The 53398-nt window shown below is 68.8% G+C and carries 63 protein-coding genes and 1 riboswitch (2 of these 64 cut by a window edge); of the genes, 29 read left to right on the plus strand and 34 right to left on the minus strand.

Going from position 1 to position 53398, the window contains the following annotated elements:
• From pepN to ACFFU4_RS05650, 3 genes are all read left to right on the plus strand, one after another.
• Nucleotides 1-301 carry the 3' portion of an aminopeptidase N gene (gene pepN, locus ACFFU4_RS05640; RefSeq protein ID WP_377067937.1) on the plus strand. The gene continues 2252 nt to the left of window position 1, outside the view, so the window shows 301 of its 2553 coding nt (coding positions 2253-2553); its start codon lies beyond the left edge, outside the window; its stop codon occupies nt 299-301.
• Between the two features lie 106 nt (nt 302-407).
• Complete coding sequence (locus ACFFU4_RS05645; RefSeq protein ID WP_377067939.1) at nt 408-1697, plus strand: hypothetical protein; 1290 nt, start codon at nt 408-410, stop codon at nt 1695-1697.
• A gap of 176 nt (nt 1698-1873) precedes the next feature.
• On the plus strand, nt 1874-2296 hold the full coding sequence (locus tag ACFFU4_RS05650; RefSeq protein WP_377067941.1) for a c-type cytochrome: 423 nt from the start codon (nt 1874-1876) through the stop codon (nt 2294-2296).
• Here ACFFU4_RS05650 and ACFFU4_RS05655 read toward each other — a convergent pair.
• Together ACFFU4_RS05655 and ACFFU4_RS05660 are read right to left on the minus strand one after the other, a co-directional pair.
• A complete protein-coding gene (locus tag ACFFU4_RS05655) occupies nt 2269-3474 on the minus strand; it encodes a diguanylate cyclase domain-containing protein (protein WP_377067943.1) in 1206 nt (401 codons plus the stop codon). The genes ACFFU4_RS05650 and ACFFU4_RS05655 overlap by 28 nt on opposite strands.
• Nucleotides 3471-4073 carry a heme NO-binding domain-containing protein gene (locus tag ACFFU4_RS05660; protein ID WP_377067945.1) on the minus strand — a complete coding sequence of 201 codons (603 nt, stop codon included), beginning with the start codon at nt 4071-4073 and terminating at the stop codon, nt 3471-3473. The genes ACFFU4_RS05655 and ACFFU4_RS05660 overlap by 4 nt, the downstream gene beginning before the upstream one ends.
• Nucleotides 4074-4171: 98 nt before the next feature.
• Nucleotides 4172-4271: riboswitch (TPP riboswitch) on the plus strand.
• Between the two features lie 38 nt (nt 4272-4309).
• Between ACFFU4_RS05660 and ACFFU4_RS05665 the strand changes: the two genes are divergently transcribed.
• From ACFFU4_RS05665 to ACFFU4_RS05675, 3 genes are all read left to right on the plus strand, one after another.
• Nucleotides 4310-5050: an ABC transporter ATP-binding protein gene (locus ACFFU4_RS05665; protein WP_377067947.1), complete on the plus strand. Its 741-nt coding sequence runs from the start codon at nt 4310-4312 to the stop codon at nt 5048-5050.
• The gene (locus ACFFU4_RS05670) at nt 5047-5790 is read left to right on the plus strand and encodes an ABC transporter permease (RefSeq protein ID WP_377067949.1); all 744 of its coding nucleotides are present in this window, start codon (nt 5047-5049) and stop codon (nt 5788-5790) included. The genes ACFFU4_RS05665 and ACFFU4_RS05670 overlap by 4 nt, the downstream gene beginning before the upstream one ends.
• Nucleotides 5791-5960: 170 nt before the next feature.
• Entirely contained in the window at nt 5961-7106 is a 1146-nt protein-coding gene (locus ACFFU4_RS05675; protein WP_377067951.1) for a Shedu immune nuclease family protein, read from the plus strand.
• Nucleotides 7107-7367: 261 nt separating this feature from the next.
• On the opposite strand, the gene ACFFU4_RS05680 is transcribed toward ACFFU4_RS05675, so the two are convergent.
• The 4 genes from ACFFU4_RS05680 to ACFFU4_RS05695 all read right to left on the minus strand — a co-directional run bounded on the left by ACFFU4_RS05680 (nt 7368) and on the right by ACFFU4_RS05695 (nt 10877).
• On the minus strand, nt 7368-8930 hold the full coding sequence (locus tag ACFFU4_RS05680) for a trimethylamine methyltransferase family protein (RefSeq protein WP_377067953.1): 1563 nt from the start codon (nt 8928-8930) through the stop codon (nt 7368-7370).
• A 95-nt stretch (nt 8931-9025) separates the two neighbouring features.
• A complete protein-coding gene (locus tag ACFFU4_RS05685; RefSeq protein ID WP_377067955.1) occupies nt 9026-9907 on the minus strand; it encodes a DMT family transporter in 882 nt (293 codons plus the stop codon).
• The gene (locus tag ACFFU4_RS05690) at nt 9904-10596 is read right to left on the minus strand and encodes an HAD family hydrolase (RefSeq protein WP_377067957.1); all 693 of its coding nucleotides are present in this window, start codon (nt 10594-10596) and stop codon (nt 9904-9906) included. Before ACFFU4_RS05690 ends, ACFFU4_RS05685 begins: the two co-directional genes overlap by 4 nt.
• Nucleotides 10593-10877, minus strand: a complete 285-nt coding sequence (locus ACFFU4_RS05695; protein WP_377067959.1) for a DUF3572 domain-containing protein — start codon at nt 10875-10877, stop codon at nt 10593-10595. The genes ACFFU4_RS05690 and ACFFU4_RS05695 overlap by 4 nt, the downstream gene beginning before the upstream one ends.
• 86 nt (nt 10878-10963) lie before the next feature.
• Here ACFFU4_RS05695 and ACFFU4_RS05700 point away from each other — a divergent pair, with 86 nt between their 5' ends.
• The gene (locus ACFFU4_RS05700; RefSeq protein WP_377067961.1) at nt 10964-12337 is read left to right on the plus strand and encodes a diguanylate cyclase; all 1374 of its coding nucleotides are present in this window, start codon (nt 10964-10966) and stop codon (nt 12335-12337) included.
• Here the strand turns inward: ACFFU4_RS05700 and ACFFU4_RS05705 are convergent.
• Nucleotides 12304-13242: an AraC family transcriptional regulator gene (locus ACFFU4_RS05705; protein WP_377067963.1), complete on the minus strand. Its 939-nt coding sequence runs from the start codon at nt 13240-13242 to the stop codon at nt 12304-12306. The genes ACFFU4_RS05700 and ACFFU4_RS05705 overlap by 34 nt on opposite strands.
• Nucleotides 13243-13366: 124 nt before the next feature.
• Between ACFFU4_RS05705 and ACFFU4_RS05710 the strand changes: the two genes are divergently transcribed.
• The 4 genes from ACFFU4_RS05710 to ACFFU4_RS05725 all read left to right on the plus strand — a co-directional run bounded on the left by ACFFU4_RS05710 (nt 13367) and on the right by ACFFU4_RS05725 (nt 16248).
• Nucleotides 13367-14182: a cysteine hydrolase family protein gene (locus ACFFU4_RS05710; RefSeq protein ID WP_377067965.1), complete on the plus strand. Its 816-nt coding sequence runs from the start codon at nt 13367-13369 to the stop codon at nt 14180-14182.
• A gap of 134 nt (nt 14183-14316) precedes the next feature.
• Nucleotides 14317-15192 (plus strand): S-methyl-5'-thioadenosine phosphorylase, encoded by an 876-nt coding sequence (locus tag ACFFU4_RS05715; protein WP_377067967.1) that lies wholly within the window; start codon nt 14317-14319, stop codon nt 15190-15192.
• A gap of 77 nt (nt 15193-15269) precedes the next feature.
• Complete coding sequence (locus tag ACFFU4_RS05720) at nt 15270-15650, plus strand: hypothetical protein (protein WP_377067969.1); 381 nt, start codon at nt 15270-15272, stop codon at nt 15648-15650.
• A gap of 58 nt (nt 15651-15708) precedes the next feature.
• Entirely contained in the window at nt 15709-16248 is a 540-nt protein-coding gene (locus tag ACFFU4_RS05725; RefSeq protein WP_377067971.1) for an adenine phosphoribosyltransferase, read from the plus strand.
• Here the strand turns inward: ACFFU4_RS05725 and ACFFU4_RS05730 are convergent.
• From ACFFU4_RS05730 to ruvC, 5 genes are all read right to left on the minus strand, one after another.
• Nucleotides 16233-16871, minus strand: a complete 639-nt coding sequence (locus ACFFU4_RS05730; protein WP_377067973.1) for a hypothetical protein — start codon at nt 16869-16871, stop codon at nt 16233-16235. The genes ACFFU4_RS05725 and ACFFU4_RS05730 overlap by 16 nt on opposite strands.
• Before the next feature lie 118 nt (nt 16872-16989).
• Nucleotides 16990-18912 carry a hypothetical protein gene (locus ACFFU4_RS05735; protein ID WP_377067975.1) on the minus strand — a complete coding sequence of 641 codons (1923 nt, stop codon included), beginning with the start codon at nt 18910-18912 and terminating at the stop codon, nt 16990-16992.
• On the minus strand, nt 18909-19943 hold the full coding sequence (gene ruvB, locus ACFFU4_RS05740) for a Holliday junction branch migration DNA helicase RuvB (protein WP_377067977.1): 1035 nt from the start codon (nt 19941-19943) through the stop codon (nt 18909-18911). The genes ACFFU4_RS05735 and ruvB overlap by 4 nt, the downstream gene beginning before the upstream one ends.
• 3 nt (nt 19944-19946) lie before the next feature.
• Nucleotides 19947-20612: a Holliday junction branch migration protein RuvA gene (gene ruvA, locus ACFFU4_RS05745; RefSeq protein ID WP_377067979.1), complete on the minus strand. Its 666-nt coding sequence runs from the start codon at nt 20610-20612 to the stop codon at nt 19947-19949.
• Complete coding sequence (gene ruvC, locus ACFFU4_RS05750) at nt 20609-21094, minus strand: crossover junction endodeoxyribonuclease RuvC (protein WP_377067981.1); 486 nt, start codon at nt 21092-21094, stop codon at nt 20609-20611. Before ruvC ends, ruvA begins: the two co-directional genes overlap by 4 nt.
• 207 nt (nt 21095-21301) lie before the next feature.
• Here ruvC and ACFFU4_RS05755 point away from each other — a divergent pair, with 207 nt between their 5' ends.
• Nucleotides 21302-21499 carry a DUF1127 domain-containing protein gene (locus ACFFU4_RS05755; protein ID WP_377067983.1) on the plus strand — a complete coding sequence of 66 codons (198 nt, stop codon included), beginning with the start codon at nt 21302-21304 and terminating at the stop codon, nt 21497-21499.
• Nucleotides 21500-21579: 80 nt separating this feature from the next.
• On the opposite strand, the gene ACFFU4_RS05760 is transcribed toward ACFFU4_RS05755, so the two are convergent.
• Together ACFFU4_RS05760 and ACFFU4_RS05765 are read right to left on the minus strand one after the other, a co-directional pair.
• Complete coding sequence (locus ACFFU4_RS05760; RefSeq protein WP_377067985.1) at nt 21580-22452, minus strand: 50S ribosomal protein L11 methyltransferase; 873 nt, start codon at nt 22450-22452, stop codon at nt 21580-21582.
• Nucleotides 22453-22466: 14 nt separating this feature from the next.
• Nucleotides 22467-23699 carry an MFS transporter gene (locus tag ACFFU4_RS05765; RefSeq protein ID WP_377067987.1) on the minus strand — a complete coding sequence of 411 codons (1233 nt, stop codon included), beginning with the start codon at nt 23697-23699 and terminating at the stop codon, nt 22467-22469.
• A 201-nt stretch (nt 23700-23900) separates the two neighbouring features.
• Here ACFFU4_RS05765 and ACFFU4_RS05770 point away from each other — a divergent pair, with 201 nt between their 5' ends.
• Nucleotides 23901-24497, plus strand: coding sequence for a plasmid pRiA4b ORF-3 family protein (locus ACFFU4_RS05770; protein ID WP_377067989.1), 597 nt, complete (start codon nt 23901-23903; stop codon nt 24495-24497).
• Nucleotides 24498-24614: 117 nt separating this feature from the next.
• Here the strand turns inward: ACFFU4_RS05770 and ACFFU4_RS05775 are convergent, their stop codons facing one another.
• Together ACFFU4_RS05775 and ACFFU4_RS05780 are read right to left on the minus strand one after the other, a co-directional pair.
• Nucleotides 24615-25109, minus strand: coding sequence for a bacterioferritin (locus ACFFU4_RS05775; protein WP_377067991.1), 495 nt, complete (start codon nt 25107-25109; stop codon nt 24615-24617).
• A gap of 125 nt (nt 25110-25234) precedes the next feature.
• A complete protein-coding gene (locus ACFFU4_RS05780) occupies nt 25235-27430 on the minus strand; it encodes a primosomal protein N' (RefSeq protein WP_377067993.1) in 2196 nt (731 codons plus the stop codon).
• A gap of 103 nt (nt 27431-27533) precedes the next feature.
• Between ACFFU4_RS05780 and fsa the strand changes: the two genes are divergently transcribed.
• The 5 genes from fsa (at nt 27534) to ACFFU4_RS05805 (ending at nt 31469) form a co-directional block, all read left to right on the plus strand.
• A complete protein-coding gene (gene fsa, locus ACFFU4_RS05785; protein WP_377067995.1) occupies nt 27534-28187 on the plus strand; it encodes a fructose-6-phosphate aldolase in 654 nt (217 codons plus the stop codon).
• A 170-nt stretch (nt 28188-28357) separates the two neighbouring features.
• A complete protein-coding gene (locus ACFFU4_RS05790; RefSeq protein ID WP_377067997.1) occupies nt 28358-29065 on the plus strand; it encodes a DUF484 family protein in 708 nt (235 codons plus the stop codon).
• The gene (locus tag ACFFU4_RS05795; RefSeq protein WP_377067999.1) at nt 29062-29982 is read left to right on the plus strand and encodes a tyrosine recombinase XerC; all 921 of its coding nucleotides are present in this window, start codon (nt 29062-29064) and stop codon (nt 29980-29982) included. Before ACFFU4_RS05790 ends, ACFFU4_RS05795 begins: the two co-directional genes overlap by 4 nt.
• Nucleotides 29983-30085: 103 nt before the next feature.
• Nucleotides 30086-30679: a cytochrome P460 family protein gene (locus ACFFU4_RS05800; protein ID WP_377068001.1), complete on the plus strand. Its 594-nt coding sequence runs from the start codon at nt 30086-30088 to the stop codon at nt 30677-30679.
• Between the two features lie 91 nt (nt 30680-30770).
• Entirely contained in the window at nt 30771-31469 is a 699-nt protein-coding gene (locus tag ACFFU4_RS05805) for a CDP-alcohol phosphatidyltransferase family protein (protein WP_377068003.1), read from the plus strand.
• A 312-nt stretch (nt 31470-31781) separates the two neighbouring features.
• Here the strand turns inward: ACFFU4_RS05805 and ACFFU4_RS05810 are convergent, their stop codons facing one another.
• Together ACFFU4_RS05810 and ACFFU4_RS05815 are read right to left on the minus strand one after the other, a co-directional pair.
• Entirely contained in the window at nt 31782-32687 is a 906-nt protein-coding gene (locus ACFFU4_RS05810) for a fatty acid desaturase (protein WP_377068005.1), read from the minus strand.
• Complete coding sequence (locus ACFFU4_RS05815; RefSeq protein ID WP_377068007.1) at nt 32680-32886, minus strand: DUF2061 domain-containing protein; 207 nt, start codon at nt 32884-32886, stop codon at nt 32680-32682. The genes ACFFU4_RS05810 and ACFFU4_RS05815 overlap by 8 nt, the downstream gene beginning before the upstream one ends.
• A gap of 107 nt (nt 32887-32993) precedes the next feature.
• Between ACFFU4_RS05815 and ACFFU4_RS05820 the strand changes: the two genes are divergently transcribed.
• Nucleotides 32994-33854, plus strand: a complete 861-nt coding sequence (locus ACFFU4_RS05820) for a helix-turn-helix domain-containing protein (protein WP_377068009.1) — start codon at nt 32994-32996, stop codon at nt 33852-33854.
• Nucleotides 33855-33870: 16 nt separating this feature from the next.
• Here ACFFU4_RS05820 and ACFFU4_RS05825 read toward each other — a convergent pair whose 3' ends face one another.
• The 4 genes from ACFFU4_RS05825 to ACFFU4_RS05840 are packed head-to-tail and all read right to left on the minus strand — an operon-like array spanning nt 33871 to nt 36815.
• A complete protein-coding gene (locus ACFFU4_RS05825) occupies nt 33871-34797 on the minus strand; it encodes an OmpA family protein (RefSeq protein WP_377068011.1) in 927 nt (308 codons plus the stop codon).
• A gap of 1 nt (nt 34798) precedes the next feature.
• Nucleotides 34799-35374, minus strand: a complete 576-nt coding sequence (locus tag ACFFU4_RS05830) for a peroxidase-related enzyme (protein ID WP_377068013.1) — start codon at nt 35372-35374, stop codon at nt 34799-34801.
• Nucleotides 35371-36096 carry a GNAT family N-acetyltransferase gene (locus ACFFU4_RS05835; protein ID WP_377068015.1) on the minus strand — a complete coding sequence of 242 codons (726 nt, stop codon included), beginning with the start codon at nt 36094-36096 and terminating at the stop codon, nt 35371-35373. The genes ACFFU4_RS05830 and ACFFU4_RS05835 overlap by 4 nt, the downstream gene beginning before the upstream one ends.
• Entirely contained in the window at nt 36093-36815 is a 723-nt protein-coding gene (locus tag ACFFU4_RS05840) for a competence/damage-inducible protein A (RefSeq protein ID WP_377068017.1), read from the minus strand. Before ACFFU4_RS05840 ends, ACFFU4_RS05835 begins: the two co-directional genes overlap by 4 nt.
• Nucleotides 36816-36860: 45 nt before the next feature.
• Between ACFFU4_RS05840 and sfsA the strand changes: the two genes are divergently transcribed.
• The 5 genes from sfsA (at nt 36861) to ACFFU4_RS05865 (ending at nt 40969) form a co-directional block, all read left to right on the plus strand.
• Nucleotides 36861-37562, plus strand: a complete 702-nt coding sequence (gene sfsA, locus ACFFU4_RS05845; protein WP_377068019.1) for a DNA/RNA nuclease SfsA — start codon at nt 36861-36863, stop codon at nt 37560-37562.
• Nucleotides 37563-37634: 72 nt separating this feature from the next.
• The gene (gene map / locus ACFFU4_RS05850; protein ID WP_377068021.1) at nt 37635-38504 is read left to right on the plus strand and encodes a type I methionyl aminopeptidase; all 870 of its coding nucleotides are present in this window, start codon (nt 37635-37637) and stop codon (nt 38502-38504) included.
• A gap of 178 nt (nt 38505-38682) precedes the next feature.
• Nucleotides 38683-39705, plus strand: coding sequence for a DMT family transporter (locus tag ACFFU4_RS05855; protein WP_377068023.1), 1023 nt, complete (start codon nt 38683-38685; stop codon nt 39703-39705).
• The gene (locus ACFFU4_RS05860; RefSeq protein WP_377068025.1) at nt 39702-40604 is read left to right on the plus strand and encodes a DMT family transporter; all 903 of its coding nucleotides are present in this window, start codon (nt 39702-39704) and stop codon (nt 40602-40604) included. The genes ACFFU4_RS05855 and ACFFU4_RS05860 overlap by 4 nt, the downstream gene beginning before the upstream one ends.
• Nucleotides 40605-40702: 98 nt before the next feature.
• Complete coding sequence (locus ACFFU4_RS05865; RefSeq protein WP_377068027.1) at nt 40703-40969, plus strand: glucose-6-phosphate isomerase; 267 nt, start codon at nt 40703-40705, stop codon at nt 40967-40969.
• 91 nt (nt 40970-41060) lie between these two features.
• Here the strand turns inward: ACFFU4_RS05865 and queF are convergent, their stop codons facing one another.
• The 5 genes from queF to ACFFU4_RS05890 all read right to left on the minus strand — a co-directional run bounded on the left by queF (nt 41061) and on the right by ACFFU4_RS05890 (nt 44355).
• Complete coding sequence (gene queF / locus ACFFU4_RS05870; protein WP_377068030.1) at nt 41061-41528, minus strand: preQ(1) synthase; 468 nt, start codon at nt 41526-41528, stop codon at nt 41061-41063.
• A 12-nt stretch (nt 41529-41540) separates the two neighbouring features.
• The gene (gene queE, locus ACFFU4_RS05875) at nt 41541-42263 is read right to left on the minus strand and encodes a 7-carboxy-7-deazaguanine synthase QueE (RefSeq protein WP_377068032.1); all 723 of its coding nucleotides are present in this window, start codon (nt 42261-42263) and stop codon (nt 41541-41543) included.
• Nucleotides 42260-42616, minus strand: a complete 357-nt coding sequence (queD, locus tag ACFFU4_RS05880) for a 6-carboxytetrahydropterin synthase QueD (RefSeq protein WP_377068034.1) — start codon at nt 42614-42616, stop codon at nt 42260-42262. The genes queE and queD overlap by 4 nt, the downstream gene beginning before the upstream one ends.
• The gene (queC, locus tag ACFFU4_RS05885) at nt 42616-43308 is read right to left on the minus strand and encodes a 7-cyano-7-deazaguanine synthase QueC (protein ID WP_377068036.1); all 693 of its coding nucleotides are present in this window, start codon (nt 43306-43308) and stop codon (nt 42616-42618) included. The genes queD and queC overlap by 1 nt, the downstream gene beginning before the upstream one ends.
• Nucleotides 43309-43392: 84 nt before the next feature.
• Nucleotides 43393-44355, minus strand: a complete 963-nt coding sequence (locus ACFFU4_RS05890) for a peptidoglycan DD-metalloendopeptidase family protein (protein WP_377068038.1) — start codon at nt 44353-44355, stop codon at nt 43393-43395.
• 133 nt (nt 44356-44488) lie between these two features.
• Between ACFFU4_RS05890 and ACFFU4_RS05895 the strand changes: the two genes are divergently transcribed.
• The 4 genes from ACFFU4_RS05895 (at nt 44489) to aat (ending at nt 47655) form a co-directional block, all read left to right on the plus strand.
• Nucleotides 44489-45031, plus strand: a complete 543-nt coding sequence (locus tag ACFFU4_RS05895; RefSeq protein WP_377068040.1) for a LuxR C-terminal-related transcriptional regulator — start codon at nt 44489-44491, stop codon at nt 45029-45031.
• Between the two features lie 131 nt (nt 45032-45162).
• Nucleotides 45163-45657, plus strand: a complete 495-nt coding sequence (accB, locus tag ACFFU4_RS05900) for an acetyl-CoA carboxylase biotin carboxyl carrier protein (RefSeq protein WP_377068042.1) — start codon at nt 45163-45165, stop codon at nt 45655-45657.
• Between the two features lie 7 nt (nt 45658-45664).
• Nucleotides 45665-47014, plus strand: coding sequence for an acetyl-CoA carboxylase biotin carboxylase subunit (gene accC, locus ACFFU4_RS05905; protein WP_377068044.1), 1350 nt, complete (start codon nt 45665-45667; stop codon nt 47012-47014).
• A complete protein-coding gene (aat, locus tag ACFFU4_RS05910) occupies nt 47014-47655 on the plus strand; it encodes a leucyl/phenylalanyl-tRNA--protein transferase (protein ID WP_377068046.1) in 642 nt (213 codons plus the stop codon). The genes accC and aat overlap by 1 nt, the downstream gene beginning before the upstream one ends.
• Here the strand turns inward: aat and ACFFU4_RS05915 are convergent.
• The 5 genes from ACFFU4_RS05915 to ACFFU4_RS05935 form a co-directional block, all read right to left on the minus strand.
• Nucleotides 47622-47981 (minus strand): DUF2155 domain-containing protein, encoded by a 360-nt coding sequence (locus ACFFU4_RS05915; protein WP_377068048.1) that lies wholly within the window; start codon nt 47979-47981, stop codon nt 47622-47624. The two genes, aat and ACFFU4_RS05915, sit on opposite strands and share 34 nt — an antisense overlap.
• Nucleotides 47978-48436 carry an outer membrane lipid asymmetry maintenance protein MlaD gene (mlaD, locus tag ACFFU4_RS05920; protein WP_377068051.1) on the minus strand — a complete coding sequence of 153 codons (459 nt, stop codon included), beginning with the start codon at nt 48434-48436 and terminating at the stop codon, nt 47978-47980. The genes ACFFU4_RS05915 and mlaD overlap by 4 nt, the downstream gene beginning before the upstream one ends.
• 12 nt (nt 48437-48448) lie before the next feature.
• Entirely contained in the window at nt 48449-48832 is a 384-nt protein-coding gene (locus ACFFU4_RS05925; RefSeq protein ID WP_377068053.1) for an NADH:ubiquinone oxidoreductase subunit NDUFA12, read from the minus strand.
• A 220-nt stretch (nt 48833-49052) separates the two neighbouring features.
• On the minus strand, nt 49053-50321 hold the full coding sequence (gene clpX / locus ACFFU4_RS05930; protein WP_377068055.1) for an ATP-dependent Clp protease ATP-binding subunit ClpX: 1269 nt from the start codon (nt 50319-50321) through the stop codon (nt 49053-49055).
• Between the two features lie 143 nt (nt 50322-50464).
• A complete protein-coding gene (locus tag ACFFU4_RS05935) occupies nt 50465-51103 on the minus strand; it encodes an ATP-dependent Clp protease proteolytic subunit (RefSeq protein WP_377068057.1) in 639 nt (212 codons plus the stop codon).
• 247 nt (nt 51104-51350) lie between these two features.
• Here ACFFU4_RS05935 and ACFFU4_RS05940 point away from each other — a divergent pair, with 247 nt between their 5' ends.
• Complete coding sequence (locus ACFFU4_RS05940; RefSeq protein ID WP_377068059.1) at nt 51351-51692, plus strand: ArsR/SmtB family transcription factor; 342 nt, start codon at nt 51351-51353, stop codon at nt 51690-51692.
• A gap of 110 nt (nt 51693-51802) precedes the next feature.
• On the opposite strand, the gene ACFFU4_RS05945 is transcribed toward ACFFU4_RS05940, so the two are convergent.
• Entirely contained in the window at nt 51803-52387 is a 585-nt protein-coding gene (locus ACFFU4_RS05945; RefSeq protein WP_377068061.1) for a carboxymuconolactone decarboxylase family protein, read from the minus strand.
• Nucleotides 52388-52604: 217 nt separating this feature from the next.
• Nucleotides 52605-53398, minus strand: the 3' portion of a protein-coding gene (locus ACFFU4_RS05950) for an acyl-CoA dehydrogenase family protein (RefSeq protein ID WP_377068063.1). The gene runs 433 nt beyond the window's last position; the window shows 794 of its 1227 coding nt (coding positions 434-1227); its start codon lies beyond the right edge, outside the window; it ends in the stop codon at nt 52605-52607.

The following is a 53398-nucleotide window of genomic DNA, read 5'->3' on the forward strand; positions in this document are numbered from 1 at the left end:
CCCCGATTTCACCCTCCGCAACCCCAACCGCTTTCGCGCGGTCCTCGGCGCGCTCGCGGCGGTCCCCGCCGGGTTCCACCACGCCTCGGGGCGCGGCTACCGGCTGATGGCGGACATGCTCATCGCGCTCGACCCGCTCAACCCGCAGACCGCGGCGCGCATGTGCGCGGCGTTCGAGACGTGGCGGCGCTACGACCCCGCGCGGCAGGAGATGATCCGCACACAGATCGACCGCATTCTCGCCGCGCCGGGTGCCAGCCGCGACACCATCGAGATGCTGGGCCGCATCCGCGACGGCTGACGCGCGGGCCGCCGCATCGGCAATTTCACGCCGTCACCCGGGGCGTGCCCAGATTTGGCCGAAATGGCGCGGCAGGCTGTCAGCGAGCCAGCCTGCCGGAGACGCCATGACATTCGACCCGATCGCCCCGTCCGAGACACCCCGACAGGCCGCCCCGACGCGCGCGCCCGCGCTGGTGCGGCTGCTTCGGCGGCTCGGGGTGGCCCGGTCGCGCACCGATCCCGACAGCCTCGCACGGCGCATCCTGCTGCCCTCGCTGCCGATCAGCGACGAGGAACACGCCCGCACGCGGCTCCACGACGCGGGCCAGCGCCTCGCCCGGCAGGAGGACTGGCCGCGGCTGGCCGCGCGAATCGCACAGGCGGATGCGGCGCGCCGCCACACGCCGGGCGGCGCGCCAGCCGCCGACCTGCTCGCCGAGGGCGCGCGCGCCGACGCGGTGGCCGCCGCCACCGACGCGGTCGCGGACGGGCGCGCACCCGATCCCGCCGGGCTCGACGCGCTCGAGCGGGTCCGCGCAGAGCACGCGGACAGCTATGCCATCGCGCTCGTGGTCGCGCACACGCACATGGATATCGGTCGAGCGTGGCGGACGGGCGGCGCGACGGGCGGCGCGACGGGCACCGTGACGGGCACCGCCGCGCACGACCGCGAGGCGCGGTTCCTCGACCATTTCCGCCGCGCCGGGGATCTGCTCGCCCCGTTCGATCCCGGCACGCGGGACGCCCCCTCGCTGGCCGCCGCGCACTGCGCGCTGCTCGCCGCGCGGCCCGCGCCGCGGCGGCGCGTGGCCGATGACTACGCCCGGCTCATCGCGCTCGATCCGGGCTGTGCGCAGCACCTGCGCGCGCTCGGCGCGGCGCTGCTGCCCGCGCGGTTCGGCAGCCACGAGGAGATCGGCCTCGCGGCCCGGCGGATGGCCGCGCAGCACGGCACCGCGGCCTATGCCTGGGTCTGGTTCGACGCGCTCGCACTCGATCCTGCCGGGCTCGGCACCGTCGATCCGGGTGCCTTCACCGACGGGCTGCGCGCCATCGCCGCGCAGCGCCCCGACCAGCACGTCATCAACGAGATCGCCGCCTTCTGCGGCCTCACCATGGCCCCGCGCTGCGGGCCGGCGCGCCTACCCGCCGCGCCGGAGCGGGCGCGCGCCGCGATCCATGCCTGCCTCGACTGGCTGGTGGCGCGGCACCTGCACGAACTGCACCCGCTGATCTGGGCGCAGGCGACGACCGGGCCCGGCCCCGCACCGGCCCTGCCGCCGCGCCGCACGCTGATCGCGCGGGGGCGGCAGGCGGCGCTGCGGGTGATCGCCGCGCGGTTTTCCGACACGCTGGCCGATGGCGGCGCGCTGGGGTTCTCCAGCGCCGGGATGTACCGGCTTCCCGGGCTCTGACCGGCCGGATCACACGCTTTGGTTGATCGCTGCCGCCCCGGGGCCGCGCGGGCACGCACATCTCGATGACGCATGGTGACAACCGCGTGAGGCGCGGGCGTCATGCATTGTATGCTGTGTTCGTTGTGCCACCTTGGGATGGCAAAGCGATCGTACCCGAGTGGAGACATCGAACCATGCACAACCTGAGAGAGATCATCCTGATTGCCGCCCTCGGCCTGGCGCTGCCCGCCCACGCCGGTGATCCCGATCGCGGCAAGCGGCTGTTCCGCGATTGCATGGCCTGCCACTCGGTGGTGGACGAGACCGGCGCGGCGATCGTGCGAGGCGGGCGCACCGGCCCCAATCTCTACGGCGTGATCGGGCGTCACGCGGGCAGCGTGCCGGGCTTTCACTACTCGCCCTCGATGTCCGAGGCCGGGCAGCGGGGCCTGCGCTGGAACGAGGCGGATTTCGTGGTCTATGTGCGCGGCGCCACCGCCTTCCTGCGCAATTATCTCGACGACCCGGAGGCCCGTGGCAAGATGGCCTACAAGCTGCGCGACGCCGACAAGGCACGCGATGTCTGGACCTATCTCGAGCGCATCGCCACGCCCTGAACGCCCGCGGCCTGCCGCGCGCTGCCCGCGTCCGGCGGGTCGCGCACCTCCGCGCCCGCCATTGCCGCGCCGCCCCCGTCCCTCGCCGTCTCGGGGTCGCGCACCGCCGGGCCCGCCGTTGCCGTGCCGCCCCCGTCCGCACCGGTCCCGGCCGGCATGGCCGGGTCCGCCTCCTGCGCCCCGTGGCGCCTGTGACAGCCGCGCCCGGCGGCCTTGGCGGCGTAAAGCGCCCGGTCGGCGGCGTCCATGACCTCGTCGGCCGTGCGCCCCGGGTGGTCGCGGCTGAGCGTCGCGCCGACGCTGGCCGAAATCCGAAAGCTCTGCGCGCCGCCGCTCACCGGCTGTTCCAGCGCCGCGACCAGCCGCCCGGCGACGGTATCGACCGCGCCGGTGCTGTCCACCCCGGGCAGCAGGACCGCGAACTCGTCGCCGCCGACCCGCGCGACCACGTCATGGCCGCGCACCACCGACAGCATCCGCCGCGCCGCCACGCGCAGCACCAGATCGCCCGCCGCATGGCCGTGGGCGTCGTTGACCTGCTTGAAGAAATCGAGGTCGAGATGCAGTAGCGCAAAGGCCCCGCGCTCCTCTACCGCGCGCGCCAGCAACGCGTCGAAGGCGCGCCGGTTGCGCAGCCCGGTGAGCGTGTCGGTCAGCGCCTGTTCCTGCGCCGCCCGCCGCGCGTCCTCCAGCCGCCGGGTGAGCCTGCGCGATTCTTCCATCGCCATGGTCTTGGCCTCGAGCAGGTAGAGCATTTCGGTGGCGAGATCCGTCACCGCGAAATCCGCGCCGCTGAGGCCGAATTCGCGCACCGCGTCGACCACCGGGATACCGAAGGCGAGGTTGACCACCATCGTGCCCGCGCCATCGCCGCCGTCCCCGGGCGGCAGCACGCAGATCTGCCCCTTGAGCGCATAGCGCGGGTGCGCGCGCAGCCGCAGCCGCAGCCGCGCCCCGTCGAGCGCGCGCAGCGCCGCCGCGTCCTGCACCGCCCGCGGCCGGGTCAGCTCGAACAGGTCGAGAAACCGCGCGCCGATCATCGCCCCGGGCGCCACGATCCTTGCCAGCGTCGGCCCACCGCCGGTGACACGCCCGGTCGGGCCGATCACCACATGCATCGGACAGAACCGGTCGAGCATCGCCGCCTGCGCGCGCATCATCGCGTCCGCCCCGCTCATGGCGCGGTCCGCCCGCGCGCGAGGTCGAACTCCCGCCCGTCGGCAAAGGCCGGGTCGAGCAGGTGCACCTCGATGATCTCGCGCGTGGCATCGCCGTCGCGGTAATAGAGCAGCACCAGCGCGCCGTAATCGTCGGCCATCGCGCGCAGCATGCCCAGCAGCACCGGCCCGAATCGCAGCCCCGCGCCGTCCACGCGCGCCACCTCCACGCGAAAGACCCCCGCACCCTGCATGTGCAGGCTGATGGCGGGCAGGTCGAGATCCGACATGGCGAGCCGCGCCCGGTCGGGCAGATCCTCGAGCGATTCGAGGAACTCGGCGAAGTCGACCCCGCCGAAGCGCAACAGCCGCCGGACCGCCTCGGACCGGGGCTGCGCCACGAGATAGGTGCCCAGATCCTCCAGCAAGTCCGCCGGGGCCCGCGACAGCCGCGCCGCCAGCGCCGCGATCAGCCGCGCCGTCACCTCCGGCGCGCAGGGCATCAACGGCTCGAAGGCGGCCTCGCCGATGTCGAGGCCGGCCATCACCTCCTGCCACAGGGGCTCGCCGTAGCTGTCCCTGACGAAGCACGCGATCGCGCGGTTGATCAGCCCGTTCATGGCCCTCTCCTTGCCGGTGCGCGCAGTCTGGCAACCAGAGCTTAACATTCCCTGAACGCGCGCCGCTTGTCAGCGCACCGGCGGCCTGCTACCACCGCCGCCATCCGTTGGGGTGCCCTGAACGGGGCTGAGAGGCCGCGCCAACCCATCGAACCTGACCCGGCTCGCACCGGCGGAGGGAACGGAGACGCGCGCAAGCGGCCTGCCCTGTCCCCCGCCCAACCAAAGGACCGGCCATGCAAGCCGCCACGCCGCCCGCGCTCCTCATCGACGGCACCGCCACGATCGGCGGCGCGCCGCTCTTCGGGCCGCTGCGGCTCGCGGCGGCGGCGGGGCGGATCACCTGCCTTCTGGGGCCCTCGGGCGTGGGCAAGACCACGCTCCTGCGCCTTGTGGCGGGCACCGACGAGGTGACCCGCTTCGACGGCAGCATCAAAGCCTCCGACGACATGCCGGTGCCCGGGCGCGTGGCGCTCATGGCGCAGGGGGCCGACCTGCTGCCGTGGCTCGACGTCACCGCCAACGTCACCCTCGGCGCGCGGTTGCGCGGCACCCGGCCCGATGCCGCCCGCGCCAGCGACATCCTCGCGCGCACCGGCCTCACGGCGCACGCGCACAAACGGCCCCACGCCCTTTCCGGCGGCCAGCGGCAGCGCGTCGCACTCGCCCGCACCCTGATGGAGGACCGCCCCATCGTGCTGCTCGACGAGCCGTTCTCGGCGCTCGACGCGGGCACCCGCGCACAGATGCAGGAGCTGGGCGCACGGCATCTTTCGGGGCGCACGGTGCTCTTGGTCACCCACGATCCGGGCGAGGCCGCCCGCCTCGGCCATGCCATCCACATCCTCGGGGCGGACGGGATCGAGACCGTCGCGCCCCCCGCCGCCGCCGTGCCCCGGCCCGTGGACGATGCCGGGACGCTCGAAGTCCAGGGTCGCCTGCTCGCCCGCCTGCGCGAGCAGGGCGCGGCGGCATGAGCCGGCTCGCCGCCATCACCGCCTCCGCAGTGCTGGCGCTCGCGCTCTGGCAGGCGCTTGTCACGCTGGCCGCGCTGCCGCCCTTCATCCTGCCGGGGCCGGGCCGCGTGGCCGAGGCGCTGTGGTTGAACCGCGCGCTGATCGCCGGGCACGCGGGCGTCACCGTGGCCGAGGTGCTGATCGGGCTGGGCCTCGGCGCGCTGCTCGGCGGGCTCTCGGCCATCGGCCTCGCCGCCTCGCCGCTGGCGCGCGGGCTGATCCGCCCGATGATGGTGTTCTCCCAGGCGATCCCGGTCTTTGCCCTCGCGCCGATCCTGACGCTCTGGCTGGGCTACGGGCTCTGGTCCAAGATCGCCATGGCGCTGCTGATCATCTATTTCCCGGTCACCTCGTCGTTTTTCGACGCGCTGATGCGCACGCCGCAACACTGGCTCGATCTGGGTCGGATCATGGGCGCCAACGGCCCGCGCCTGATGTGGCATATCCGCGTCCCCGCCGCCCTGCCCGGCTTTGCCTCGGGCCTGCGGCTCGCCGCCGTCTACGCCCCCATCGGCGCAATCATCGGCGAATGGGTGGGGGCCTCCAAGGGGCTGGGCTACCTGATGCTGCTCGCCAACGGCCGCGCCAAGATCGACCTCATGTTCGCCGCCCTCATCGTGCTGGCGGTGTTCACGCTTCTGCTGCACATGGGCGTGGACCGGGCGTGTCGGCGGTGGCTGGATGGGTCGGCGACGGGGTGAACGCGAGACTCCGCGGGGGGGTGGGGCGGCGTAAGGTTGGGGGCGGCTTGGGGCCCTTAGCCTGCAATCGCCCAAGGCGCAGGTAGATGGATTGCTCTGCACATGCAACTTGACGTCGTCGCCATCTTGGCTGCTTGCGTCGATTTGAGATTTGCATAAGCTACTGCACTATGGATGATGAGCGTTTTTTCAAACTTAGGAAAGCGGGTAAGACCTACCTTTCTAAGGTCTTCAAATTCAATGAGCAGAACACAGAGCGTGTTCGACATGTCCGCATGGTTCTTGAGGGATCAGATAGTATTCACTTCGGTGAGATTGAGGGGGCGATGTGCTTGCGGCTTACGGGAGAGAAGCGGAAGACGCAGGTAACGGCACTTGTAACTCAGGACGACAAACGAATCCGCAGAGTTTCATTGCAGACTTATCAGTCTCGGGCGAACGATTGGATTCAAGGTTATGAAAAGGAAGAATTCACTTTTCGTGGCGACGAGCTTACGCGACTTGTGGCGTTCCTTCGTCAGATCGAGTTTGTGGACCTATCGAATGAAGAAAACTTCCAAATACAGGACATCTCTAAGCAGGAAGGCCCAAAGACCATCATAGATGCCTCAGAGCGCGGCATTGTCGAGCGCATACGGCATATGGATGAAGCGCAGCGAGATACCTTTCTTGAGGGGTTGCGTTCCACTCTGACGCTGGAGGAGATCAATGTACTGTTGGGTCGCAGGCAGGGTTTAGAAGCTTTCGAAGCTCACCTTCGAACGGGTGACTGGGCCGAAGGACAATGGCAGGATTTCTTCGAGCGCGAGCAGTGGGTCTTTGGATACGGTCTCGATTACAGAATTATGCGCCAGTTCGGGCGCGAGATGGTAGTTGGAAGCGGTGGAGGGACGGACAATCGAAACAAGCCGATTATCGATTTCCTTGGAACGTTCACCGACTATACGGTCCTTGTTGAAATCAAGCGACCCGACACCAAAATCTTCAAGTCGGCCAAGGGTGGTCGCGCAGGGACTTGGGAGTTCAGTGCAGAGTTCACCAGCGCGGTATCCCAAATCATTCAACAGAAAGCGGAGTGGTTATCTTTTGCTCAGAACGGAGACCATTGGAATAAGCAAGGTAACAGACTTGCAGCTAAAACGCGAAACGCAAAGTCGGTTCTGGTAATTGGTTCTCATGAGGAATTTGGTAATGATGGATTGGACGCCCAGATTATGCGCGATACCTTCGAACTGTTCAGGCAAGAAACGCGCACTATCGACATTCTGACATTCGATGAACTTTTCGAGCGAGCTAAATTCATTACACGTAGCTAGTGATTTAATCGGAATAAGATGACATTTCGAACTCGATTTCCCCTCCGACCTTCAGAATCTCTGCGCTTGAAAATAACAACCTTGCGAATGGATTGAACGACCACTCCGTCTCGCACAGCGTTTGCTCACAAATTCACTTGCAGGACGCCCAAGCCCCCTTCATCTTTCCAAAAATACTCATTCCCCTGGCCGGCCCCCACGCACCGCCGGAATACCGACAGAATACCGACGCGGGTACAGTCCCCGCGTTCAACCCCCATCTCAGAAATCCGTCGGTGCCCCGCCCTCGGCCTTGCGGCGCTCCACGAAACCCGCCAGTTCCTCGCGGATGCTCTCGTCCATCGGCGGCGCCTCGAATCCCGCGATGATGTCCTGGAACACCTGATGCGCGCGCGCGGGTGTCCACACGCCCCCCGCCGCCTCCCACGCCTCGTAGTTGCGCCAGTCGCTCAGGAACGGCGCGTAGAACGCCGTGGTATAGCGGTCCTGGGTGTGCTGGATGCCGAAGAAATGCCCCTGCCCGCCGACCTCGCGGATCGCATCGACGGCGATCTCGTCGGGCCCCGTGGCTGTCAGCATCGGGTCCATATACCGCTGAATATGCTGCAAAATCTCGCAATCCATGACGAATTTCTCAGGCGACGCGATCAGCCCGCCCTCCAGCCATCCGGCGGCGTGATAGACCATGTTGGCCCCCGCCTGCACCGCCGACCACAGGCTGTTGGAGGTCTCCCACATCGCCTGCCCGTCGGGCACATTCGCGGCGCAGACCCCGCTTGCCCGCATCGGCAGGCGGTAGAACCGCGCCAGTTGTCCGGTCATCTGCGTGGCGCGCATGTATTCGGGCGTGCCAAACGCGGGCGCACCCGATTTCATGTCCACATTCGAGGTAAACGTGCCAATCGCACAGGGCGCACCGGGCCGGATCACCTGCGCGAGCACCACCGCACAAAGCGCCTCGGCCAGCGACTGCGCCACCGCCCCCGCCATCGTCACCGGCGCCATCGCCCCGGCCAGCGTGAAGGGCGTCACCACCAGCCCCTGCCCCCGCCGCGCCAGCCGCATCCAGCCGTCGAGCATCGGGTAATCGTGCTTCAGGGGCGAGGTGGAATTGATGTTGGTATACATATGCGGCGTGGCCTCGAACGCCTCGTGGCTGAGGCCACCCGCGATGCGCACCATCTCCATCACGTCCTCGACCCGCTCTTTCCCGAGGCAATAGGCATGCGCCACCTTGTCGGTCAGCGTCAGCTTGTCATAGAGCACGTCGAGATGCCGCACGCTCGCATGAATGTCCTGCGGCTCCACCGGATAGCCGCCGACGAAATGGATGCAGTTGAAATACTGGCTCAGTTTCAAGAGGTTCTGGCACATCTCGCGGGTGCCCGTCACCTTGCGCCCGATCTTCATGTCCCAGTAACTCGGCGGCGAGGAGACGTTGCCGAAATTGAGGTGACCCGCGCCGATGGTCAGCCGGCGGTCCGGGTTGCGCGGCGTGATGGTCCAGCTTTCGGGGGCCTTGGCGATCATCTCCATGACGAAATCGCGGCCCATGCGCACGTTCTCGCCGTCGATCTCGCAACCGCCCGAGGCGCGCAGGATTTCCACCGCTTCGGGGTTGAGGAACGCGATGCCGATCTCTTCGAGAATGCGCATCGCGCCGTCGTGGATGGCCTGCACGCCCTCGGGGCCAAGCGGCTCGGTGGGCCGGTCGATGTTCACCGGCGGGTTCCACGGCATCTGCTCGATCACCGCGCCACCGCGCCGCGCGGCGTTGCCCGCGCGGCCGCCGCCGCGCTTCCTGCGTTTGAGATCCTCGGCCATCTTCGCGCCCTCCCGGTGCTCGTCTTCTATAACGAAACACCGCGCGCGCGCAGCCCACATGCCGCTTTGCGACGGAACCTGTCGTTTTCACGCGCTCAGGCAGCGGCCATCCGGCGGCGCCCGGTGTGCCAGAGGTAAACGGCCAGGCTGCCCACCACGATCACGCCCCCCGCCAGCATCATCGGCGTCGGCCCCTCGCCCACCCCCAGCCACACCCAGAGCGGGCCCAGCACCGTCTCCAGCAGCAACAGCAGGCTGACATTCGAGGCATGGGTGTAGCGCGACGCGAGCGACAGCGAGAAGAACGACACCGGCAGGATCACGACGCCGCAGACAACGATGGCCCAGACCGTGCCCTCGGCCATCTGCGCCGGGCCGGTGATCACCACGCCGGTCACCCCGGCAAGCGCCGCCCCCAACCCGATCAGCAGCGGAATCGGCAGATCGGGGCGGGCGCGCAGGATCACGAAGCTGAGCGCCAGAACCATCGCCACGCCAAGCCCGGCAAACGCCCCCAGGAGCGCATCCGAGGTCAGCGTCACCGCGCCCTTGCCGCCAAAGACCGCAAGCGTGATGCCGAACAGCACCACGACGATTGTCACCCATGTCGCGCGGCGGGTCGGCTCGCCTATGATGATCCGGGCAAAGACCGCGGCAAACACCGGCACCGTCGCCACCGCCAGCAGCATCACCGCCACCGGGGCATGCGCGATGCCGAGGCTGAAAAGCGTGGCGTTGAAATACTGACAGGCCACGATGGCGAGGCCAAAGCCGGTCCCCAAAAGCGCCAGGTCGCGGCCCCGGCGGCGCGAGGTGAGCGCCCACAGCGCCACCATCACCGCCCCCATCAGAAGGCCGCGCCAGCCCACCATTTGATAGCCGCCCATGCCCGAAAGCCGCATGAACAGCGCGTCAGGCGTCAGCACCAGCGCGCCGAAGGTGGCGAGGACCAGGCCGAACAGCGGGTGTCGCGTCATGCCCGGAGCCAGCCCGGCAAATGGCCGATATCGGGCAGCACCGCGTCCGCGAACGGGGCCAGATCATCCGCCGCCGCCGTACCGGTCAGCACGCCCACGCAGGCCATCCCCGCCGCGCGTCCGGCGATCAGGTCATGGGCGCTGTCGCCCACCATCACCACCCGCGCGGGTATGACCGAAACCGTCCGCGCAAAGGCCAGCAGCGGCCCCGGCGCGGGCTTGGCCCCGTGCCCCGAGTCGAAGCCCGCGACGAAATCGAACCGCTCCAGCACCCCCGTCGCGCCCAGATGCGCGCGGGCACCGTACTCGGTATCGTTGGTTACCACCCCCAGCCGCAGCCCCCGCGCCCGCAGCCCGTCCAGAAACGGGGCCAGCGGCACGGCAGGGGCCAGCGGCGCACGGGCGGCGCTCAGCATCAGGTGGGTCTCGATCTCGTCCACGTCCCGCCCCGGCAGCGCCTGCGCCAGACATTCGGCGGCCTCGCGGTTGGTGCCCGCCACGATCGGGCTCGTGGGCAGGAATCGCGCCGTTGCCAGGTCATAATGCGCCGCCTCGGCGATGCGCGCCATCAGCGCCGCCTCGCCCTCCGCCAGGTCGCGGATCACCCGCCCGGCCCAGACACTCCAGGTGGCGTGGAAATCAAAGAGCGTGCCGTCCTTGTCAAAGAGGATCGCGTCGGCGCGGCTCATGTCCAGGTCATCTCGGCGCCGCCGGGCAGGGCGGCGCGCGCCCGCATCGGCACGTCATAGCCCAGCCCTTGCGCGTCGCAGAATGCCGTGACCCACGCATCGTCCATCGCCACGAAATCGAGCACCGCCCCGAGAAACTCGGGATCGGCGGCGCGGGCGCGCAGATCGGCCTCCGATGCCCCCGTGGCCCCCAGAAACACCGGCAAAAGCTCGTCATGGCCCGCCAGCCAGCCCAGCGCCCCCAGCGCGACGGTCTCGGCGAAATCCTGCGTCATGTTCATTTCAGTTAATTCCTGGAAAGGTTTTCTTAACCACTCGGCGCGATAGTGACCCAAAGGTAAACGCTCAGGGCGAAGGCGCAACCGCAATGTCGGGCACTGTTCTCATTGTCGATGATATGGCCACCAACAGGATCGTCCTGAAGGTGCGGCTCGCGCCCACGCCCAACCGCGTGGTGCAGGCAGCCTCCGCGCGCGAGGCGCTGCGCCTCGCGGCAACCGGGGCACCGGACCTGATCCTCGCCAATACCCGCCTCGACGGGCAGAGCGCCGAGCCGTTCCTGCGCGCGCTGCGCCGCATCGGGCGGCTCGCGCATGTGCCGGTGCTGATGATGCAGGACGGCGAGTGCGCCGCCGAGCGGCAGGCCATGCTGCGCGCGGGGGCCGACGACATCCTCGCCGGGCCGGTGCCCGAGGCGCTGTTGCTCGCGCGGCTGCGCAGCCTGCTGCGCGCCCACCACGCCGAGGCCGAGATCGCCGCGCAGGCGGGCGACGCCGCCGGTTTCGCCGAGCCAAGGGCCGGCATCGCCCTGCCCGGGCGCGTTGCCATCTTCGGCCCCGACCGGGCGGCGACCCGCTCCTTGCGCAGCCTGCTCGGCGGCTGCACGGCCCATCGCCTGACCAGCGTCGCGCCGGAGGCCACCCCGCCGCCCGTCCCGCAGGACGTGCTGCTCCTGCGCATCGCCGGGACCGGGGCCGAGGCCGGGCTACACCTGCTGGCCGATCTCAAGACCGCACGCGACACCGGCCGCTGCCCGGTTCTCGTCCTGCTCGACCGCGCGGCGGCCCCGCTTGCGGTGACGCTGCTCGACATGGGGGCCGACGACGTGATCCTCGCCCCCGCCGATGCCGGAGAGCTGGCGCTGCGCATCGACCGCCAGATCGGCCGCAAGCGCCGGATCGAGGCAATGCGCGGGCGGGTGCGCTCGGGCATGGCGGCGGCCCTGCGCGACCCGCTCACCGGGGCCTACAACCGCCGCCACGCGCTGCCCTGGCTCGAACGGCAGCTCGCGCCGGCGCGGCCCGGGCGCAACCGCGTCGCGGTGATGCTGGCCGATCTCGATTTCTTCAAGCGGGTCAACGACCGCCACGGCCACGCCGCGGGCGACGCGGTGCTCTGCGCCGTCACCGAGCGGCTCGGCGCGCATCTGCGCGCGGGCGATCTGCTCGCGCGCATCGGCGGCGAGGAATTCCTGGTGGCGCTGCCCGATGCCAGCCCCGCCCGCGCCCGCCGCGTGGCCGAGCGGCTGTGCGACGCGATCCGCGCCACGCCGATCGCGGTGCCGGGCGTGGCCGCGCCAATCCCGGTCACGCTCAGCATCGGCGTCACCGTCGTCCAGACCGGCCCGGGCCAGCCCGCGCCCGACATGCAAACCGTCCTCGAACAGGCCGACAGCGCGCTCTATGCGGCCAAGGCACAGGGCCGCAATCAGGCCAGCTTCTGCGCCCGCTCCGCCGCCTGATCGCCCCGCCCGCGAAAGGCGCGCGGCGTCTCGCCCCACATCGCCACGAAGGCGCGGCTGAAGGCGCTGCGGCTGCGGAACCCGACCGCGCGCGCCACCATCTCCACCGGCGCACGCCGCTCGCTCAGCATCTGCGCCGCCCGCGCCAGCCGCAGGTCGCGCAACAACGTCATAGCCCCCTGCCCATAGGCCGCCCGGAACCGCGCGGCAAAGCGCGACCGGCTCATCCCCGCCGCCGCGCCGAGGCTGTCGAGCGTGTGCGGCGTGCCGGGATCGTCGAGCATGACCCGCAGGGCGCGCCACAGCCCCGGATCGGCCAGCGCGGCGAGCCATGTCACGCCGGGGTCGCCCGCCTCCAGCCGCGCGCGCAGCATCTCGATCAGGCATTGCAGGAGCAGCGCGCGCACCATCGCCCGCTGTCCGGGCCGGTCGCTGCCCGTCTCGGCCACCAGCGCCGCCATCGCCTGCGCCGCCACCGGGCTGCCGCCCGTGTCGAGGCTCAGCGGCGCGCGCAACAGGTCGATCAGCCCATGCGTGCCGCGCAGCCCCAGCGAGATGGTCGAGCACAACACCACCATGTTGCCCCCCGCCGCCCCCCGCGCGACATGCGCCTCAAGGTCGAGCCCCGCCGGGCGGCAGGCGGGCACCCCGACCTGCCCGCCGCCCGCGTTGTACAGGCTGTGGCGCATCGCGGCGGGCACCAGCACCAGCCGCCCCGGCGCAAGCCGCAGCGGCGCGTGCCCGGTCAGCCGCACATCGCCCTGCCCGCCCAGCACGTAATGCAGCGTCGCGCGCGGCACGCGCCCCAGCCCAAGGCTACACGCCCCCTCCAGCGCGCAGACGGCAAACGGCTCGGCGCTGATCTCCAGCGCATCGAGAATCCGGTCGTGCGGGTGCTCTGTCATGGCGCGATCCTGCCGCGGATAACCATGAAAGGCACGAAAAATCCCCACATGGCCCCAGATTCAGGACGCAAAGGCACATCACCTGCCCCAAGCTGATCCCTGCCACAACCAAGGGAGAGACCCGATGTGCACCTGTCACGATCACGACCACGACCCCAAACTCACCCGCCGCGCCGCGCTGACCGGCACCGCGGCGCTGGCCGCCACGGCCACCACCCTCGCCGCCTCCGGCGCGCAGGCGCAGGACGCGAACCCCTACGCACCGCCCGCCGAGCCGTTCCTGCCGCCCGGCGACATGCAGCTCGACCTCGCCCGCGCCGCCCTCGTCGTCACCGATCCGCAGGTCGATTTCCTGTCGCCCGACGGCGTCGCCTGGGGCGCGGTCGGCAAATCGGTGGAGATGAACAACACCGTCGCCAACATCGAGCGCCTGTTCAAGGCGGCCAAGGGCGCGGGCATCCCCGTCGCCGTCTCGCCGCATTACTACTACCCCACGGATCACGGCTGGAAATTCGAGGGCGCGCTGGAAAAGCTGATGCACAAGATCGGCATGTTCGACCGCCAAAGCCCGCTCAGCCTTGAGGGGTTCGACGGCTCGGGGGCCGACTACATGCCGCAATACAAACCCTATATCGAGGACGGCAAGACCATCCAGTGCTCGCCGCACAAGGTCTATGGCCCCGAGACCAACGATCTTGCGCTGCAACTGCGCAAGGCCGGTGTCGATCAGGTGATCCTCGCCGGCATGTCCGCCAATCTCTGCACCGAGAGCCATATGCGCGAACTGCTCGAACAGGGCTTCGAGGTGGCGGTGGTGTCGGACGGCACGGCGGCGGCGATCCTGCCCGAGGGCGACGGCTATCTCGCCGCCCTCACAAATTTCCGCTTCATGGCCAACGCGCTGTGGACCACCGAAGAGGTCGTGGCGATGCTCGGCTGAGCACGCCACTCGGCCCGCCCCCGGGGATGAGGGCAGGCCCGCCCGCGCGGGATCACGGACCCGCGCGGGCATTTTCTTTTTCGCGGAAACCGCCTACTCCTGTGACAGCATCAATCAGGCGTGGATGGCAGCACATGGCACAGACGATGATCGGCGTGATCGGCGGCTCGGGGCTCTACGAGATCGACGGGCTGCAAGACGCTGCCTGGCAAACGATCGAGACCCCGTGGGGCCCGCCCTCCGACGCGATCCTCACCGGCACGCTCGGCGGCGTGCCCATGGCCTTCCTGCCCCGCCACGGGCGCGGCCATGTGCACAGCCCCTCAAGCGTGCCCTACCGCGCCAATATCGACGCGCTCAAACGTCTCGGCGTCACCGACGTGATCTCGGTCTCCGCCTGCGGGTCGTTCCGCGAGGCGATGGCGCCGGGCGATTTCGTCATCCTGGATCAGTATATCGACCGCACCTTCGCCCGCGAGAAGAGCTTTTTCGGCCCCGGCTGCGTCGGCCATGTCAGCGTCGCCCACCCCACCTGCCCGCGCCTGTCGGACGCCTGTGAACGGGCCGCGCGCGACGCGGGCATCACGGTGCATACGGGCGGGACATATCTGGCCATGGAAGGCCCGCAATTCTCGACCATGGCGGAATCGAAACTGTATCGCGAAAGTTTCGGCTGCGACGTCATCGGCATGACCGGCATGCCCGAGGCCAAGCTCGCCCGCGAGGCCGAACTGTGCTATGCTTCCACCGCGATGATCACCGACTACGATAGCTGGCACCCCGATCACGGCAGCGTCGATATCTCAGACATCATCGCCACTCTGGGCACCAATGCCGATAAGGGGCGCGACCTCGTCCGCCGCCTTCCCGCCCTGCTGGGCACCGGCCGCGCGCCCTGCCCCCATGGCTGCGACCGCGCGCTCGAATATGCCATCCTCACCGCGCCGGGACACCGCGACCCCGCCCTCGTGGCGCGGCTCGACGCGGTGGCCGGGCGCGTGCTCGGCTGACCGCGCGCCGCTCACATCTGCGCGCGCACCCCGTCACATCTCTGGACGCGCGCGCCCCCCGCCCCCATTACAGTCCCATGGCCCGGCTCATCGACAAGCTCACCGACCAGACCTGGCGCCACGCCATGGGCCGCCGGTTCGAGGCGCTCGCGGACGAGATTTTTCAGGTGATCCGCTGGGTGCTCATCGTCGGGTTCGCCGATTATCTCGCGCGCGCCCATGACGCCGCGATCCTGACGCTCACCTACTGGACGCTGTCGGCGCTGCTCTTCGGCTACATCGCCTCGCGGTTCCTGTTGCGCCCGGAAATCCCGTTTCTCGGCAACCCGCCGGGGCGCGCCGCACGCCTCGCGCAATCGGCGCTCAACTTCCTGCTCTGCGTGGGGGTGTTCGTGCTCACCCTCTACGCCATCGGCGATCTGACCCGCGCCATCGCCGCCTATCGCGGCGCGCTCTGAGCCCTTGCGCGGCGGCACGCGCTGCGGCACAAGCGCGACGTCCGACCGGAGAGCCGCCATGCCCCAGCCCAAGACCGTCAGGGATTACATCCGCACCATCGTCGATTTCCCGCATGAGGGGATTCTCTTCCGCGACGTGACCACGCTCTTTGCCGATCCGCGCGGGTTTCGCATCGCCATCGACCAGATGCTGCACCCCTATGCCGGCCAGCCCATCGACAGGGTCGCCGGGCTCGAGGCGCGCGGCTTCATCCTCGGCGGGGCGATCGCGCACCAGCTCTCGGTCGGGTTCGTGCCGATCCGCAAGAAGGGCAAGCTGCCCGGCGCGGTGATCTCCGAGGAGTATCATCTCGAATACGGCGAGGCGGTGGTCGAGATCCACCACGACGCCATCGAGGCCGGCGAGCGCGTGCTGCTGGTCGATGACCTGCTGGCCACCGGCGGCACCGCGGCGGCGGGTATCCGCCTGATCGAGCGGCTGGGCGGCGAGATCAGCGGCTGCGCCTTCATCGTCGACCTGCCCGATCTCGGCGGCCATGCACGGCTCGACGCGATGGGCATGGAGGTGCACACGCTCTGCGCCTACGAGGGCGCCTGAAGCCGCGCCGCCAGCCGCAGCGCGTGGCCGGGCTCGCGGCTCATGGCGGGCAGCACCGGGTCGTATGCCGCCCGGATGAGCGCGCCGATATCAGGCCGCAGCACCACCCGCCCGTCCGCCAGTTGCCCCAGCGCCGAACGCCCGGTGAACGCGCGGTCCGACCACAGCAGCACCGTCTGCACCACCTGCCCCAGCGCCAGCGTCTCGGCGGGCACCGCGCCCAGATCCGCGTCCATGCACAGGAACACGAACGCCGCCCGGATCGCGCCCGCCTCGTCAAACCGGAAGATGCGATACTGGTTCGCCCCCTCCGCCTCCAGCCGCGCGACCAGCGGCGCAAGGTCGGGCACCAGCCGGTCGAGATCGGGCACCGCCAGCAGCTCCTGCCAGTCGCGAAAGAAGAACATCATCAGGTTCGCGCCCAGTTCCGGGTCGGTCTCGGCCATGCTGTGACCGGCCAGCGCCACCACCGCCTCGACCGCCCCCTTGACGGTGGCGAGCGTCGCGTCCTGGACGCCAAAGACGACCGGCACGATCGGCCGCCCCCAGCGCGCGAACAGGAACGCCCCGTCCGCGCGGGTAAACAGCGCCTCGATCTCCTCGGGGGTCAGGGTCTCGCTCATCGGGTCGCCTCCGCAATTGCCGCGCCCGTCTAGCAGCCCCCGCCCGACCCCGCAAATCCGCGCAGGCTTCTTCTTGGGTGAAATACTCATTCCCGCCACCGGCCACGGGGGCGCACCGTCACTCTTTCGTCGCGCGCGTGTCGATCAGCCCGGAGAACCCGGCGACGGCCAGCAGGGCAAGGAACCAGCCCATACCGATGTGACCCCACAGGTAAACCCGCGCCCACGCGGCCACTTTCTCGTCGGGCACCCAGTAATCCTGCACCTCCAGATCGACCACCGGCACCAGCGTGTCGAGCGAGTAGAGCAGGCCGTTGAACCCCGGATACCCGTCCGCCTCGGGCTGGGCGAGGAAGCATTTGAGCGTCGAGGGGTATTTGTCCTTCCATCGGTAGTCCTCGTCTTCGGCGCTGCGGCGGTCTTCATCCTTGTAACACCCCGCCCATTCCGGGTTGCTCAGGATGAAAGCGTTGTTGGGCTTGAACCCGTCATTGCCCCAGGCGAGGCCGAACAGCACTGCGCCCAAGATCCACATCCCCGCCAGCCATCCCAACGCCCGCAAGGGCCGGTGACCATAGGCGATGAGCAGGGCCAGCAACCCGTCGCGAACCCGGAGAAAGGCAAGTCTGGTCCACGCATCGGCGATGGCCGATTGCGCGGCGAGGGTTGCATCCGCCCCGCGCGTGCCAAGCCGCTCGGCCTTGGCGGCGACCTGCGCGAGGATCGCGTCGGTATCGCCTCCCTTCTCTCGCAATTTTTGATCTTGGATCAGCGATGCAGCCATGACCTCATCAGCCAGCGCCGTGCGACGCGGATCGCCTGAATGCTCGAACGCGTTGAGCGCAGAGTTGGCCTCGTCGAGGGACGCTTGCGCGCTGTGCGATGTCTTCGCCTTTTCGAGCCGCTTCCGGAGGCGCGCCCCGGTCAGTCTTGCAGATTCGATCTCGCGCCTCACCCGACGCTGGCGCTCCTCCTTGGCGATCAGCACCGCGCGCGCGTCCTCGGCATGGCCCATCTCGCGCAGCACCTGCGCGCAGTGCTCCCAGGCCTGCGGCCAGAACTCGTCGCCGAACTGCGCCGGGTCCTGACGATCCAGCCAGCGGATGCGCGCCTCAGAATCAACCGGCGTGCCAGTGCCGGTGAACGCGCCGTAGCGGCAGCGGTTGAGCATCAGTTCGCCCGTCGCGGGCCAGCATTCGGGATCGTCGCAGATATGCCCGATCTCCGCCGCCGTAAGGTCGAGCGCGCCCTGGGCATGGCTGCCCTGCCGCCAGAATAACACCCCGGCCACCCGCGCGCCATTGGCACTGAGCGCCCTGCCCCCCGCGTTCTCGAATCGCCCGCCGTCACATTCCAGATTGCCGCCGATCCGCGCGCCGGACAGCCGCACTTCGCCCACGGCCTGCACCCCACGCAGGAACACGCTGCCCCGCGCGTCCAGCCTGTCGACACTGAGCGCGTCGCCCGTTGAACCGGGAGCGGTCTTTTCCTTTTCCGGATCATGCGGGTTCACGAAACGCCCGCCCGTGCAGGAAAGAGCGTCCCCGATCCGCGCGCCGAGCAGCCGCACCTCGCCTTCCGCCTGCACACCGTCAAGGAACACGTCGCCCCGCGCCTCCAGCCCGTCGGCTTCAAAGCCGGGAAGGTGCGACCCCTGAAGGTTCAGCGTGTCGAGCCTGGCCCCGCGCAGCACGGGCGTGTCCTGAAACCGGCAGCCCAGCAAGCTGAGGCCATGGTCAAGCCGGCACCCTTCGAGGTCTAGGCCCGGCGTGGACTCCGACCTCAGCACCGGATCGACCTCCCCGTCGCTGACCACCAGCGCGCCCGCGATCCGCAGCCCTGTCTCGTGCAGGCGCACGGCGTCATCCCCCGGCGCCCCCAACGCCAGCCAGCGGATCAGGCTGGCGCGCACCTGACGGTCCTCGCCCGCCTCCGGGCCGGGCAGGTGCCCGTCGCCCAGCTTCGTCACATGGCCCGTGCCCAGCCCGGCGATCACCGCTTGCTCGGCCTCGGTCCGCCGTCCGAAATCCGCCAGCCTCATGCGTCGCCCCCGAACAGATCGCCCGCCCCGGCCTGCCGCGGCGCGGCGATCCCCAGATGCCGCCACGCCGCCTGCGCCAGCATCCGCCCGCGCGGCGTGCGCTGGATGAGGCCCTGTTGCAGCAGGAACGGCTCGATCACCTCCTCCAGCGCGTCGCGGCTCTCCGAGAGCGCCGCCGACAGCGTCTCGATCCCCACCGGCCCGCCGCCATAGGCCTCGGCAATGAGCCGCAGGTAGCGCCGGTCGGCCCCGTCGAGGCCCAGCGCGTCCACCCCCAGCCGGGTGAGCGACGCGTCGGCCAGATCGCGGCTGATCCGCCCGCCGCCCTCGACCACCGCGAAATCCACCACCCGGCGCAACAGCCGCCCGGCGATGCGCGGCGTGCCCCGCGCGCGCCTTGCGATCTCGCGCGCGCCCGAATCCTCGGTGGGGATGTCGAGCAGCCGCGCATTGCGCCGCACGATCTCGTGCAGCTCGTCGATCTCGTAGAATTGCAGCCGCGTCGGGATGCCGAACCGGTCGCGAAGCGGCGTGGTCAACAGCCCCAGCCGCGTCGTCGCCCCCACCAGCGTGAAGGGCTGCAACTCGATCCGCACGGTGCGCGCGGCGGGCCCCTCGCCGATCACCAGATCGAGCTCGAAATCCTCCATCGCGGGGTAGAGCACCTCTTCCACCGCCGCGTTGAGCCGGTGAATCTCGTCGATGAACAGCACATCGTTGCGCTCCAGATTGGTCAGGATCGCGGCCAGATCCCCCGCCTTGGCCAGCACCGGGCCGGATGTCATGCGAAACCCCACCCCCAACTCGCGCGCCATGATCTGCGCCAGCGTCGTCTTGCCGAGGCCGGGGGGGCCGTGAAACAGCGTGTGGTCCATCGCCTCGCCGCGCTGCCGCGCCGATTGGATGAACACGCCGAGGTTGGCCCGCGCCTCGCGCTGCCCGATAAACTCTCTGAGCACGCGGGGCCGCAGGCTGCGGTCGGCATCCTCGGGCAGTTCCTCGGGCCGCAGGGTGGGGTCGGGGTCGGTCATGGATCAGCCCTTCGGTGCCAGCCGCCGCAGCGCGGCGCGGATCAGCGCGGCGGTGTCGGCCTCCGGCGCGTCGCCCGCCGCCTGCGCCACCGCGCCCGCCGCCTCGCCGGGGCCGTAGCCAAGGTTGGTCAGCGCCGACAGCGCCTCGGCCTGCGCACCATTGCCTGCAGGCATGGCCGGGGCCGCAACGGGGGCGGTGACGCTCTCGGCCTCGATCACCTCGCCCGCGTCCTGCGCGGGCGGCGGAGCGCTGCCCATGGCCATCACCGTGGGCGCCTTGTCCTTCAACTCGTTGACCACGCGCTGTGCGGTCTTGGCACCGACGCCCTTGGCCGCCGTCACCGCATTCCAGTCGCCGATGGCAATCGCACGGCTCACCCCATCGGCGCCGAGCGCGCCCAGAATGGCCAGCGACGCCTTGGCCCCGATCCCCTGCACGCTCATCAGCAGGCGGTGCCATTCCTTTTCCACCAGCGTCGGAAAGCCGAAGAGTTGCAGGATATCCTCGCGCACCAGAAGATCGGTATAAAGCGCGGCCATCCCGCCCACGGCGGGCAGCGACGACAGCGTCCGGTCCGAGCAATAGACCAGATAGCCCACCCCGCGCACGTCGATCAGCACATGGTCGCTCGCGCGGTAATCGATCCGCCCCGCGATGCGCCCGATCATGCCAGCCCCCCGGCCAGCGCGCGCCCGTAATGCGCGTGGCAGATCGCCACCGCCAGCGCATCGGCGGCATCCGGCCCCGCCAGCACCACGCCGGGAAGCTGCACCTTGACCATATGCGCCACCTGCTCCTTGGCGGCATGGCCCACGCCCACCACCGTCTTCTTGACCCGGTTGGGGGAATATTCCCCCACCGTCAGCCCGTATTGCGCGGGCACCAGCAGCGCGATCCCCCGCGCCTGCCCGAGCTTGAGCGTGCCGGCCCCGTCCTTGTTGACGAATGTCTGCTCCACCGCCGCCGCCTGCGGATCATGGCGGTGCACGACATCGCTCAACTGCTCGTAGAGCGACAACAGCCGCGCGCCCAGATCGTCGCCAACCGAATGGCACACGCCGTTGGCAATATGGCTCAGTCGGCTACCCTGCACCTCGATCACGCCCCAGCCGAGATTGCGCAATCCCGGGTCGATGCCCAATACCCGCATGTCTGCCCTGCCCGTTCCGGTTTTCGCCTCAATAGCACGAAACGTGAACGACAACCAAGCACAATGCGCAGGCGGGGCCGCGCCGAGCCTTGCAGGAATTGCATAAGGACTATGCACAAACCTCGGCTTGTGCGGACAGGTTGCCCCGCTTAGCTGCAGCTTACAAACGGATTGTCCCGTTCGCCCCCGCATCAAGGACCGACTCACATGGCACTCATCGACACCCCCCGCGCCCACGCGCACCCCCGCCCCGACTTCGGCCTGCTCTCGCGCATGGTCGAGGCCGTGATCTCGTGGAACGACCGCCGCGCCACGCGCAAGGCGCTCGCCCAGCTTTCGGACCGCGAGCTTGACGATATCGGCCTGAGCCGCGGCGATATCGACCGGGTCGCGCGCCGCTTCTGAGCGCGCCACCCCGGCCCGCGATCACGCCCCGCGCGGCCGCCGCGCGGGGTGTTTGCATGCTTGGCGTCGGTCGGACGCGCTCAGCGCTCCCGCGACATCACCAGCGTGGACCAGTCCCCGATCTCCTCGTGATGGTCGAGGCGGTTTCCAAGGCCCGAGTAAACCGCGATGACCTCCGCGGCCTGCTCGTTGAGCAACCCCGACAGGATCACCTTGCCCCCCGGCGCAAGCGCCCCGGTGATCCCGGGCGCGAGCGCCAGCAACGGCCCCTTGAGGATGTTGGCAAAGATCAGGTCAAAGGGTGCCGCCGCGCGCAGGCCGGGATGGTCGAGCCCCCCGGCCTCGACGCACTCGACACGGCCCGTCAGGCCGTTGGCCGCCACGTTGGCGCGGGCCACCTCCACCGCCACCGCGTCGATATCCGAGGCCAGCATCACCCCCGGCCAGATGCGCGCCGCCGCCATCGCCAGCACCGCGGTGCCGCAGCCCAGATCGAGAACCGACCGGCCCGCAAAGCCGCCGGCCGCCAGCCGGTCGAGCGCCCGCAGACAGCCCAGCGTCGTGCCGTGATGGCCGGTGCCAAAGGCCATCGACGCCTCGATCAGCAGCGGCTCGCAGCCCTCGGGCACACGGTCGGCATCATGGCTGCCATAGACAAAGAAGCGCCCCGCCTCGACCGGGCTCAGGTCGCGCTGCACCTTGGCGACCCAGTCGGTCTCGGGCAGTTCCGACATGGTAAAGGGCCGCGCGCCATGCGCCGCCGCCAGCAGGTCGAGCGCGACGCCGTCCGGTGCCGCCTCGAAATAGGCACCGATCTCCCACAGCCCCGATCCGTCCTCCATCTCGAACGCCCCGATCCCGGTCGGCTCCGGCTCGAAATCCTCCAGCGCCTCGGCCAGCGCCTCGGCGCGGGCCTTGTCATCGAGCGTGGTGATGGCGGTCCATGTCGGCATCGGATACTCCCTCGTCATTCGGCGGGCGCGGGCAACAGGCCCGAGAACACCGTCTCGCGCCCCGGCTCGGGGTGGCGCGGGATCATCAGCGCCAGCATCAGCGACACGCAGGCCATGCCCGTGGCCAGCGCGAACACCCAGGCGGGCGAGACCAGCCAGACATAGCCCAGCGCGGCGGGCAGAAACACCGCCGCGATGTGGTTGATGGTAAAGGCCACGGCGGCGGTGGGGGCGATGTCGCCGGGATCGGCGATCTTCTGGAAATAGGTCTTGAGCGCCAGCGCCAGAGAAAACAGGACGTGATCCACCACGTAGAGCCCGGCGGCCAGAACCACCCCCCAGCCGAACATGTAGATGCCGCCATAGGCCAGAAACACCAGCGCCAGCCCGACATATTCAAAGATCAGCGTGTTGCGCTCTCCATAGCGGAACACCGCGCGCCCCATCAGCGGTGCCGCCACCATGTTGATCACGAGGTTGATCATGAACAGCGCCGTCACCTCGTGCACCTCGAATCCGAACCGCTCGACCATCATGAATCCCGCGAACACGACGAAGATCTGCCGCCGCGCCCCGGCCATGAATTGCAGCGCATAGTAGAGCCAGTAGCGCCGCCGCAGCACCATCTTCTTGACCTGCGGATCGGGCGCCTCGAAGCGCGGATAGGCGATCAGGCAGAACACCGCGACGCAGGCGGTGAATCCCCCCGCCACCATGTAGACGAGGTTGTAATCCAGGTCGAACGCCCGCCATGTCAGCACGATCAGCACATAGGCCACCAGCGTCGCGCCCGAGCCCGCCGCCAGCAGCCAGCCCAGCATCTGCGGCGCGCGCAGCTTGTCGAGCCATTGCAGTTGCAGGGATTGGTTGACGGTCTCGTAATAGTGAAAGCCGATGGAACTGAGCATGGTGATGGTCAGAATCCCGCCGAGGCTCGGGAATTGCGCCGTCAGCGCCGTCGCCACGCCGAGGAGCAGCAGCGACACCAGCCCCAGCACCTGCTCGTGCATGACCATGATCAGCGCGATCACCCCCACGGCAAAAAAGCCGGGGATCTCCCGCACCGTGTGCAGCCAGCCGATATCCGAGCCGTCGAACCCGGCCACCTCGATGACGAAATTGTTGAGCAACGCCGACCAGGTGGCAAAGGCCACCGGCATCGCCGCGGCCATCAGGAACAGCAGCGTGACCGGGCGCCGCCAGACCGGCAGGTCCCGCGCCCGCCCGAGGGGGAATTGCGCACTCATGCGCCTTCCTTACGCCCAAGCTGCCGGATTGGCGAGAGGCCGCACTCCCGCCCGCACCCGAAATCTTCAAAAGATTTCGAACCGCTTTCTTTTCAAGAAAGCGCGCCCCCCGTCATCCCCGGGCTTGACCCGGGGACCTCTCGCTACAATCCTCCGCACGGATGCCCGTGCCGGGAAGCGGGAAAAGACAAGGCAACGCATATGCGCATCATCGAGTTGAAGATCACGCTGGAAGACGTCGAACCGACGGTGCGACGGACACTGGAGGTGCCCGCGGATATCCGCCTCGACCGCCTGCACCTGACCATCCAGGCCGCCATGGGCTGGCAGAATGCCCACCTCTATCAATTCTGCGTCGGCGAGCCCTATCAATTGGGTGCCGAAAGCTGGGTCACGCCGGATTTCGTTGACAGACCGGAAGACCTTCCGGCGGACAAGGCAACGCTGGAGCACGCCTTAGCGAAGGCGGGCGGGGCCGGTCTGACCTACCTCTACGACTTCGGAGACGACTGGACCCACCGCATCGAGGCCGGCGAACCAGGCGACGCCGCCCCCGGCCATATCTATCCCCGATTGACGGATTTGGCGGGCTCATGCCCGCCCGAAGACGTCGGCGGCCCGCCGGGCTTCGAGATGTTCAAGGCCGCCATGGCCGATCCGAAACATCCCGAACATGACGACCTCAAGGACTGGTATGGCGGCCCGTTCGCCCCCGACACCCCCGAGAGCGACGACCTCCGGGTCGAGGTGCTCAAGCTCGCAAAACGCTGGAGCCGCAAACGCAGCGCCCGCAATTGAGTGACGCGGGACCAACGGCCCCGCGTCATCATCCGCCCCCCCGTCGTCCTAGGGCCTGACCCGGGGACCTCTCCCAACCAGCCCCCCGGTCAGACCAAAGGATGACAGCAGCCGCCGTCAGCCCGCGCCCTGATCTGCGCTCGTGCCGCTCATGTAATTGGTCATGAACGCGGGCTCGCCCATCTTGCGCAGCAGATCGAGTTGCAGGTCGAGCCATTCCCAGTGGCCCTCCTCGTCCTGCACAATCCGCTCGAACAGTGCCCGCGTGCCGATATCGTCACTCTCGAACGCCTGCCGCGCGGCCTTGGTATAGAACTCGATGGCCCCGGCTTCCTCTGTCTTGTCGGCCTCGAACAGCGCCTTGAGGCTCTCGGCCTTGTTGGGGGTCTTGGCGGCCTCCAGCTTGGGCACGCCGCCGAGGAACATGATCCGGTCGATGAACGCCCCGGCATGGCCCAGCTCTTCGTGCATTTCCTCGCGCATCTTCGCGGCCAGCTTGTCGATGCCCCAATCCTCCAGCGTGTGGGCATGCAGCAGATATTGATGCACCGCCGTCAATTCCATCGACAGGGCGGTCTGCAAGTTCTCGATACTTGTCGTCCGATCGGCCATGAGGCCCTCCTTCGGTCTGTTTTCAGATTCTCCAGTGACCTATTCACGAAACCGCGTTTTGCAACAGCGTGCACCAACGCGATACCGACAGGATACCGACGCGATACCGACACGGTTTTTCGCCCTCAATAAAAGCTCTGCGGGTCGATATCCACCGCCAGCCGCATCTGCGCTTGCAGCTTTACCGGCGCGAGCCACCGCGCGATCGCGTCCTGCAGCGCCGCGCCCTTGGGGCCCTTGACCAGCAGCCGCACCCGGTGCCGTCCCCGGATGCGGGCAATGGGCGCGGGCGCCGGGCCGAACACCTCCGCGCCGACCTCTCTCAACGGTGCCGCGTTGCGCGCAAGTGTCTGACCCAGATCGAAAATCTCCCGCGCATCCGGTGACGACAGGATGATCCCCGCCATCCGCCCATAGGGCGGCACGCCCGCCTGCCGCCGCGCCCCCGCCTCGGCGCGCCAGAACCCGTCCTCGTCACCCGCGAGGATGGCGCGGATCACCGGGTGCTCGGGCTGATGCGTCTGCAACAGCGCCACGCCCGCCCGCTCGGCGCGCCCCGCCCGCCCCGCCACCTGCCGCATGAGCTGAAACGTGCGCTCGGCGGCGCGCAGGTCCGACCCTTGCAGCCCAAGGTCGGCATCGATCACGCCCACCAGCGTCAGCAGTGGAAAATTGTGACCTTTTGCAACGAGTTGCGTGCCGATGACGATATCCGCCGCGCCCGCCGCGATCTCGGCGATCTGCGCCTTCAATTCCCGCGCCGAGCCGAACAGGTCCGACGACAGCACCGCGATCCGCGCCTCGGGAAACAGCGTCGCTGCCTCCTCGGCCAGCCGTTCCACCCCCGGCCCCACTGCGGCGAGCCGCCCCTCGACACCGCAGGACGGGCAGGCCGCGGGGATGGGCGCGCTCTCGCCGCATTGGTGACAGACCAGCCGGTTCCGGAACCGGTGCTCGACCATGCGCGCGTCGCAATGCTCGCAGCCGATCTGATGGCCGCAGGCCCGGCACACGGTGACCGGCGCATAGCCACGCCGGTTGAGAAACAGCATCGCCTGTTCCCCCGCCGCCAGCCGAGCATTGACCGCCGCGCGCAGGGTGGGCGACACCCACCGGCTCGCGGGCAGCGTCTCGGCCCGCAGGTCGATCGCCCGCATCTCCGGCAGCGCCGCCGTCCCGAAACGGGCTGATAAATCAAGCCTTTGGTATTTCCCGGCTTCGGCATTGGCCCACGATTCCAGCGATGGCGTGGCCGAGGCCAGCACCACCTGCGCCCCACAGATCGAGGCCCGCAGCACCGCCATGTCGCGGGCATGGTAGAGCACGCCGTCCTCCTGCTTGTAGGACGGGTCGTGCTCCTCATCCACCACGATCAGCCCCAGATCGCGGAACGGCAGGAACAGCGCCGAGCGCGCCCCCACGACAAGCTGCACGCCGCCCTCTCCGGCCATCTTCCAGATGCGCCGCCGCCCGGCCTGCCCGGCACCCGAATGCCACTCGGCGGGCTTTGACCCGAACCGCGCCTCGACCCGGTCGATGAATTCCGCCGTCAGCGCGATTTCCGGCAAGAGCACCAGCGCCTGATGCCCGCCTGCAAGGCACGCGGCCACCGCCTCCAGGTACACCTCGGTCTTGCCCGACCCGGTGACCCCGCGCAGCAGCGTGGTGCCATAGCCGCCCGCGCGCACGCCGTCGCACAGCGCCGCCGCCGCCGCCGCCTGATCCTCGGTGAGCACCTTCGCCGGGCGACCGGGATCGAGCCTTGGATAGGGCGCGTCGCGTGGGGCCTCTGCCTCGATCAGCGCGCCCTGCGCCGCCAGCCCCTTGACAACGCTCGCGGAAACGCCCGAAAGGCTGCACAGTTCGCCGAGGCCAAACCCCATACCCCCGTGATCTCGCAGCACCGCCAGCACGCGGGCGCGCGCCTCGGTCATCCGGTCGGGCGTGGCATCGCCGGGGCGGTAAACCTTTTGCGCGCCGGGCGGGTCCATCAGCCGCGGCGCGCGCGTCGCGAGCCGCAGCATGGCGGGCAGCGGCGTCAGCGTGTAGGCCGCCGCGCGCTCCAGGAACACGCGCATCGCGGCGTCCATCGGGGCGAGGCCCAGCACCCGTGTCACCGCCTTGGCCTTCGCCAGGTCAAAGCCGCCCGCGCCCGCCCCCCAGACCACGCCCAGCACCCGCCGCGGACCCAGCGGCACCTCGACGAAATCGCCGGTGTCGCAGCCCCCCGCGGGCGCGAGATAGTCGAGCGTGCCGCCGATCGGCTGCGCGGTCAGCACCGCCACCAGCGCACCTTCGTCGAAATGGCAGGTCCGGCCCACGCGCGGCGCGCTCCTTTTGTCGGGTTTGCAGGGTTTCGGCCTGTCGATCTATGCGGTAAAGCCGGGAGTGAGACAACCCAACCCGCCAAAGAGGGCCGCCCCCATGAAATTCTTCGTCGATACCGCCGACACCGCCCAGATCGCCGAGCTCAACGATCTCGGCATGGTCGACGGCGTCACCACCAACCCCTCGCTGATCCTCAAATCCGGGCGCGACATCCTCGAGGTGACACAGGAAATCGCGGCGATGGTCGAGGGCCCGGTCAGCGCCGAAGTGGTGGCGCTCGAAGCCGACGCCATGATCGCCGAGGGCCGCAAGCTCGCCGCCATCGCCCCCAACATTGCCGTCAAGGTGCCGCTGACATGGGACGGGCTCCGCGCCTGCAAGGTGCTCTCGGGCGAGGGCAACATGGTCAACGTGACGCTGTGCTTCTCGGCCAATCAGGCGCTGCTCGCGGCCAAGGCGGGGGCCACCTTCATCTCGCCCTTCATCGGGCGGCTCGACGATATCAACCTCGACGGGATGCAGATCATCTCCGATATCCGCCAGATTTACGACAATTACGGGTATGAGACGCAGATCCTCGCCGCCTCGATCCGCACCGTCAACCACGCCCACCAATCCGCCATGATCGGCGCCGACGTGATGACCGCGCCGCCCGCCGTGATCAAGGCGATGGCCAGCCACCCGCTCACCGACAAGGGCCTCGCCGCGTTCATGGCCGACTGGGAAAAGACCGGGCAGAAGATCCTCTGAACCGCGCTTCATGTCATCCTCGGGCTTGACCCGAGGATCTGTGCGGTCCGGGATCCTCGGGTCAAGCCCGAGGATGACCAGGCCCCGAGGTGCCCCGCCTTCTGCATTTTCTTGCGGCATCGGACAGCGACATCTGCTAGTCTGCCGCAAAACAAGCGAACGAGGCCGCGATGAGCAGCAAGCCCCGCATCGACGACGCCCTGCGCGAGCGGATCATTTCCGAGCCGGACGTGATCCTCGACGATACCGACCTGATGCGCGCGCTCATCGCCGCCAACGAGCGTGCGATGGGCACCAACATCGTCGACATGCGCGGCATCGCCATGGACCGGCTCGAGGCGCGGCTCGACCGGCTCGAAGAGACCCACCGCGCGGTGATCGCCGCCGCCTACGAGAACCTCGCCGGCACCAACCAGGTGCATCGCGCCATCCTGCGGATGCTCGACCCGGTCGAGTTCGAGAGCTTCCTGCGCGACCTCGACGGCGAGGTGGCGCATATCCTGCGCGTCGATGCGGTGCGGCTCGTGCTCGAATCGGTGCAGAACGACACTGACCCGGCGGTGCGCCGCCTGGGCGACGTGCTGTCGGTGGCCGAGCCGGGGTTCATCCGCGGCTACCTTACCGGCGGGCGCGACGCGCCCACGCGACAGGTGACGCTACGCCAGGTGGAGGAGGGCGATGGCCGCGTCTATGACCGCGCCGCCGCGCATATCCGCTCCGAGGCGTGCCTGCTGCTGGATTTCGGGGCCGACCGGCTGCCGGGGATGCTGGTGATGGGGGCCGAGGACCCGCACCAGTTCAGCCCGCAGCAGGGCAGCGACCTGCTCGCCTTCTTCGCCGGCGTGTTCGAGAGGGTGATGCGCCGCTGGCTGTCGTGATCTCCGACGCTGCCCGCGCGGCGCTGGCCGACTGGCTGGCCGCGATCAAGGCGCAGGGCGGGGCCGCCGATCACACGCTCGACGCCTACGCCCGCGACCTGCGCGCCTTTCTCACCTTCATGACCGCGCATCACGGGGCATCGCAGGGCCTCGGCGCGCTCGCGCGCATCTCAACCGCCGACATGCGCGCCTTCATGGCGCATGAGCGCGCCGCGGGGCTTGGCCCCCGCTCGCTCGCCCGGCGCCTCTCGGCGGTCAGGAGCTTCTACCGCTGGCTGTCCGAGCGCGAGGGGTTCGAGCCCACCGCCGTCCTCTCGGCGCGGGCCCCGAAATACCTGCGCAAGCTGCCCCGCCCGCTCTCGGAAGGGGCGGCGCGCGACGTACTGGACACGCTGGACACGCAGGCGCCCGAGCCCTGGGTCGCCGCGCGCGACGTGGCGGTAGTGACGCTGCTCTATGGCTGCGGGCTGCGCATCTCCGAGGCGCTGGGGCTCAATGGCGCGGCGCACCCCATGGGCGACACGCTGCGCATCACCGGCAAGGGCGGCAAGGAGCGGCTGGTGCCGGTGATCGCGCCTGCGCGCGACGCGGTGACGGCCTATGCCCGCCTCTGCCCCTACCCCGTCACGCCGCGCGGGCCGCTGTTTTTCGGTGTTCGCGGGCGGCGTCTGGGCGCGCGGGCGGTGCAAAAGACGATGGCGCAGACCCGCGCGCAACTCGGCCTGCCGCCGTCGGCCACGCCGCACGCGCTGCGGCACAGCTTTGCCACCCACCTGCTCAACGCCGGCGGAGACCTGCGCGCGATCCAGGAATTGCTGGGCCACGCATCGCTGTCGACCACCGAGGCCTATACCGGCGTCGATACCGCCCGCCTGATGGAGGTCTATGCCCGCGCCCATCCGCAGGGCCGCGGCTGAGACCCGCCGACCCTCACGGATAAGTGACGCCCCATTTCGGACGATTCATGCGAGTTTCGCCCCGATGACGCCCTAACGCCAAACATCCAAAGGAGAATATCCTATGAAATATGCACTGGTCACCGCGGCCGGCTTTGCCGCGGCGTTCATGATGACGGGCAATGCCGCACAGGCACAACAGAGCCCCAACTGCACCTCCGACGCGGAGAGCGTCTGGGACATGAGCGCCGACGAGGTCAAATCCTTCTACGCCTGCATGGAGGAGTGGATGCAGCAATGCTATGCGCAGAACGGGCACGACGTCGGCTCGGTCTACCGTGAGTGGACCGTCTCCTCGACCCGCCCGGCCGTGGCCGGCGCGCACAGCAACCGCCTGCTTCAGACCTTCGCCAACGACATCGCCGCCGGGCAATACCTCAAGTTCGAGACCGAGGGTGTCGAGATGCCCGCAGGCTCGGTGCTCGCCAAGGAGAGCTTCGCGCTCAAGAACGGCAAGGGGGTGATCGGCCCGCTCTTCATCATGACCAAGCTCGAGGAAGGCGCCTCGCCCGAGACCAATGACTGGCATTACAGCGGCCTCACCAATACCGGCGACGAGATGCGCGTGAGCCAGAGCTTCTGCCATGATTGCCACGTCTCGTGGGAGGCACAGGACGGCATGGCCTATCCGCTGGAAGAGGTCCGCGTCTCCAACTGAGCAGCGCATTTCCGCATCATTTTCGGCCCGGCCCCCGAATGGGGCCGGGTTTTGCTTTGCAAAACCGCAGTGCTTGCGGCATGACCCGGACATGACACCTCATCTGCGCGGCCTGCTCGTCCACCTTCTCACCGCCACCGGCGCGGTGTTCGCGATGCTCGCGATGCTCGCCGCGATCGACCGCGAATGGGAACTGATGTTCCTGTGGCTGGTCGTGGCCTTTGCCGTCGATGGCATCGACGGGCCGCTGGCGCGCAAGTATCATGTGCAGACCACCGCGCCGGAATTCGACGGGGTGCTGCTCGACCTGATCATCGACTATCTCACCTACGTGTTCATCCCTGCCTTCGCGCTGTTCAGTTCGGACCTTCTGCCGGGCTGGACGGGATGGGTGGCCATCATCGTCATCACCTATGCCAGCGCCATGTATTTCGCCGATACAAGGATGAAGACGACGGACAATTCCTTTTCCGGCTTTCCCGGCTGCTGGAACATGCTGGTGATCGTGCTCTTCGCGGTCGAGCCGCCGACATGGATCATCCTGTTGCTCGTGACGGTGCTGGCGGTGGCGATGTTCCTGCCGCTCAAATTCATCCATCCCGTCCGCACCGCGCGCTGGCGCTGGCTGTCGCTGCCGATGGCGCTGGCATGGACGTTCTTCGCGGGCTGGGCGGCGTGGGTGCATTTCGATCCCGAGAGCTGGGCGCACTGGGGACTCGTGGTGACCAGCATCTACCTCCTGCTCGCGGGTATCGCGCAGCAGATCGTGCCGCTGCGCGAGGACGTCTGAGGCCGGACGCGACGCGGAGGCGCGGGATGTCCGTGACCATGAGGGACGGTGGCCGTCTGGCCCCGGCGCGGAATCGATGCCGAAGGCCGCCGCGCCATCGCATGTCCGCCCCGTCGCACCAAAAGTGCGCCGATACAGTCGGCACGCCTTTGGCGTGACGGACAGGCGATGTGGTCAAGCCAGCGCGCCGATTGCATGTTTTGCGGATATGGAGGGATAAAGCGCATTGAAAAGACCGTCGGCTCGCCTGCCCGCGGACATGCGATGGCGCGGCTCACTGCAACGTTCGCTTCAGGCCGGACCCCGTCCCCCTCAGCCCTGCCGCCACGGCCAGAGCGGATGCGCCACCGGGTCCTTGGCCCGCCACAGGTAGTCGCGGAAAATCTCGGCATAGGAGCGATAGACATACCCATCGTTTCGGCGGCGGTAATGATCGCGCCGCGCAGCGTAGAGCGCGGGCAGCCGGTACCACGGCTCCTCGGGGTGCATATGATGCACCACGTGCAGGTTGTTGTTGAGGAACAGGAGAGCGAGCGGCCCCCGGTCCTCGACGATCACGGTGCGCCCGCTCGCCCGGTCATGGGCGCGGTGCTCTAGGAAGGTGCGAATCTTCAGGAGTGCGATGCCAATCCACACGGCCAACAGATAGACCCAGAGCGGCATTGGCGCATACCACACCCATGCCAGCACCACCGCCACCTGCGGCACATGCCAGACCCATGCGCGCAGCACCGACCGGTCACCTGAACGGATGGCCCGCCAATCGGCGCGCAGAAAGGCCACCTGCGCGATGATGGGCCCGAGAATCAGCCGCCCCGCCAGCGTGTTGTTGGCCCGAAGCACCGCGCGTGCCCAGCGCGGCAGGCGGCCCCACACGCCCGGATCGAGATAGTTCGATTCGGGGTCGTCATAGGGGTCGGTCAGATGCTCCTCGCGGTGGTGCGCGAGGTGGGTATCGCGGAACCGGCCATAGGGGATGACCAGGCACAGGCAGGGAAACACCACCGCCTCGTTCCACGGGCGCTGACGGAACGGGTGACCGTGCAGCGCCTCGTGGCACAGCGAGGAATGCAGTGCGATGGCCACGCCGGTCAACATCACGCCCAGCGGCAGCCAAAGCGCCGCCGCCCATGTCGTGCCGATGATCCAGGTGCCGTAGCAGGCGACCAACAGCGCCAGTGTCGGCCATTCCACGGCGGGCATGCGCAGCTTATCCATGGCTGCGACCCCAGTGGATGCGGGACCAGACGCGCTCGTAGATCACGTAGGTGGTGAACCCGATCACGCTATTGATCACCGCCATGACCCCGCCCGCGGTCAGCGAGCCGGTGACGACCAACCCGACCACCGCCATGACCGAGAGCCCGATCAGGTTCCAGATCACCGCCTTCACGATGCTGCGCAATCGCGTCTCCATGTCCCCTCCATGTGATTGAACGATGCGCAGACAATGCTTGCGATTTGGTTGCCCGGCCATTTCGGAAATGGTTAACATTTTTCCGCAATTGTGATTTATATCACCATATGAACGAAAAAATCGACAAGCGCCTGCGCGCCACCCTGTTCCGCGCCCGTCTCGCCGAGGCGATGCGCCTGCGCGACATCAATCAAAGCGCGCTCGCCCGCGCCATCGGGGTGGATCGCTCGACCGTGTCGCAACTGCTGACCGGCACCGGCGCGCGGCTGCCCAATGCGCAGGTGGTGGGCGAATGCGCGGGCGCGCTCGGGGTCTCGGCGGACTGGCTTCTGGGCCTCACCGACCGGCCCGAGACCGCCGCCGACATGCTCGCCAACACCCTGTCGCTGACCGAGGCCCCCCGCGCGCTGGTGGATGAGCAGATTTTCCAGTGGCACAAGGAGGCGGCGGGCTACAAGATCCGCCACGTCCCCGCCGGCCTGCCCGACATGCTCAAGACCCGCGAAATGCTGGAATGGGAATACGCGCCGCATCTGGGCCGCTCTACCGATCAGGCGATCGGTGCGTCCGAGGATCGCATGGCGTGGATGCGCGCCGCCCGTTCGGATTACGAAATCGCCCTGCCGCTCTTCGAGATCGAGAGCTTCGCGCGCGGCGAAGGCTATTACCGCGACCTTCCCGACGATGTCCGCCGCGCGCAGCTCGACCATTTCATCGCCGTCACGTCACAGCTCTATCCCGGCCTGCGGCTCTATCTTTTCGATGCCCGCCGCCTCTATTCCGCGCCGGTCACGATCTTCGGGCCCCTCCTCGCCGTGCTCTATCTCGGGCGCAACTACCTTGTGTTCCGCGATACCGAACGGGTGCAGGCCATGACCCGCCATTTCGACGGGCTGCTGCGCGAGGCCGCCGTGACGGCGCGCGCCCTGCCCGATCACCTGCGCGCCCTGCGCGATGCGGGCGGATAGCACCGACGCCCCGTCCCTATTGCAGCAGCACCGCCTCGACCCGGCGGTTGGTCTCGCGGCCCTCTTGCGTGTCGTTGGCCGCCACCGGCGCGAGATAGCCCACGCCGCGCGCCTCGACGCGGGCACCCTCGACCCCGTGATCGGCGATCAGCCGGTCGCGCACCGCTTCGGCGCGCGCCTGCGACAGCGCGATATTGGCATCGAGCGCGCCGACATTGTCGGTATGACCCACCAGCGCGATCCGCGCCTCCGGCTCAGCCGAGAGGAACGCCGCCAGCGCCGCGAGGTCCGCATGCGGCCCCGGCCCGAGCACCGCCTCGCCCGACGCGAAATCGAGCCCGCGCAGGACAAACCGCCCGGCCTCGCGCAACACCGGCCCCAGCGATCCCGCCGCGCTCGCCGCCTCCGGGGCGCGGGCCCCGGGCCGGCCGTCCTCTGCCGTCTCCGCCACCCCGACATGGGTGATCTGCACATAGCCCCGCCCGCCCGCGCGGCTGACGAACAGCATGACATGCTCGGCCCCCTCGCCGGCCCCGCGCCGCGCCAGCAAATAGCGGTAATCGAACAGGTTCACGAACATGGCGGGCGCAGGCAGCACCGGCACGGCAAAGCGAAAGCCGAAGCCCCCGCACCCCTCCGCCGCGCAGGCAAAGACCACCTGCCAGCCCTCCTGTTCCAGCGCCGCGCGCAGCGGGGCCATCCGCGCCAGCGTGCCCTGCGCGAGGTCGCGCACCCGCCACGCCCGGCTGGTGATGGTCCCGTCCAGCCGCAGACGCGGCACGGTATCGCCCTCGAGCCCCCCCTGCGGCAGATGGACCGTATCGGCGGGGCGGACCACCTTCGCGGTCTGCTCCGCCCCCTCGGGCAGCGGCAGATCCAGCGCCTGCCCCGGCCCCGCGAGGACCAGCAGCGCCGCCAGCCACGCCGCCCGACCGCGCCCCATCTCAGCGCGCCTGCGAATGATAGTCGGGGTTGGGCTCCATCCCGGTGGCCGAGGCGACGCGGTTCGACATGTTGAAGAACCCCGCCACATTGGCGATGTCCCAGATGTCGCGGTCGGTGAAGCCGTGATCGCGCAGGCCGTCGCGGTCGGCGTCCTCGATTGTGGCGCTCGCCGTCGTCACCTTGGCGGCGAAGTCGAGCATCGCGCGCTGGCGCGGGCTGATATCGGCGACGCGGTAATTCATCACCATCGCCTCGCCCAATGCCGGATCGCCCGAGAGCGCGCGCACCGCCGCGCCATGCGCCACCTGGCAATACCAGCACCGGTTGATCGAGCTGACCACCACCGCGATCATCTCGCGCTCCAGCTTCGACAGCCCCGAGGGCGCCAGCATCAGCGTGTTGTAGAGCGCGGCGAAGGCGTCGAGCTTCTCGATATCGAAGGCATGCGCGCGCAGCACGTTGGGTACGAGCCCCAGCTTCTCCTCGCAGATCTCGAAATAGCGCGCGGTTGGCTCGGGCAGCGGATCGACCGGCGGCAGGTCGAGCGCGGTGGGTTGGTCATCATTGCGGGTCATGGCTCCTCCTTCTGGCGGTAATGATACGTGCCGACGCAGGAAAATCCCATCGCCGAATAAAGCCCGTTCGCCCCCTGGTTGGCCTGCGTGCAGATCACGGCAAGATGTCGCGCACCCTGGCCCGCGGCCCAATGCGCGGCCTGAAGCATCATCAGCCGCCCCAGCCCCGCGCGCCGGTGCCGCGCGCGCACCTCAAGCGCGTGCACCATCGCGATGCCGTCGTGGATGGCCACGAAGCCGGCGGCGGCGGGCTGATCCCTCAGCCGCCCGAAGAGGCCCGTCTTCGGCCCCGCCGCCCGCGCCATCACCGCCACGCGCGCAGGCCCGATGCCGCCCTCGGCCCAGATGTCGCGCATGATCTCCAACGGCTCCCAGACGGTGAAGGTGGTGACGCGCGGCAGCCTCTCGCAGGTGAACGCGGCCACCGGCGCAACATGGAGGTTCACCGGGTCAACCGTGCGGTAGCCGCGTGCCGCCAGCATCGCGTCGAGCGCCCCGTCGCCCGTCCGCACCTGGAAAAGCGGCCCCTGCCCGAGCGCCCGCATCGCCGCCTCGGCACGGTCAAGATCGTCCCCTGTCGCCGCCCCCGCCACCGTCGCCGCAGACACGCGCTTGCCACCGCCGCGCCCGTCCCGAATCGTGACCGGGCCAAGCGCGCGGGTCCCGGCGGGCGGCCACGTCGCCTCGGTGACGGCGTAGAGCGCGTGGATATCGGGCATCATGCCGGGAACATGCCCGCAAGTTCCGCCATCGCGGCATCCAGCCGCGCGCCGTCCTGCCCGCGGATCACGATCTGCGCGCCGTGACAGCCTTCGCGGATGAACGGATAGGAGCCGATCGACAGCTCGGGATAGCGCGCCGCGAGATCGGCAAGCGGGGCCGCGATATCGCCCTCGCCGCGCCGCACCTCGTAGGATTGCGACAGGACCGGCGCGCCACCGGTCAGCGTGGGCAGCACCGAGGCGAGCATCGCCTCGAAGATCGACGGCACCCCGGCCATCACATGCACGTTTCCGAGGGTGAAACCGGGCGCGGCGCTGATCGGATTGTCGATCAGCGTCGCGCCCTCGGGGATGCGCGCCATGCGCAGCCGCGCCTCGTTCAGGTCCTGCCCCCGCGCCTCGTAATGCGCGGCAAGGATCGCGCGCGCGTCGCCGCGTATGCCGATGGGGGTGTCGAATGCGCGCGCCACCGCCTCGGCGGTGATATCGTCATGGGTGGGCCCGATCCCGCCCGAGGTGAACACCGTATCGAACGCTTCACTCAGCGCCCGCACCGCCGCCACGATGGCCGCCGCGTCGTCGTGGACCACGCGCACCTCGGCAAGGTCGATCCCCACCCGCGTCAGTTCGCGCGCGAGGTGGTGCATGTTGGCGTCGCGCGTGCGCCCCGAGAGGATCTCGTCCCCGATGACGAGCATGGCGGCGGTCGGGTTGGACATTGCGGCCTCCTTGCAGTGGGTCCGGCCCCGGTATAGGCCCCGCCCATGCGGTTTCAAAGCCCCCTCCTGCGCGCCACGCTGCTGCGCCGCTACAAGCGGTTCCTCGCCGATATCCGGCTGGAGGACGGCACCGGGACAACCGCCCATTGCGCCAATCCCGGCGCGATGACGGGGCTGGCGGAGCCGGGCACGCGGATCTGGGTAGAGCCCAACGACGACCCGCGCAAGAAGCTGAAATACGGCTGGCGGCTGGTCGATCACGAGAACGGGCATTTCACCGGCGTCGATACCGGCCTGCCCAACCGCGCACTGCGCGCGGCATTGGAGGCGGGCGGGATCGCGGAACTGGCGGGCTACGATATCGTGCGCCCGGAACAGAAATACGGGGCGAACAGCCGGATCGACTTTCTGCTCTCGGGCGCGGGCCTGCCCGACGCCTATGTCGAGGTGAAATCGGTGACGCTGTCGCGGGCACCGGGCGTGGCCGAGTTTCCCGACAGCGTCACCGCGCGTGGCGCTAGACATCTGGGCGAATTGGCGAGGGTCGCACAGGCGGGGCACCGGGCGGTGCTGTTCTACCTTGTGCAGCGCACCGATGCGCAAACGGTGCGGGTGGCTGCAGATATCGACCCCGGCTATGCAAGCGCGCTCACGGCGGCGCGCGCGGCGGGGGTCACGGTGCTGTCATACCGCGCCGATATCAGCCCCGATCGGGTCACGATCGGTCACGGCTTGCATCACGACTAGGCACGCGCCTCTGGTCCTTTGGTGCAAACGGGCCTAATTAAAGATAAAACAGACGATGATACGAGGCCAATTGTGAACAAACACCGGGGACGCACCACGCGCGAGGGCATCCGCATCCACGAGGCGGCGGATTTCGCCGGCATGCACGCGGCCGGGCGGCTCGCCGCGCAGATCCTCGACGAGATCGCCGAGCACATATTCGTCGGTCAGACAACCGAGGCGATCGACGCACTGATCGAGCGGCGGATCGAGGCCGCCGGGGCCAAATCCGCCACCATCGGCTACAAGGGCTATCGGCACGCGAGCTGCATCAGCGTCAATCATGTGGTCTGCCACGGCATCCCCGGCGCGCCCATCCCCAAGAGCGGCGGCGAGACCATCTCGCGCGACCACGAGAAGCGCCGCGCCGACGACGCGCTGCGCGACGGCGACATCCTGAATATCGACGTGACCGTGATCGTCGATGGCTGGTTCGGCGATACCAGCCGGATGTACGTGGCGGGCAAACCCTCGCGCAAGGCCGAGCGGCTCATTCAGGTCACCCATGACGCGCTGATGAAGGGGATCGAGGCGGTGCGCCCCGGCAATACCTTCGGCGATATCGGCCACGCCATCCAGACCCATGTGGAGGCGCAGCGCATGTCGGTGGTGCGCGATTTCTGCGGCCACGGGCTTGGCCGGGTGTTCCACGCGCCGCCCAACGTGCTGCATTACGGGCGCGCGGGCAGCGGCGCGCGGCTCGAAGAAGGGATGTTCTTCACCATCGAGCCGATGGTCAATCTCGGTCGCCCCGACAGCGTGGTGCTGGATGACGAATGGACGGCGGTGACGCGGGACAAGTCGCTCTCGGCGCAGTTCGAGCATTCCATCGGCGTGACCGCAGAGGGGGCCGAGATATTCACCCTCTCGCCCTCGGGCCGCTTCCATCCCACCCGCGCCTGACGCCGCCTCTGCCGGCGTCGCTATCGGACAAGACAGTCGCTTTCCGACATGAGAGCCTGAGCGCACCGGTCATTTCACCGGCCTTCGACGCATCCCGACCGTCCATGCCCGCGCCCCGCACCAAGAGGGCCGCGCCGCCCCCGGTCTGTCGGTGCCCGCGAAAGACAGGAGAGCGCCCATGGCGATGATGAGCACCTATCCCGTCCCGGCCCCCTCGCGCGCCGTGCACGGCATCCTGTGCATCACGGCGGCGATGCTGCTCTTCGTGGTGCAGGACGCGGCGATGAAGTCGCTGCTCGTGACCTACCCGGTCTGGCCGCTTCTGTTCGCGCGCTCGGTGGTGGCGGTGATGGTGCTGGTGCCGCTCATCGTCTGGCTTGGCGCGCCGCACAGCCTGCGCTCGGCGCTCTGGCCGCTGCACCTCGCGCGTGCGGCGCTCTTTGCCACCGGCTTTTCCATGTTCTATGCGGCGTTCCCGTTCATGGGGCTGGCCGAGGTCAGCACGATCTTTTTCGCCGCGCCGCTCTTTACCGCGCTGATGGCGGCGCTGTTTCTGGGCGAGCGGATTGGCGCATACCGCGTGGCGGCGCTGGTCGTGGGCTTTGCGGGCGTGGTGATCGCCATGCGGCCCGCGGGCGGGCTCGACCTTGTGGCGGTGCTGCCGCTTCTCTGCGCGCTCAGCTACGCCGCCTCGCAGATCCTCGCCCGCCGCATCGGCGAGCGCGAGAGCACGCTCACGGTGGGGCTCTACACGCTGGCTTTCTCGGGCGTTCTGATCCTGCCCGCGGGCTGGGCCGTGGCGCAGATCGTGCCCGACACGGCGGCCACGCAACACCTGCGCTGGGGCCTGCCCGCGGGCGCGCTGGCCGATCTCGCGTCCCTCACCGCGCTGGGCCTCGTGGGGATGGTGGCCTACATGCTCGCCTCGCGCGCCTACCAGGTCGCCAACGCGAGCCTCGTGGCCCCTTTCGACTATACCTACCTGCCCTTCGCCGCGCTGCTCGCCTACGTCCTATGGGCCGAGGTGCCGCCGCCCGCCACGCTGGCGGGCATGGCGATCATCATCGCCTCGGGGCTCTGTATCGGCTGGCGCGAGACACGCGCGGCGCGGCGCGGCGACACAACACCCGCGATCGCCGAGAGCACCTTTACCCCGGGCCACCCGCCACCGCAGGTGTCCGAGGACGATCAGACGCCATGAGCATGACGGCCACCACCGAGCGCGACCTCTCGGGTTATCTGCTGGTGTTCATGGCGGGCGTGCTCTGGTCCACCGTGGGACTGGGCATCCGCCTGATCGAGGACGCGGCGGTCTGGCAGATCCTGTTCTACCGCTCGCTGGCGATGAGCGTGTTTCTCTATGTCGTGGTGCGGCTGCGCGCCGGGCGCGCGCCGCTCGCGCGCATCGCCGCGATGGGCTGGCCCGGCGCGATCGCCGGTGCGGCGCTGGTCGCCGCCTATACCGGCGGAATCGTCGCGATCCAGTCCACCTCGGTCGCCAATGCGATGATGCTCTTCGCCGCCGCCCCGCTGATCGCCGCTGCGCTGGGGCGCGTCATCCTAGGCGAGAGCGTGCGCCCCGCCACCTGGATCGCCATCGCCGTGGCCGCCTGCGGCATCGCCGTGATGGTCTGGGACAAGACCTCGGGGGCGGCGCTCCGGGGCAATCTCGCCGCCCTCGGCTCGGCGCTCGGCTTTGCGGTGTTCACCGTGGCGCTGCGCCGCGGCCGCGCGGTCGAGATGATGCCCGCGGTGCTGCTCTCGGGGATTATCGGCACCGTGGTCATGGCGGCGATCTGCCTCGCGCTCGGCCTGTCGCTGTCGCTTGCGCCCCGCGACGCGGGGATCGCCACGGGCATGGGCGTTTTCCAGGTCGGCGCCGGTCTCATTCTCTACACCATCGGGTCGCGCAGCGTCCCCGCCGCCGAACTCACGCTGCTGTCGATGTCCGAAGTGGTGCTGGCACCGGTCTGGGTCTGGCTGTTCCTCGGCGAACGCGCCGAACCCACCACGCTCGCGGGTGGGACGATCCTGCTGGCGGCCATCGCGGGCAATGCGCTGTCAGGGGCGCGGCGCAAGCGCCCGCCGCCGATCCCCTGACCGGCCAATCCTTGCCGATGCGGCATTTTTCGCGGGACGACTCCCGGCCCCCGCGCGTTATACTCGGGCGACGCCAAAGGCAGGAAAGGAGCACGAAAATGACACGCAACACGATCGTCGGCGCGCTGGCGGGGCTAGCGCTCGCGGCCTGCGCGAACACCGGCGACAACCGCGAAGTGACCGGCGCCGCCCTCGGCGCGGGGGCGGGGCTGATCGCGGCCGCGGCCTTCGAGGCCAGTGCCGGCTGGACCGTGCTCACGACGCTGGCGGGCGCGGCGGCGGGCACGCTCATCGCGCGCAACACCCGCACCAACCAATGCGCCTATTCCAACGGCGACGGCACCTACCGCACGGTGCCCTGCTGAGTGCGGCACAGCCATCATCCCCGCGAACGCGGGGATCTGCCGCCACCGCAAGGAAAGATCCTCGGGTCCACCCCCGGGTGTGGGCCGCGACTCACCCTCGCCCGCGATAGGGCGGCACGCCCTGATCGGGCAGCCAGACGCCCTCGGGGGCGGGGCCGGTCTGCCAGAACACGTCGATCGGAATGCCGCCGCGCGGATACCAGTAGCCGCCGATGCGCAGCCATCGGGGCGCGAGGAAACCGACCAGCCGCCGCGCAATGGTGAGGGTGCAATCCTCGTGGAACGCGCCGTGGTTGCGAAAACTGGTGAGGTAAAGCTTGAGCGACTTCGACTCCACCAGCCAGTCGCCCGGCACATAGTCGATCACCAGATGCGCGAAATCGGGCTGGCCGGTCATCGGGCAGAGCGAGGTAAATTCCGGCGCGGTGAAGCGCACGGCATAGGCCGTATCCGCCTGCGGGTTGGGCACGCGCTCGAGTTCGGCCTCACCGGGCGATTGCGGCACGCGCGTCGCGCCGCCAAGCTGCGTCAGGTCCTTGTAGATGTTATCGTCGCTCATCGTGATCTCCTTTCACACACCGCGCCTGTTGCCCCAGAGCGTGACGTGCAGTTGCGGCAGCACCGTCGCCGCGAACCAGCCATCGGCCACCACCCGCTCCACCAGCCAGCGCATCCGCGCGTCGACGCCCGCCTGATCCACCGATGCCGCGTCGTCGCCGGGCGGTGGCGGGGTGTGGTTGCCCGGTTGCAGGTAGACGGGCAGGGTCGGATACCGCGCGGCCACCTCGCGCGCCCAGAGGTAATCGGCCTCGTCGAAGATGACGATCTTGAGCACCGTCTGCGCGCCCCCGGCGGCGGCGATACATGCCTCGAACGCCGCCCAGTCAACCGCCATGCCCGACGAGGGAGGCTTGGGCGAAAGCACCAGCATGTCGAGTTCCGCGAACCAGTCGCGCGCGACCGAGCCTTGCGTTTCCATCGCGAAGCGGTAGCCCTGCGCCCGGCCCATCTCGATCAGCGGACCCAGCGGCTGAATCGCCGGGTTGCCGCCCGACAGAGTGACCAGAATCGGACGGTCGCCCGAGAGGCGGGCCACCTCGGCCAGCACCGTGCCCGGCTGCATCGGCGCCCATGTGTGGCGATAGTCCGCGTCCACCGCGTGCAGGCTGTCGCACCACGAACAGCGGTAATCGCAGCCGCCGGTGCGCACGAACACGGTGGGCTGCCCGATGAGCGCGCCCTCGCCCTGAATCGTCGGGCCGAAGATTTCAGAGACGCGGATCGGGTCGGTCACGGCCGGTATTCCGCCCAGGTCTTGGGCGTCTCGCTCACCCGCACCGCCGAAACCTCGGGCCAGCGCGCGGCGCACCAGTCGTGGAAATGCCGCGCCATGCGCTCGGCGGTCACGCAATCGTCGCCCAGCACCTCGTTGAGATGGCGGTGGTCGAGATGCTCGTCGATATAGGATTTGAGGTCCGCAAGGTCGTGATAGTCGCGCACGAACCCGGTCTCGTCCAGCGCCTCGGCGGCGAGTTCCACCACCACGATATAGTTGTGCCCGTGCAGCCGCGCGCAGGGGTGCCCCTCGCGCAGCCCGAAAAGCTGGTGCGAGGCGGAAAAGTGGAATTCCTTGGTGATCCGGTACATCAGCGCCCCTCCACCGCGGCCTGCCAGTAATCAGGATCGTCATAGGCGGTCGGGTCATCGACCCCGGCGAGGTGGAACGCCTCGCGCCGCTCCACGCAGGTGCCGCAGCGCCCGCAATGGCGCGCGCCCCCCTTGTAGCACGACCACGTTTCGGCAAAGGGCACGCCGAGCCGCGCGCCATCGGCCACGATATCGGCCTTGGAGCCGTGGACATAGGGCGTCCACAGGCTCACCTCGGCCACGCCTTCGAGCGCGTGATCCTGCATCGCCTGAAACGCCGCGACGAACCCGGGGCGGCAATCGGGATAGATGAAGTGATCGCCGCCATGCACCGCCGCCGCCACCGCGCCCGCCTTCTGCGCCGCGGCCATGCCAAAGGCCACGGCCAGCATGATCGCGTTGCGGTTGGGGACGATGGTGATCTTCATCGTCTCCTCGGCATAATGCCCGTCGGGCACGTCCACGTCGTCGGTCAGCGCCGAGCCCGAGAGCGCCGCGCCGACGCCGCGCAGATCGACCACCCGGTGCGGCACGCCGAGCCGCGCCGCGCAGGCGCGCGCGCTCTCCACCTCCTTGACGTGGCGCTGGCCGTAATCGAACGACAAGAGCGCCGCGAGCCCGCGCTCGGCGGCGGTCTTGTGGGCAAGGGTCACGGAATCGAGCCCGCCCGAGCAGATAACGATGGTATCCATTTCGCGTCCTTGTTTTTTAGAGCGGGTAGGCTGCGACCGCTTGGGTGCGCGCCTTACGCCTTTCGTATGCTCATGGCAAGCGGGTCAGGGGCTGCGACCGTCGAGCCGGTCGCCGCGCACGAGGTAGCGGTCTGCTATGCGCAGGGGCAGCGGCGCGCCCGAGATCGGCGGCGCGCCCTCGGCTGCCGGGCGCTGGGCATGGATGTGGAGATGCGGCTCGGTGCTGGCGCCGGAATTGCCGACGGCGCCGATGCGCCGGCCCTGGGTCACCGTGTCGCCGGGCGTGACGGTGACGCTGCCCTGCTGCATGTGCGCCAGCACGATCCACGCCCCGCCACACGCGAGGATGACGTGATTTCCCAGACGGTTGACGGGGTCGAGCCGGGGCACCTCGAAATCCGGCCGCGTGTCCTCGGCGGCGATCACGGTGCCGTTGCAGGGCGCGTGCAGGGCCTTGCCGAAGATCGCGTAGGCCGCCGGGTCGGCAGGGCGCAGCCCGTCCGCGCGCAGCCCCCACGGGCCGAGGCCGAAGAAATCGATGGCATGGGATTGCCCGCGCCACGGGCGATAGCGCGCAACGCTGTCGTCGAGGGTATGGAGATGCACGTTGACCAGGGTGTGTGCGCCGCCATTGCCCACGAGGTAGCGGCCCGGCCCGAGCGGGTTGGCGATCCCGACCACCGGGCCGGGGGGCGCTGTGCGCCCGGCCAGCGCGGTGCCCGTGGCCCAGCCGCCGAGGGTGAGCAGGATCAGCCCGGCCACCGCCACGCCCCATCCGCCGCGCGTATCCGGCAGCGCCGCGAGGTGCGCGCGCCCGGCCCGAACCGAGACCGCGAGCACCAGCGCGCCCCAGAGACCCGCCAGGACCCAAGGCACCCACCAGCCCACGACCGCCCATTGCGCCACCAGGGCGAGCGCGAGGATCACCGCCCCGGTGCCCGCCGCCTGCGCCGCGAGGCCAGGAACGTTGCGCGCGGGCCACAGCCCGAGCCACAGCAGGAGCGCGAGTGGGAGCGCCAATTGAACGGTCAGAGTCAGCACGAACATGGGACCTCGGCCGGTGTCTTGCGGTGTCGGCGGGTGCGACCGCTGTAGAGCATGGCCCGTGTCAGGCCGCAAGCCACCCGGGCCCCCTGCGCAATGCGCTTGGCGCGGGGGGACGCGCGCGGCATAACGGGGCATGGATATCGGAACGCTCGCCTTCGATCACGCGCCGGTGGGGCTGGCCGTGCTGGAACACCGGATCATCCGCGCCTGCAACCGGCAGTTCGCGGCGATCTTCGGCGGCGATCCGGGCGATTACGAGGGCGTGCCGCTGGCGCGGTTCTACCCGTCGATCGAGGATTACCGGCGGATCGGTTCGGACGCGCTCGCCGTCATGCGCCAGACCGGGCGCTACGCCGACGAGCGGGTGATGCGGCGCGGCGCGGGGACGCTGTTCTGGTGCCGGGTGCGCGGACAGTCGCTGACGCCCGACGCGCCCTTCGCGCGCGGCGTGTGGTCCTTTGCCGATCTCTCGGAGGAGCGGCCGCTCGTGGCGCTCACCCGGCGCGAGCGCGAGGTGGCGATCCTGACCTGCCGGGGCCTCACCTCCAAGGAGGTCGGGCTGGAGCTTGGGCTGAGCCACCGCACCGTCGAGGTCTACCGCGCCCGCCTGCTGGAGAAGTTCGGCGCGCGCAAGCTGGCCGAGCTGGTGGCCAAGCTGTCGGGGATGCCGCTCTGACCACGGGGGCAGCCGGGGGGTGCCGCCGGGGAAATGGCCGCTTTTCTCAGGCCACGTCCTGCCCTATAAGCGGCGGAAACCATTGCGACGGGCGCGGGCCACGCGCACCATCGCCGTTACCGAGGACGCAAATGTCGAACAAAACGCATGAATCGGACGTTGCCTTCATCCGGGCGCTCGCGGAGCTTCTCACCGAGAACGACCTCACCGAGCTGGCGGTCAAGCGCGAATACGGACAGGACGATACGCTCAACGTGCGGGTAAGCCGCCGGGGCGAGACCGTCACGACGCAGGTGAACAGCGCGCCCCCCGCGCCAGCCGCCGCAGCCCCGGCACCCGCCGCGCCCGCCGCCGCCGAGGCCGCCGCGCCGGTCGAGGACCCCGCGAGCCACCCCGGTGCCGTGACCTCGCCGATGGTCGGCACCGTCTACATGCAGGCCGAGCCGGGCGCGCCCTCCTTCGTCAGCGTGGGCCAGCAGGTCGAGGAGGGCGACACGCTCCTGATCATCGAGGCGATGAAGACGATGAACCACATCCCCGCGCCGCGCGCGGGCACCGTCCGGCGCATCCTGATCGAGGATGGCGCCGCCGTCGAATACGGCGCCCCGCTGATGATCATCGAGTGAGGCGGGCATGTTCGACAAGATCCTAGTGGCCAACCGCGGCGAGATCGCGCTCCGCGTGATCCGCGCGGCGCGGGAAATGGGCATCCGCTCGGTCGCTGTCCATTCCACCGCGGACGCCGACGCGATGCATGTGCGCATGGCCGACGAGACCGTGTGCATCGGCCCGCCCGCCTCGTCCGAGAGCTACCTGTCGATCCCCGCGATCATCGCCGCCTGCGAGGTGACCGGCGCGCAGGCGGTGCATCCGGGCTACGGGTTCCTGTCCGAGAACGCCAATTTCGTGCAGATCGTCGAGGATCATGACCTCACGTTCATCGGCCCCTCGGCCGAGCATATCCGCATCATGGGCGACAAGATCACCGCCAAGGACACGATGAAGGCGCTTGGCGTGCCGTGCGTGCCCGGCTCGGAAGGCGGCATCGCCGATGTCGCGGCGGCCAGGGCGCTGTGCGACGGGATCGGCTATCCGGTGATCGTCAAGGCAACGGCGGGCGGCGGCGGCCGTGGCATGAAGGTGGCGCGCGACGCGGGCGAGCTCGAACGCGCCTTTCTCACCGCGCGGTCCGAGGCCAAGGCCGCGTTCGGCAACGACGAGGTGTATATCGAGAAATACCTCACCACGCCGCGCCATATCGAGATCCAGGTGTTCGGCGACGGCAAGGGCCGCGCGGTGCATCTGGGCGAGCGCGACTGCTCGCTCCAGCGCCGTCACCAGAAGGTGCTGGAAGAGGCCCCCGGCCCCTGCATCACCGACGAAGAGCGCGCGCGTATCGGCAAGATCTGCGCCGAGGCCTGCGCCAATATCGACTATCGCGGTGCCGGCACCATCGAGTTCCTGTATGAAAACGGCGAGTTCTTCTTCATCGAGATGAACACCCGCCTGCAGGTCGAACACCCGGTGACCGAGGCGATCTTCGGCATCGATCTGGTGCGCGAGCAGATCCGCGTGGCCGAGGGGCTGCCGATGTCCTTCACGCAGGAGGATCTCAAGATCAACGGCCACGCCATCGAGGTGCGCATCACCGCCGAGAAGCTGCCCGATTTCGCGCCGCGCCCGGGCACGATCACGCAGTTTCACGCACCCGGGGGCCTTGGCGTGCGGATGGATTCCGCGCTCTATGACGGCTACCGCATCCCGCCCTATTACGACAGCCTGATCGCCAAGCTGATCGTTCATGGCGACGACCGCGACACCGCGCTGCGCCGCCTCAACCGCGCCCTCGGCGAATTGATCGTGGACGGGGTGGACACCACGGTACCGCTGTTTCACGCGCTGCTGCAGGAGGAGGATATCCGCTCCGGCAGCTACAACATCCACTGGCTCGAACACTGGCTCGAGACCAACCTGCGGGCGTGATGCCCGCCTTTCTGCCCCCGGACGTCTTGTTGCGCGCCTACGCGGCAGGCGTGTTCCCGATGTCCGAGCATCGCCATGACGCAGAGGTGTTCTGGGTCGATCCGCCGCGGCGGGGCGTGCTGCCGCTCGACGGGTTTCACCTGTCGCGGTCGCTGGCGCGCCGGATGCGGCGGGGGGGATATGCCGTCAGCCTGAATGCCGATTTCGCAGGCGTGGTGGATGCCTGCGCCGACCGGCCCGAGACGTGGATCAGCGCCCCCATCCGCAAGGCATATCTTGAGTTGCACGCGCGCGGGCACGCCCATTCGCTGGAGGTGTGGGAGACGGGGGCGCTCGCCGGCGGCGTCTATGGCGTCACGCTGGGGCGCGCGTTCTTTGGCGAGAGCATGGTCTCGCGCCGCACCGATGGCTCGAAACGGGCGCTGGCGCATCTGGTCGATCACCTGCGGCGCTGCGGCTTCATCCTGTTCGACACGCAGTTCATCACCGACCATCTCGCACGGCTGGGGGCCGTCGAGATACCGCGCGCCGCCTATCGCGCGCGGCTCTCGGAGGCGCTGGAGCGGGAGGCCGATATCGCGTCGCTGCCGCTCGGGCGCGACCCGGCTCAGGTGGTGCAGCGGATCACCCAGACGTCGTAGCGCGGGTGTTCCAGCGCGTTGAGCGCCGGCGACGAGGCCAGCATCCAGCCGTCGAACCACAGCTTGCCGCTCCCGGTCCCGCGGATGATGACATGGGCATAGGCATCGCCCGCCGGGTTGCCCTCCGGGTAGCGGCACTCGATCAGTTCAACCGTCAGCGCGCCGATCTGCCCGCTCTCGCCATTGGCGAGGTCGAGGTCGCGCAATTCGGTGGTGATCTTGTCGAGCCCGCGCAGCACCGCACCGTCACCGGGGGCCGCATCCTCCTGCGCGACCGCGCCCTGTGCGCAGGCGATCAGCAGGCACGCCGCCGCGGCACGGATCATTGCGCCGCCCCGTCCTCGTTGCCGGAGACGAATTTCATCAGCAGCGAAACGAGGCTGACCGACCCCTGCGTGAATTCGATTTCGTCGCCGGGCTCGAAGTAGAAGGGCGATCCGCCGGGCATGATCTCGACATAATTGCCGCCCAGCAACCCCTCCGAAGAGATCGCCACGGCGCTGTCATCGGGCACCTCGATATCATCGCTGACGGTAAAGATCGCCTTGGCGCGATAGGTCTCGGGATCGAGACGCAGCCCGATCACGCGCCCCACCTTGACGCCGGCGAGGCGCACATCGGTGCCAACGTTGACCCCGTCGGCGCTGCGAAAGCTGGCGTTGAGCCTGTATTCCCCGCCTGCGGTGGCGATCCCGGTGGTCTTGCCGGCATAGGCGGCAAAGCCCAGCGCCACGGCCAGGACCAGCGCGCCCACGAGGACCTCGGTCTTGTTCTCGGACATGGTCTCGCGCCCCTATTCCGGCGTCCAGGCCTCATAATCTCGCCGTTCGACCGGCTCGGGGCGGCGAATCGATCCGGCGGGCGCATAGGCCAGCGGCGTGCCGGTCAGGTTCTCCTGATGCGGCTTTTCCCACGGTTTGCGCGGCAGCGGCGCATCGCTCGGCGGCTCGGCATAGGTGTGGTGCAGCCAGCCGTGCCAGTTCGGGCTGATGCGGCTGGCCTCGGCCTCGCCGTTGAAGATCACCCAGCGCTTCTTGCCGTCGCGCGAGCGGTAAAAGAGGTTGCCCTCCGCATCCTCGCCCACCTTCACGCCGTGGCGCCAAGTGTAGATCTGGGTGTTGAGCGTCTGCCCGTTCCACCACGTCACGGCGCGCAACAACGTGTCGAGAATTCCCATCAGACCCTCCGGCTCATTCCTCGTCCGATATGGCGGATTTGGAGGCCAACGTCCAGTGCCGCGTGCGGCGGCGGTGCGGAACGGACAGGCAAGCGGAATGGACCGCCCGAACCCGCCGTTTCAGCCATCGGCCAGGTCGCCACGCGGGTCCGGCAAGATGCCAACGCCCGCAACCGCCCCGCGCATACCGGCCCCGGAACGCTCCGCGCCGCGCGACGTGTCAGCCCGCACTCGCGCCTTCCTTCTTCTTGCCCTTGGTCTCGGCATAGATGACCAGCGGGGCGGCGTCGGATGTGACCGCCTCTTCGTTGACCACCACCTCCTCGACATTCTCGAGGCTGGGCAGGTCGAACATCGTGTCGAGCAGGATATCCTCGAGGATCGAGCGCAGCCCCCGCGCCCCGGTCTTGCGGGCGATGGCGCGCTTGGCGATCGCCTTGAGCGCGTCATCGGTAAAGGTCAGCGTCGCGTTCTCAAGCTCGAACAGCCGCTGATACTGCTTGACCAGCGCGTTTTTGGGCTCGGTCAGGATGGTGACGAGCGCGTCCTCGTCGAGATCCTCCAGCGTCGCCAGCACCGGCAGACGGCCGACGAATTCCGGGATCAGCCCGAATTTCAGCAAATCCTCGGGCTCCAGCGACGTGAGCACCTCGCCGATACCGCGCTCCTCCTCGTCGCGCACATCGGCACCAAAGCCCATGGCGCTGCCCTTGCCACGCTGCGAGATGATCTTGTCGAGCCCGGCGAACGCCCCGCCGCAGATGAACAGGATGTTGGTGGTGTCCACCTGCAGGAATTCCTGCTGCGGATGCTTGCGCCCGCCCTGCGGCGGCACGCTCGCCACGGTGCCCTCCATCAGCTTCAAAAGCGCCTGCTGCACACCCTCGCCACTGACATCGCGGGTGATCGACGGGTTTTCCGACTTGCGGGTGATCTTGTCGACCTCGTCGATATAGACGATGCCGCGCTGCGCGCGCTCGACATTGTATTCGCTGGACTGCAACAGCTTGAGGATGATGTTCTCGACATCCTCGCCGACATAGCCCGCCTCGGTCAGCGTGGTCGCGTCCGCCATGGTGAACGGCACGTCGAGAATGCGCGCCAGCGTTTGCGCCAGCAGCGTCTTGCCACAGCCGGTGGGGCCGATCAGCAGGATGTTCGACTTGTTGAGCTCGATATCGCTCTTGCCGGAATTGTTGAGCCGCTTGTAGTGGTTGTGCACCGCCACCGAGAGCACCCGCTTGGCCATCGCCTGCCCGATCACGTAATCGTCGAGCACCTTGGCAATGTCGTGCGGCGTCGGCACCCCGTCGGTCGCCTTGAGCCCGGCGCTCTTGGTCTCCTCGCGGATGATGTCCATGCACAGTTCCACGCATTCATCGCAGATGAACACGGTCGGCCCCGCGATCAGCTTTCGCACCTCGTGCTGGCTCTTGCCGCAAAAGCTGCAATAGAGCGTGTTCTTGCTGTCGCCGGAATTGTTCGCCATGGCTTCCCTTTCAGCGCCGCCGGGCGGGCGGCATGCGCGTCGTCTCGTCTCTTGCGTGCCGCCAGCTTAAGTCAGGGCGGAAAGCACCACAATGCGAATTTCGCGACCGCCCGCGCACGCGCGGTCACCATCTCTTCATCGCCTCATTCGGCGTCATCGCCGTCGCCGGGCTTGACCCGGCTGGTCACGATCTCGTCGATCAGGCCCCAGTCCTTCGCCTCCTCGGGCGACATGAAATTGTCGCGCTCCAGCGCCGCTTCGACGGTCCCGATCTCCTGCCCGGTATGGCGCACATAGATCTCGTTGAGCCGGTCCTTGAGCTTCTGCGTCTCCTTGGCGTGGATCATGATATCGGTGGCCTGCCCCTGATAGCCGCCCGAGGGCTGGTGCACCATGATCCGGCTGTTGGGCAGCGAGAACCGCATCCCCGGCGCCCCCGCCGTGAGCAGCAGCGACCCCATGCTCGCCGCCTGCCCGATCACCAGCGTGCTGACCTTGGGCTTGATGTACTGGATCGTGTCGTAGATCGACAGCCCGGAGGTCACGACGCCGCCGGGGCTGTTGATATACATGCTGATTTCCTTCGACGGGTTCTCCGCCTCGAGATGCAGGAGCTGCGCCACGATCAGGCTCGACATGCCGTCATGCACCGGCCCGCTGACGAAGATGATGCGCTCCTTCAGAAGCCGCGAGAAGATGTCGTAGGCGCGCTCGCCCCGGCTGGTCTGTTCGACCACCATCGGCACCAGCGTGTTCATGTAAGTCTCGAAAGGGTCGTTCATCCTGTCCCGCCTGCTGTTGCGGCCCGGCCGTCCTGCCCGGACCAATAGGTTTCGCCGATCGTGACCGACGGCGTGCTAACGGAGTCTTAGTTGCGCGCCCCACCCCCTGCAAGGGCAGGCGCGCGATTCGAGGGCATGTTGCACGAAAGCCCGCGGGGCACGCCGGTCGCACCCGCCGCGTCCGCGGGTTTCGCAATTGCCGCGCACGCGGATTCGCCATAGATTACCCGGGAAGGAGCCGCCACCGATGCTCAGAATGGACCCCGGCAGCGCCGACATGGCGCAAATGCAGCGAAACGCCGCCGACGCGGCGGACTTCCTGCGCGCGCTCGGCCACGAGGGCCGGCTGATGATCCTGTGTCACCTCGTCACGGGCGAGAAATCCGTGTCGGAACTCGAGGCATTGCTCGGCGCGCGGCAGGCGGCGGTGTCGCAACAACTCGCCCGGCTGCGCCAGGAGGGGCTTGTGCGCGCACGACGCGACGGCAAGGCCATCTATTACAGCCTTGCCGACGCGCGGGCCGAGCGGCTGCTCGGCGTTCTCTACGAAATGTTCTGCGCCCCCGGCGCGCAGGGGCGCGAGAGCTAGGGCATGTTGCTCAAGAGTGGGAACCGGTTTTGAGCTCCTCGAACATGCGAAATCAAGGAGTTGGAGCGTGCCGCGTGACTGCGGATGAACGCGGCACACTCTAGACCGGCTCAGGCCGCCGCCACCGTCTTGTCCACGGCATAGGGCGCAAAGGCGTCGTCCACATCGGTGTGGTTGACGTGGTTGGCATAGTTGCTGACCGTCTTCACGGCCATCGCGAGGATGATCTCCAGAACGTGAATGTCCGAATAGCCTGCGGCCTTGAACGCCTCGGCCTGCGCCTTCGTCGGCAGCCCGCGCGTCTCCCACATGTGATGGGTGAACCTGCGCAGCGCCTCCAGCTTGTCATCGTCGAGCGGCTTGCCGTCGCGCAGCGCCTGCGTGTGCGCCTCGCCGAGCTTGGAGACGTTCACCGCCAGCATCGAATGCGCCGCCGTGCAATAGTCGCAGCCATTGGCCAGCGAGATGGTGAGGAACACGACCTCCTGCTCCGGCGGGGTGAAATTGCCCTGCTCGCGGAAATGCGCATAGCCGTGCAGATAGGTGCTCAGCAGCCCCGGATTGATCGCCATGCCGCGATACATGTTGGGCACGAATCCCAGCTTGGCGCGCGCGCCCTCCAGCAATTCCTTCGCCAGGCCCCCGGCCTGATCGTCGCTCACAGGGGCGGTGGTGATCTTGAATTCGGCAGTCATGTGACCCTCCTTTGATTACGGTCGCAGCATAGCTAATCAGCGACCGCGCGCCATGTAACCGGCCCGGCGGTCACCAGATCGTGAGGCCGGTGTTCTGGCGCAGACATACCTGTGCGGGAATGCGCGGCCGCACCGGCGCTGCGCGCTCCCGGGCTTCTTCCTGGGTCAAATACTCCGGGGGTGTGGGGGCAGCGCCCCCACCCGGGACGGCCGCGGCTCAGACCTTTTCCTGCGTGTGCCGCCGCAATTCCGCCCGCGCCACCTGCCGCCGGTGCACCGCGTCCGGCCCGTCGGCCAGGCGCAGCGTGCGCAGATGCGTCCACATCGCCGACAGCGGCACATCCTGGCTGATGCCCTGCGCGCCGAACATCTGCACCGCCTCGTCGACGACCTTCAGCGCCACGCGCGGCGCCACCACCTTGATCTGGTGAATCCATGGTGCTGCGGCGCGCGCATCGCCCTGATCCATCATCCACGCGGCCTTGAGGCACAACAGCCGCGCCTGCTCGATCTCCATCCGGCACTCGGCGATGATGTCGTGATTCGCGCCCAGTTGCGCCAACGGCTTGCCGAACGCCTCGCGCGACAGGCTGCGGCGGCACATCATTTCCAGCGCCGCCTCGGCCATGCCGATGGCGCGCATGCAGTGATGGATGCGCCCCGGCCCCAGCCGGCCCTGCGCGATCTCGAAGCCGCGCCCCTCGCCCAGCAGGATGTTTTCCGCCGGCACCCGCACGCCTGAGAACCGGATGTGCATGTGCCCGTGCGGCGCGTCGTCATGGCCGTAGACCTGCATCGCGCGCAGCACCTCGATACCGGGGCTGTCGGCGGGCACCACGATCATCGAATGGCGCTGATGCTTCGGCAGGTCGTCGCCGCCGGTGCGTACCATCACGATATAGACGGCACAGCGTGGATCGCCCGCGCCCGTGGCCCACCACTTCTCGCCGTCGAGCACGTATTCGTCGCCCTCGCGCACGCAGGACATGGCGATGTTGGTCGCGTCAGAGC

It is taken from the genome of Roseovarius ramblicola (assembly GCF_042430665.1).
Classification (GTDB): Bacteria; Pseudomonadota; Alphaproteobacteria; order Rhodobacterales; family Rhodobacteraceae; genus Roseovarius; species Roseovarius ramblicola.

Bases quoted from the DNA above. Each gene is read 5' to 3' on its own strand.
- ACFFU4_RS05645 (WP_377067939.1), top strand. From the start codon at position 408: ATGACATTCGACCCGATCGCCCCGTCCGAGACACCCCGACAGGCCGCC.
- ACFFU4_RS05650 (WP_377067941.1), top strand. From the start codon at position 1,874: ATGCACAACCTGAGAGAGATCATCCTGATTGCCGCCCTCGGCCTGGCG.
- ACFFU4_RS05655 (WP_377067943.1), bottom strand. From the start codon at position 3,474: ATGAGCGGGGCGGACGCGATGATGCGCGCGCAGGCGGCGATGCTCGAC.
- ACFFU4_RS05660 (WP_377067945.1), bottom strand. From the start codon at position 4,073: ATGAACGGGCTGATCAACCGCGCGATCGCGTGCTTCGTCAGGGACAGC.
- ACFFU4_RS05665 (WP_377067947.1), top strand. From the start codon at position 4,310: ATGCAAGCCGCCACGCCGCCCGCGCTCCTCATCGACGGCACCGCCACG.
- ACFFU4_RS05670 (WP_377067949.1), top strand. From the start codon at position 5,047: ATGAGCCGGCTCGCCGCCATCACCGCCTCCGCAGTGCTGGCGCTCGCG.
- ACFFU4_RS05675 (WP_377067951.1), top strand. From the start codon at position 5,961: ATGGATGATGAGCGTTTTTTCAAACTTAGGAAAGCGGGTAAGACCTAC.
- ACFFU4_RS05680 (WP_377067953.1), bottom strand. From the start codon at position 8,930: ATGGCCGAGGATCTCAAACGCAGGAAGCGCGGCGGCGGCCGCGCGGGC.
- ACFFU4_RS05685 (WP_377067955.1), bottom strand. From the start codon at position 9,907: ATGACGCGACACCCGCTGTTCGGCCTGGTCCTCGCCACCTTCGGCGCG.
- ACFFU4_RS05690 (WP_377067957.1), bottom strand. From the start codon at position 10,596: ATGAGCCGCGCCGACGCGATCCTCTTTGACAAGGACGGCACGCTCTTT.
- ACFFU4_RS05695 (WP_377067959.1), bottom strand. From the start codon at position 10,877: ATGAACATGACGCAGGATTTCGCCGAGACCGTCGCGCTGGGGGCGCTG.
- ACFFU4_RS05700 (WP_377067961.1), top strand. From the start codon at position 10,964: ATGTCGGGCACTGTTCTCATTGTCGATGATATGGCCACCAACAGGATC.
- ACFFU4_RS05705 (WP_377067963.1), bottom strand. From the start codon at position 13,242: ATGACAGAGCACCCGCACGACCGGATTCTCGATGCGCTGGAGATCAGC.
- ACFFU4_RS05710 (WP_377067965.1), top strand. From the start codon at position 13,367: ATGTGCACCTGTCACGATCACGACCACGACCCCAAACTCACCCGCCGC.
- ACFFU4_RS05715 (WP_377067967.1), top strand. From the start codon at position 14,317: ATGGCACAGACGATGATCGGCGTGATCGGCGGCTCGGGGCTCTACGAG.
- ACFFU4_RS05720 (WP_377067969.1), top strand. From the start codon at position 15,270: ATGGCCCGGCTCATCGACAAGCTCACCGACCAGACCTGGCGCCACGCC.
- ACFFU4_RS05725 (WP_377067971.1), top strand. From the start codon at position 15,709: ATGCCCCAGCCCAAGACCGTCAGGGATTACATCCGCACCATCGTCGAT.
- ACFFU4_RS05730 (WP_377067973.1), bottom strand. From the start codon at position 16,871: ATGAGCGAGACCCTGACCCCCGAGGAGATCGAGGCGCTGTTTACCCGC.
- ACFFU4_RS05735 (WP_377067975.1), bottom strand. From the start codon at position 18,912: ATGAGGCTGGCGGATTTCGGACGGCGGACCGAGGCCGAGCAAGCGGTG.
- ruvB (WP_377067977.1), bottom strand. From the start codon at position 19,943: ATGACCGACCCCGACCCCACCCTGCGGCCCGAGGAACTGCCCGAGGAT.
- ruvA (WP_377067979.1), bottom strand. From the start codon at position 20,612: ATGATCGGGCGCATCGCGGGGCGGATCGATTACCGCGCGAGCGACCAT.
- ruvC (WP_377067981.1), bottom strand. From the start codon at position 21,094: ATGCGGGTATTGGGCATCGACCCGGGATTGCGCAATCTCGGCTGGGGC.
- ACFFU4_RS05755 (WP_377067983.1), top strand. From the start codon at position 21,302: ATGGCACTCATCGACACCCCCCGCGCCCACGCGCACCCCCGCCCCGAC.
- ACFFU4_RS05760 (WP_377067985.1), bottom strand. From the start codon at position 22,452: ATGCCGACATGGACCGCCATCACCACGCTCGATGACAAGGCCCGCGCC.
- ACFFU4_RS05765 (WP_377067987.1), bottom strand. From the start codon at position 23,699: ATGAGTGCGCAATTCCCCCTCGGGCGGGCGCGGGACCTGCCGGTCTGG.
- ACFFU4_RS05770 (WP_377067989.1), top strand. From the start codon at position 23,901: ATGCGCATCATCGAGTTGAAGATCACGCTGGAAGACGTCGAACCGACG.
- ACFFU4_RS05775 (WP_377067991.1), bottom strand. From the start codon at position 25,109: ATGGCCGATCGGACGACAAGTATCGAGAACTTGCAGACCGCCCTGTCG.
- fsa (WP_377067995.1), top strand. From the start codon at position 27,534: ATGAAATTCTTCGTCGATACCGCCGACACCGCCCAGATCGCCGAGCTC.
- ACFFU4_RS05790 (WP_377067997.1), top strand. From the start codon at position 28,358: ATGAGCAGCAAGCCCCGCATCGACGACGCCCTGCGCGAGCGGATCATT.
- ACFFU4_RS05800 (WP_377068001.1), top strand. From the start codon at position 30,086: ATGAAATATGCACTGGTCACCGCGGCCGGCTTTGCCGCGGCGTTCATG.
- ACFFU4_RS05805 (WP_377068003.1), top strand. From the start codon at position 30,771: ATGACACCTCATCTGCGCGGCCTGCTCGTCCACCTTCTCACCGCCACC.
- ACFFU4_RS05810 (WP_377068005.1), bottom strand. From the start codon at position 32,687: ATGGATAAGCTGCGCATGCCCGCCGTGGAATGGCCGACACTGGCGCTG.
- ACFFU4_RS05815 (WP_377068007.1), bottom strand. From the start codon at position 32,886: ATGGAGACGCGATTGCGCAGCATCGTGAAGGCGGTGATCTGGAACCTG.
- ACFFU4_RS05820 (WP_377068009.1), top strand. From the start codon at position 32,994: ATGAACGAAAAAATCGACAAGCGCCTGCGCGCCACCCTGTTCCGCGCC.
- ACFFU4_RS05825 (WP_377068011.1), bottom strand. From the start codon at position 34,797: ATGGGGCGCGGTCGGGCGGCGTGGCTGGCGGCGCTGCTGGTCCTCGCG.
- ACFFU4_RS05830 (WP_377068013.1), bottom strand. From the start codon at position 35,374: ATGACCCGCAATGATGACCAACCCACCGCGCTCGACCTGCCGCCGGTC.
- ACFFU4_RS05835 (WP_377068015.1), bottom strand. From the start codon at position 36,096: ATGATGCCCGATATCCACGCGCTCTACGCCGTCACCGAGGCGACGTGG.
- ACFFU4_RS05840 (WP_377068017.1), bottom strand. From the start codon at position 36,815: ATGTCCAACCCGACCGCCGCCATGCTCGTCATCGGGGACGAGATCCTC.
- sfsA (WP_377068019.1), top strand. From the start codon at position 36,861: ATGCGGTTTCAAAGCCCCCTCCTGCGCGCCACGCTGCTGCGCCGCTAC.
- ACFFU4_RS05855 (WP_377068023.1), top strand. From the start codon at position 38,683: ATGGCGATGATGAGCACCTATCCCGTCCCGGCCCCCTCGCGCGCCGTG.
- ACFFU4_RS05860 (WP_377068025.1), top strand. From the start codon at position 39,702: ATGAGCATGACGGCCACCACCGAGCGCGACCTCTCGGGTTATCTGCTG.
- ACFFU4_RS05865 (WP_377068027.1), top strand. From the start codon at position 40,703: ATGACACGCAACACGATCGTCGGCGCGCTGGCGGGGCTAGCGCTCGCG.
- queF (WP_377068030.1), bottom strand. From the start codon at position 41,528: ATGAGCGACGATAACATCTACAAGGACCTGACGCAGCTTGGCGGCGCG.
- queD (WP_377068034.1), bottom strand. From the start codon at position 42,616: ATGTACCGGATCACCAAGGAATTCCACTTTTCCGCCTCGCACCAGCTT.
- queC (WP_377068036.1), bottom strand. From the start codon at position 43,308: ATGGATACCATCGTTATCTGCTCGGGCGGGCTCGATTCCGTGACCCTT.
- ACFFU4_RS05890 (WP_377068038.1), bottom strand. From the start codon at position 44,355: ATGTTCGTGCTGACTCTGACCGTTCAATTGGCGCTCCCACTCGCGCTC.
- ACFFU4_RS05895 (WP_377068040.1), top strand. From the start codon at position 44,489: ATGGATATCGGAACGCTCGCCTTCGATCACGCGCCGGTGGGGCTGGCC.
- accB (WP_377068042.1), top strand. From the start codon at position 45,163: ATGTCGAACAAAACGCATGAATCGGACGTTGCCTTCATCCGGGCGCTC.
- accC (WP_377068044.1), top strand. From the start codon at position 45,665: ATGTTCGACAAGATCCTAGTGGCCAACCGCGGCGAGATCGCGCTCCGC.
- aat (WP_377068046.1), top strand. From the start codon at position 47,014: ATGCCCGCCTTTCTGCCCCCGGACGTCTTGTTGCGCGCCTACGCGGCA.
- ACFFU4_RS05915 (WP_377068048.1), bottom strand. From the start codon at position 47,981: ATGATCCGTGCCGCGGCGGCGTGCCTGCTGATCGCCTGCGCACAGGGC.
- mlaD (WP_377068051.1), bottom strand. From the start codon at position 48,436: ATGTCCGAGAACAAGACCGAGGTCCTCGTGGGCGCGCTGGTCCTGGCC.
- ACFFU4_RS05925 (WP_377068053.1), bottom strand. From the start codon at position 48,832: ATGGGAATTCTCGACACGTTGTTGCGCGCCGTGACGTGGTGGAACGGG.
- clpX (WP_377068055.1), bottom strand. From the start codon at position 50,321: ATGGCGAACAATTCCGGCGACAGCAAGAACACGCTCTATTGCAGCTTT.
- ACFFU4_RS05935 (WP_377068057.1), bottom strand. From the start codon at position 51,103: ATGAACGACCCTTTCGAGACTTACATGAACACGCTGGTGCCGATGGTG.
- ACFFU4_RS05940 (WP_377068059.1), top strand. From the start codon at position 51,351: ATGCTCAGAATGGACCCCGGCAGCGCCGACATGGCGCAAATGCAGCGA.
- ACFFU4_RS05945 (WP_377068061.1), bottom strand. From the start codon at position 52,387: ATGACTGCCGAATTCAAGATCACCACCGCCCCTGTGAGCGACGATCAG.